The organism is Micromonospora sp. ALFpr18c (genome assembly GCF_008868155.1).
Classification (GTDB): Bacteria; Actinomycetota; Actinomycetes; order Mycobacteriales; family Micromonosporaceae; genus Micromonospora.
Genome location: NZ_WBKR01000026.1, coordinates 1 through 43,068 on the forward strand (window position 1 = coordinate 1; position 43,068 = coordinate 43,068).

Consider the following 43,068-nt stretch of genomic DNA (forward strand, 5'->3'; position numbering starts at 1 on the left):
GCCGTCGCCCTCGCGGTCAACAACCGGCCCCGCAAGAGCCTTGGCTGGAAGACCCCGGCCGAGGTCTTCGCCGAACAGCTAAGCTCGCTGGAACAGCCCGGTGTTGCAACAACCGATTGAACTCGCCCAGTACACCTCCACCGAGTTCCGCACCACCCTGACCAGCCTCAACATGCGGCCATCAATGGGACGGGTCGGCTCCTGCTACGACAACGCCGTCGCCGAATCGTTCTTCGCCACCCTCAAGGCCGAGATCGGCACCCGCGTCTGGGCAACCAGAGCCGACGCCCGGCGGGATGTCTTCGCCTACCTCACCTACTACAATCATCAACGTCTACACTCGACACTCAACCACCGCACGCCCCACGAAACGCGTGCCTGCTACCGTCAAGCCCACGCCCTCGCGGCATGAAACCCCGGTGACCGGTCCCAGGGTGGAACTTCAGACCTCGTCAAGAACATGCCGTGGTACGTAAAGGCGCACCGCGCCGTGATGCAGCGCCGCGAGCAAGCTCGTCAGGCTTGCGCGGCGGGTGCCTTCGAAGACCTCATTGACCAGCGCGCACGTGTCACCAACGAGGATCCGGGAGGTACTCAGCGGTGCGTGCGAAACGTTCACACGAGCAATGTAGGGCGGAGGTCCGACATGACGCATCGGCATATCGTCCGCCCCTGTTCAGTGGCGATTTGGCCGGGTCAGCCCAGACGTGGCTCATGCACATGCTCACGGCAACGAATACCTAGCGGGGGCCGGTCACCCAGCGGGAGCCGTGGTCGGCGGGGGTCGTCGGCGATGTTGGTGGGCATTGGTGCGACAACTCCTTTACTCGGCTGGTTTATACTTCAGGCGACCTGGACAAACGTGCGTGAGCATGCCGCTGGGCCACCGGACTACTGGGGGTCAAGGGGTCGTCGGTTCGAATCCGGCCGTCCCGACGCAGGTTAGAGGGCTGATCCGGATATCGGGTCGGCCCTTTCGCCGTTCTGGGGACCAAGATCATTAAAGTTGGAGCTCGCTGGCGCTGCTTAGCCGACGGTCAAGTCTCAAGTGTCCAGCCGGGATGGCTGCCGAATCGTTCGCTTTCTGGATCGAGGCGGCCCGCAAGCGGGCCGCGCCGGCCGGCCTGTCGTGAATCAGGGCAGAGTCAGACGGTAGACCTGTCGAGATCCACCTTCCGGACCCGGATCCGCAGCCTCCGAAGCAGTGAAGCCGAGGCGCTCGTAGAAGACGCGGGCACCACTGACGTAAGCACCCGGATGGTCTGCCCCGAAAGTGACGACTTCTACGCTGCCTGGCGGTCGCACGAACCTACGGAACGCGTCGCTCAGCAGTGCCCGCCCGACTCCTTGTCCCCGTGCCTTTTCCGAGACGACAAGCCAATGAACGTGGTGCACCGGGGGCTTCGCCGCGAACATCAGGCCGCCGAGGAGATCCGAGTCGGGGGACGCAGCGACGAGCGCAGTGGACCGGCGAATCTGCTTGGTGACGGCGTTGTGGAAGCCAAGATCCTCGACCATCGGGCCAAGCCAGTGCTCGACCTGAGCTGCCAGGGCGAGGAAGCCGGGGAAGTCTTGCTCTTCCGCGAGTCTGACGATCACGTAAGAAAGTCTGACAGGAACAAGGCCGGTCTCTGTGCACCAGGACCCCAAAGACCTCGGGGCTCCGCCCCGAACCCCGACCCTCAGAGATGCCGCCCGCGGGTCCCCTCGGCGGGCACCACAAGGGCTACCAGCCTCCCCGTCCGGGGAGGCTGGACGGTCTACGACTGCCCGACGAGGAGATTCGCTCTCATCGACCTAAGAATCGCAGGATGGCGTCACGAATCTCTCGGTACGGATCACGAGGCCTAAGGTCAGGATCGGAGAACGGGGGAGTAGCTACGAGCTTGGCCAGCACCAGCACCAACCTCTCGCGTTCCGCTCGAAGGTTCGACCAGGCCGAGCCGGGCAGCCGCAGCACGTTGCGGAGCAGGTTGCCCGGATAGTACTCACCTTCTGCCAGGGGCTCGCGGAGCAGGACTTGTACCGCGAGAGGCAGCAGAGCCGGCACACCGATCTCTTGCCCGAGCATGATGCGCAGGTCTTCAACCGTGAACTCAGCCAACGGCTTGCGTCGCAGTTCGGTGCAACGTCTCACGAGGAACGTGTCGTCCGGGTGGGGCTCCGGCCACACGTCCCGTTCAAGCTGCTCGACGGTCGTCACGGCGGTCAGGGTAGTCCGCACCAACCTGGGATGCCGACGAGGATGGCGGGCCATCCACGGGCCACAAGGTGGTGTCGCGGGAGGCCAAACGAGGCCATCGCCGGCCAGGTCGACAAGGCGAAACGCCATGCCCTGAGCCGATCTTGTGCAATTCCCAAGCTGACAGTCGGCCCGTGCCCGTTGCGTGCCCGTCGCGATGGGCGACGGCGGTGAACGGCGGTCAGTTCCTGGGTGTAGATATCGGCATGAAGCAGGCCGAGCCAGGTCATTGCCGAACGACTTCGGGCCGTGTCCACATTTCCTCCCGGTGCGCCCCACCCGTGTCAGCGTCCCGGGGACCAAGTGGGGACCACGCGGCCTGCACGATGGTGCGCGGCACGACGTGGACCGCACGGCCTGATCTTGGGGAAAGCGTGTGTGGCGTGCGTGGACGTGTGGCGAACGGGGGAAGCTCAAATACACGCCCCTGCCAGTCCCAACCCTGGAGCAGGTGGCCCGGCCTCGCCGGTCAGCACTGAGACGGCGTCAGTGCCCGGAGGGGAAGGACCGCCAGCCGGGCCACCGCCTGGACGTACGGCACGTACACATCGGGATCCGCGTGGTCCACCATTGGCGTGCGCACGTGGCGGTACATCCCGTACTGCTCCGTGTAGGAGATCCAGGCGGGCACGAGGCTGTTCGCGAAATCCTCGGGGCCTTGCTTCCACCACCTGTGCCGCTGTGCCATGCCGTTGGCGATGCTCTCGGTGGTGACCGTGGCGAACTGGTACCCCGACATGGTCGGCGTGAACAGCCTCCGGTCCGGCAGGTACAGGTCGTAGTCCCACCTCCCGCCAAGCAGATGGCCGACCGGCATGTCGGGCGGGACGCGCAGTACCGCGCTGTCGGGCAGGCCCGACCAGTCGAACGCGATCCACCAGCCGAAAAGCTGCTCGTTGGGCGCTTCCTTGTCGGCTATCAGGCCGGGTCTGCCCGCCGCGTCCAGCGCGGCAGCGGTGGCGTTGATCGCCTCAAGGATGTCGCGCACGGCCCCGGCGCGCGCCTGCTCGTTGCGGACCGACGCGCGCAGGCCCGACCACCACACGCCGACGTCGGCCACCTGCGCCACCAGCTCCGCCGGCCAGCTCGCCGGCTCGTCGCCGGTGGCCGCCAGCTCGCGCGGGGTCGGCCCGTCGGGCAGCGGCCGGTCCGCAAGCGCCTGACGCCGCTCCCACTCTCGGAACCGGACCTCGGCCTTCTGCCGCCGGCGCTCCTGCTCCTCGTACGCCCGGACGCCGGCCGCACGATGGGCCGCCGCCTGCTCCGCCAGCCGCCGCTCGATGACCTCTCGGACCGGCCCGTAGGCGGTGTCGGCCGCGCGCACTCGGGCCAGGTGGACCTCCCTTGCCTTCGCGTACGCGGCTCGCGCCAGCCCGCCGGTCAGCCGCCGCCGTCGCCGGCGCGACGTCCGCTGGGCGACCACGCGCAGTTCGGCGGCGGCTGCGGCGACCGCGTCCAGGTATTTGCTCGCCGCCGCGGTCCAGTCGGCGATCTCGTCCGAGGTGGCGGGCGGGTCCACCGGTTTGTGGGACATCGCGTTGCCGAGTGACTTCCGCAGCGGGCCCGAACGCCAGTCCGGCTCCTCGGCAAACCAATAGAGCGTGTGGGATTCCGCGCTGTACGCCGAATAGCTGTGCCATGAGATCCGGAAGGCCACCACCCGATCATGCCCCAGTCCCACACCGAATGCCATCTGTCCACATCGATCTGGTCAGCCCCGGGCTGCTGCTGCGCCGGTCGATGCAGGTCGCTGGTGCGCGCGCGGCGCCTGGGGAATCTTGGCACCGCCGCTCGGAGGCGTCTCTCGTACGGTAAAAGCGAAAAAGATCCAACGCACTCCGCCAGCGTGTTGTAGGCAGTCAGCGTCTCAGGGTCGGAAATGGCGGGGTAGACGCTGACCCAGTAGCCCTTGGCCATGGAAACCTCCTGTGTTCGACCGGACACGTCCGATCCGTGCCATCGCCAAAGCCCTGTCGCACGAGCTGCACTGGCTGCCGGACTGACGCGCACGAGGTCAGGCGAGACGGACGGGGTGCAGCTTGGACGATCTCACGGGTTCGCGACGATGGGCGTCGGCCGATCGTCAGCCTTGCGGGCTATGAGCGCTTCGATGCCGTCGAGCAGCAAGCTGATGCCGAAGGTGAAGTCGGCGTCGTCGATCCAGACCTCGGCCGCGCCGAAGGCGTTCGCCCGAACGGCGTCGTCGAGCGCCGGGAACTCGGCGGGGTCGAGCACAGCGCCGAGGATCTCGCCGTACTCGACCAGCCCGCCGACCTCCTCGCTCACGGTGCCAGTGGTCGCGGTCATCGCGTGGGTCAGGGCCGCCTGACGCGAGGCGTACCCGGTCAGGGTTGTGGTGATGTTGATGCCCTCGGCGTGGCTGAGGCCGGTGCTCTCGAGCGCGGCGAGGGCCCGGTCGAGCCAGCGCAGCGTGCGCGGGCCGAGCGGCGGGGCGTGCTGGCCGAGCGTCAGCAGCCAGGGCCGCTGGAGGAGGAAGTCGCGGTTGGCCCTCGTCCACCCGGTCAGGTAGGGCCGCCAGGCCCGGCCGTTGATCGGGGGCGGCTCGGGGGTCGCCGCGTCGGCCATCACGACGAGCAGTTCCTCTTTGCTGCCGACGTAGCGGTACAGCGACATGGTCGCCACCCCGAGCTCCGAGGCGAGACTGCTCATCGTCACACCCTCCAGGCCGTCACGGTCGGCCAGCCGCACCGCGGCACCGACAACGGTGTCCAGCTCGAGGCCGGGTCGGGGGCCACGCCTGGAGGGGATCTCGCGCCCCCACAACCGGGCCACGACGGGTGGGAGCCTGCGTTCCACGTCCCTGACCTTTCCCCTAAGTCGGCCGCCCGGTCTTGTCCTCAACGCTCCGACCAGAAACTCTGTATTGCATACAGTGTACGCGATACAGAGTTTTGGGAGGTACGGGTATGACAAGACGTGTCCTGGACGTGGACGCTGTTCGAGGCTTCGCACTTCTCGGCATCTTCGCGGTCAACGTCACCTTCATGGCGTCGGGCTTTCCCGGAAATCTGGTGACCGATCCCCGCTTCAGCTCGGCTCTGGACGACCTGGTCCGCGCGCTGTCCTCAGTGTTCATCGACATGAAGTTCTATGTGCTGTTCTCGTTCCTCTTCGGCTACAGCTTCACGCTGCAAATGGCCGCGGCCGGCCGGGCCGGCGCATCCTTCACGGCCCGCATGCTGCGCCGGATCGGCGGCTTGTTCATCATCGGCGCGCTCCATACGGTTCTGCTCTACGGCGGCGACGTCCTTATGACGTACGCGGTGGCCTGCGTCGGCCTGCTGCTGCTCAGGAAGACCAGGGACCGTACGGCGATCGGCGTCGCCGTCGGCCTCTATGTGATCGTGCTGGCCGGTCTGGTCGCCGGCGCGTTCCTGATCGACCGGACGGCGTATTTTCCCAGCGAGGCGCAGGCGCTGGTCAACGGCGAGGCGGCCACCAGGGCGCTTCTCGGCGGCTGGGCCTCGAACATCGGCGAGCACCTGGCCGGCCTGCCGCTGCTGATCTTGCAGGCGGTCACCCTGCAGGGCCCGACCGCCCTGGCGCTGTTCCTGCTCGGCATGGTCGCCGGCCGCCGGCAGTGGCTTGCCCGGATCACCGGCAGCGAACCTGTCCTCCGCCGCCTCCAGCGAATCGGCTTTCCGATCGGCCTACTCGGCGCCCTCGTCTACACCACAGCCGGCGGCAACGGCAACTCCCTCGGCGTCGCCGCCAGCGTGGCGACTGCCCCACTGCTCACCGCGGCGTACGTGGCAACGCTGCTGCGACTCATGCACAGCCGCCGGACGAGCCTCATCAGGTCCGCGCTCGCCCCCGCTGGCCGGATGTCGCTGAGCAACTACATCGGCCAGTCCCTGATCGGCCTGATCGCCTTCTCCGGCATCGGGTTCGGGCTGGCCGGCTCGCTCTCGCCACTGGAGCTGTTCGCCTTCGTCGCGGCGGCCTTCACCGGGCAGCTGGTGTTGAGCGCGCTCTGGCTACGCCGGCTGCGATACGGACCGCTGGAATGGGCGCTACGGTGGCTCACCATCGGTCAGCGCCCGACGCTCGTGGCGCCCCCGGACGGGCGGCCCCTGCCGGAGGGGCGACACATGCGAGTGTGACCTCCCCTCCAGGATGTCCGCCGCGGTTACGGCCAGGCCGTGGCGGACGCCCGGCGGTTTCCGGGGCACCGGTTGGGTCACGCGGTGTTGCGCCAGGTGCGGCCGTGCCGGCCGATGAGCCGGTCGGCGTCGGTCGGGCCCCAGGAGGCGGCCTCGTAGGTGGGGATCGGCGAGTTGTCCTTCGCCCAGTTGTCGATGATCGGGTCGACGATCCGCCAGCACTGCTGCACCTCGTCGCTGCGGATGAACAGCGACGCGTCACCGATCAGCGCGTCCAGGAGCAGACGCTCGTACGCCTCCGGGGACTCCTCGACGAACGTCTGGTCGTAGGAGAACTCCATCGTGGCGGTGCGGACCCGGAAGGAGTGGCCCGGCACTTTGGCACCGAAGCGCAGCGAGATGCCCTCGTTGGGCTGGATCCGCAGGATCAGCGCGTCAGCATCGAGGCCGGTGAGCTGATCGGTCGGGATCGGCAGGTGCGGCGGCCGCTGGAACTGCAGTGCCACCTCGGTGAGCCGGGCCGGCAGGCGCTTGCCGGTGCGTACGTAGAACGGCACTCCGGCCCAGCGCCAGTTGTCCACGTTGAGCCGCATAGCGGCGTAGGTTTCGGTTCGGGACAGGGGGTCGACGCCGGCCTCCTCGCGGTAGCCGGCCATCAGCTCCTCGCGGGTACCGCCCCGGGTGTACTGTCCCCGGACCGCGGCCTCGGCGATGTCCCGGTCGGTGGGGAGCCGGATTGCCTGCAGCAGCTTCACCTTCTCGTTGCGCAGGCCCTCAGCCTCGAATGAGGCCGGTGGCTCCATCAGTGCCAGCGCGAGGACCTGGAGCACATGGTTCTGCACGATGTCCCGCATCGCCCCGGCATCCTCGTAGAAGCCGCCGCGGCTGCCGACGCCGAGGGTCTCGGCGACGGTGATCTGCACGTGGTCGACCCACGAGCGATCCCAGATGGGCTGGAAGATCGAGTTGGCGAAGCGCAGCGCCAGCACGTTCTGGACGGTGTCCTTGCCCAGGTAGTGATCGATACGAAAGACCTGGTGCTCGTCGAACGCGCTGTGCACGACGCCGTCGAGCTCGCGGGCCGTGACCAGGTCGCGTCCGTACGGCTTCTCGATGACCAGGCGGGAGAAGGAGCCGTCGCGTGGTTGGTTGAGCCCGACACCGGCCAGTCCGTTGATCACCGGCTCGAAGGCTCCGGCCGGGGTGGACAAATAGAAGAGCCGGTTGCCGGACGTGCCCCGCCGTGCGTCCAGCTCGTCGAGGGTCTCCACGAGCCGCTTGTAGGTCTCCGGGTCGTCGTAGCCGCCGGCCACGTATCGCACGCCGCCCTGGAGTTGGCGCTTACTGGCGAGGGTGCGTTCGCCGAGGGCGCTCTCGGCGAACTGCTCGTCGGTCATCGGCGTGCGCGCGACGCCGACCAGCGCGAACTGGTCCGGCAGCCGCTCATGCCGAGCCAGGCTCTCGACCGCGGGCAGCAGCTTACGCCGGGTCAGGTCACCGGAGGCACCGAAGATCACCAGCGTGGCCGGCGGGGCACTCCGCTCCTGGATGAGCTGAGACGCGTGGTCCATGGTCTGCGTTCCTCCGGGCACAAAGAGGGGGTGGGGGTGACGTGCTGTCATGCCAGGAATCGTGCGGCTGTGGCGGTGGTGACCGGGGGCCACGCGGCGTGGGCCCGTTGGTCGCCGAACTTGAGCGTCGCATGCCGGGCTGATGGGTGGGCGACCAGGTGGCGACTCGGTGCGGGCAGTGCCACCGCGTCACAGCCTGGCAACCGCGACCTCGGTCGCCTGGGCGATGAGGGCGTTGTCGTATTCGGCGTCGTTCTCATCGCGGCTGGACGGGACCGAATCTCTGCGGGTCTGCTCGTCATGCCGTCTCGGGCCCCGCGCTTGCGTCGGTGCCGGGCGGGACATGTCGTATCGCGTCCTCCACGTGTTCGAGCGCGGCGATCACGACGGTGTCGACGCCGGTGCCTGTGTGGGCGACGATGCGCCGGCCGACCCGGACCGCCTCGTCGGGGCTCGTCGCCTCGAACAGCAGCGGCACCAGGGCGCGCACCGCTGCGCACCTGCCGCCAATGTCCTCCAGCAGCCGAGGGTGCCGGTTGACGAGCCGGGCGAGGCGGTGGTCGACCACCGCATCGAGCATGGGCACCGCCCGCCGCTGCAGCGCGGCCCGTAGCTGAGCCCGGCCGTCCGGCCGCCGCAGCAGGTCGGCGGGGTCAGCGCCGGCGCTGAACTCGGCCGCGCGCAGCGGGCCGGGCATGCGTTGCTGCCGGAGTAGCTGCCAGGCGCGGTCCACCGCCTTACGGCCGGCCGGGTCGCCATCGAATGCCGCCACGACGCCCCGCCCGGCGCCGGGTAGCTCCCGTAGGATCGCGGCTTGGGTGTCGGTCAGCGCAGTGCCGCAGGGCGCGAGGGCGACCGCGCCGGAGCGGCCCGACCGGGAGTACGACAGCCACACCGCAAGAACGTCAGCGGGCCCCTCGACAAGGACCGGCACCCACCGTGCGTCGAGGCGCTCCTGCTGCTCCGCGACACCGAACAACAGTCGCCCCTTGGTGTAGATCGCGGTGTCCGGGCTGTTGATGTACTTCGGCACACCGTTCGCGGAGCCAGGGCCCGCGCGACCGAGGAACGCCACCGCATGTCCGACCTCGTCGCGCACCGGGAACATGATCCGGTCCCGGAACATGTCGATCAGTCGATCCGGATGCCGCCGGCTGTGCGTCGACAAGCCCGCACCGACCAACTCCTCCGCCGTGAAACCGGCGGCGATCAGGTGGCGCGTCAGCGAACTCCACCCTGGTGGGGCGTACCCAACCCGCCAGGGCCACTCCCGCTGAACAACAACACCGAGGCCGCGTCCGGCGAGGTAGGCGCGCGGACCGCCCGCGTGATCGAGCTGGGCACGGTAGTACGTCACCGCGGCCTCGGCGGCTGCCAGCAGCCGCGCGGGCTCGAGCTGCTCGTACCGGTCAGATCGCTGCCGAACCTGTTCGCCATACGGCCCGACCTACGTCGACTCGCAGCCGAATGCCGCCGTCTCGGCTATCTCGGCTGCTTCGTCTACCAGCTCGGCCCGACCGGCGGCGCAGCGACCGCGCGCATGTTCGCACCAGCGATCGGCGTCGACGAGGACGTCGTCAACGCCAACAGCACGGGATGCCTCGCCGCGCACCTGTTCGCGAGCCGCGGCCAGAGCAGGATCGACGTCGAGCAAGGACACACCGCCGGCCGCCCCTCGTCAGTCTTCGCCACCGCCTCCGCCACCCCGGAAGGCATCTCCGCCAGGGTTGGCGGGATGGCGACCATCCGATCCGGTCCCGACGGCACGGCAGGCGGGGAAGCGCCGTAGGTCACCTGCTGCCGTCCTCCCACGTCGATTCCGCGGCCAGCGCCAGCCCATCTTGCCGAAGCTCGGCAACGGGCCCGCCTCCATGGCGATCATCGACATCTCTCGCTACGATCCGATATCGGAATATCACTGAGCGTTGATGCGTGACTCTTCGCAAGCCCTGGCCGCTGGCAATCCGGCACCGTAGCGACCGTGGTGCCGGCCTGAGGATCACGCCGTCTCGACGAAGGGAATCCGGATGACGGAGAGCGCGCAGACCGCCGACAGCCGAGTCGTTCCGCCCGCGCGGCCGTACCCGTTCAGTGTGCCCGACCGCCTCGTCGTCGATCCGACCTATGGCGAGCTGCGCGAGAACGAGCCGATGACCCGGGTGAAGCTCCCCTACGGCGAGGAGGCGTGGCTCGCCACCCGGTACGAGGACGTCCGCACGGTCCTCGGCGACGTGCGGTTCGGCCGCGCCCCGGCCGTCCAGCGCGACGAGCCCAGGCTCACCCCGCGCCAGCAGTACAGCGGCATGCTGACCATGGACCCGCCCGATCACACCCGGCTGCGCCGGCTGGTGGCGAAGGCGTTCACGGCACGGCGGGTGGAGGCGCTGCGACCCCGAGCCCAGGAGATCGCCGACGCACTGGTCGACGACATGGTCCGGATCGGTCCTCCGGCCGACCTGGTGGAGCACGTTGCCACGCCGCTGCCGATCCAGGTGATCTGCGAGCTGCTCGGAGTCCCGTACGCCGACCGCGACCGCTTCCACCTCTGGTCCGAGGCGATCGTCTCGACCACCTCGCTGCCGCCGGAAACGATCCAGGAGTACCTGAACAATCTCTGGGGCTACATCGGTGATCTGGTCGCCGAGCGCCGCCGCGAGCCGGGTATCGACGACCTGCTCGGCGTGTTGGTGCGGGCCCGCGACGAGAATCAGGATCGGCTCAGCGAGACCGAGTTGGTGGAGTTGGCCGCAGGGCTGCTCGCGGCCGGCCACGAGACCACGGTGACCCAGGTCCCCAACTTCGTCTACGTCCTGCTGAACAATCCGGACCAGCTCGCACGGCTGCGGGCCGACCCGTCGCTGGTGCCGGCCGCCGTCGAGGAACTGTTGCGGTACGTGCCGCTCGGCGTCGGCTCCTCCTTCGCCCGGTACGCCAAGGAGGACGTCGAGGTCGGCGGGGTGCTGGTTCGGGCAGGTGAGCCGGTTCTGGGCTCCCTGTCGTCGGCGAACCGGGACGGTGCCGTCTTCGCCGACCCGGACCGGCTGGATCTCGGCCGCGAGCAGAACCCGCACCTGGGCTTCGGGCACGGCGTCCACCACTGTGTCGGCGCGCAACTGGCCCGGATGGAGTTGCAGGTCGCCGTCGCCACCCTCGTGACTCGCCTGCCCGGACTGCGGCTCGCCGTGCCGGAGGCCGAGCTGCAGTGGAAGCGCGGCATGTTGGTGCGGGGTCTGCTCGGCATGCCGGTGGCCTGGTGAGTACCGCCTGGCGGATCGGGGTGGACTCGCGCCGCTGCATCGGCACGAGCATCTGCGCCGGTACCGCGCCCGAGCACTTCCGCCTGGTCGACGGCCTGTCCGCGCCGCTGGCCGACGTCGTCGCCCCGGCCGAGGTCATCATCGACGCCGCCGACTCCTGCCCGGTGGAAGCGATCACGGTCCGCGACGCCGCCGACGACCGGCTGATCGCCCCGGAGGAGTGACCCGACACGCAGCGCGGCCGTCTGCGCACGGCCCAGTGCCGAAGGAGTGACCGACACCGAGCCCGGCCGACGGCGCACGGTCCGGTGTCAGTCGCCGAGATGCTGGATCAGGAACTCGCCGGCGTCCGTGAAGGCCTTGGCCTGGTTGTCGCGGCGGAGCAGGCATTGGCCTTCGTCCGGGAAGACCTCGTACCGTCAGCGCCCGGTAGGCACGATGTTTGAGGAGTGCCCGTTCTGCTCGTCGCGCTTCAGGCGCTTCGCAGTCTGCTTCTCCTTGATCGTCTTACCCTTCTTCTTGACGTTCGCCTTGGTCGTCGAGTCCTTGGACATGATCGAACCTCCTGGAACAGGTCGGTGAACGTGCAGCGTGGTACTCGCCTGATCGCGGCGTGCAGGTGACGGAAGGCCCGCGGCTGGCGGGCAGTCTTCCACTGCATGCCGACCCTACGCTGTTCCAGCTCTTACCGGCGGTGGGAAGTGCACCGCCGGTCGTGGGGCGATATTTCGTGTCGCCCTACCGGAACGACATCCATTCCTCTGATCCGTCAGCCGCCCGGGCAGCGGTTGTCCCCGCCACTGTGTTCCACGCAGTGCCCGGGCGGGCCGGGCGTCGGTGCCGGTGCCGAATCGAGGTCCCAGCCGGAGAGGACGGCGATCGGTACGGCGGGCACGGCGATCACGACGGTCAGCACCAGGAAGACGACGGCGGTGCGTGTCAGCCGTAGCCGGTACGCGACGAGCGCGATGACGGCCGGCCCGGCGGTCGCCACCAGCCCGACGACCAGCAGAGCATGTCTCACCCGACGTTGGAGGTCCTCGACCTCGCCGGTCTGGCCGTCGTAGCTGACACTCCACTGCTCCAGGCTGATACCCACCACCGACACAGCCGCCGCGATCAGCCCGCAGATCCACACCAGGACCAGGAATCCCACGAGCGGGCCGCCCCGTCGACCGACCGCTTCCGACGTCATGCGGTCCAGCCTCGACGGCTGCACCCCGCCCGGGCATGAGTCGAGGTACTCAGGTTTGCGCGGCAAGGACGCGGGGGCGCTCCACCCGGTCGCACGGGTTGCCGCCGGGGGGTGAGGTCCGCACCGGTACGAGAGTGGTCACTCTGCGACGATCGCAGCATGACCAGTCACGCTGGTGACGAGCCCTGTCCCGAGTGCGGGCACGCGTCCCGGGTGCCCCCGAGGCCGGACGGTCGGGACCTGTCTATCTGCGCGTCCTGCATCTACGAGGAGGACGAGGGGCTACGCGATGTCGAAGCCATGTGTACGAGGGTTGTTCCGGTGGCGGACCGCTCAGCCAGCTCCATCGGGTAGCCCCACCCTCACAGCGAGGACGTCAGCCCATCCGGCACCATATCTCGTCACGTACCAGCGGAACGAACGCCGAACGGCCCCCGTCATCCACGGCCACCACCATGCGGATACGCCCATCGCCCTCGTCGAGGGCGTAGCTGACCACGCTGTACCGCTTGCCGTCCTCGCCAAGCACCTGGCGTACGTCCTTGTCGTCGAGCATCGCGCGCCACTCGTCGTGGCTGACGCGTTGCCACTCCGCCAGACGTGCGTCGGCGAGCCGCGCTGCTGTCTCCGTATTCAGCCCCACGTACTCAAGCCTCTCACCCGGACGACGCCCGCCGCACGAACGTCATCGGGCGGTGGACGCCGGTCCGGTCGGTGGCATGCCGCGAGGGTCGAACCGAACGAGAAGACGACCAGGGGCAACAGCGGAGAACGTCACCGGCGGCGTGGCGTGACCAGTCCCGATTCGTACGCCCACACGACCAACTGGGCGCGGTCGCGGCAGTGCAGCTTCGCCATCGCCCGGTTGACGTGTGTCTTGGCGGTCAACGGACTGATCACCATCCGCTGGGCGATCTCGTCATTGGCCAGCCCGCGGGCGACGAGTTCGACGATCTCCTGTTCGCGGGCGGTCAGAACCTCGCGTCCGGCCGCCGGCTCGGCCGCCGGCTCGGCCGCCGGCTCGGCCGCCGGCTCGGCCGCCGGTGGACCGGACACGAACTCGCTGATGAGCGTCCGGGTGACGGCCGGGGCGAGCAGCGCGTCGCCGCGAGCCACGACGGCAACGGCCTGCAGCAGGTCGGCGGGGTCGGCGTCCTTGAGGAGGAAACCGCTGGCGCCCGCGTGGAGTGCGGCGAACACGTAGGAGTCGAGCCCGTAGTTGGTGAGGATGAGGACGCGGACCGCGGTGAGGTCGGGGTGGCTGGGCGGTGGCGCGGCGTCCGCCGCGCGGCGTCGCCCGCTCGCGCTGGGGCTGGCGGTCCTGGCGCTGCTCGCCACCCTCGCCCGGGCGGTCACCATCACCGCGCTCGCCCGCGCCGGCTGGTGGTTCGCGGCGGAGAAGATCCTCATCGCCGCCCCCCTGTCGCTCGCGGCGGTGGCCGTCGCCGGGCCGCGGCTGCTGCGGGCCCCGGGCGACATCCGGTCCGTCGCGGTCGCGCTCCTGTTCGCCGGGTACGCCCAGAGCGCCGCCCTGCTCGTGACGCTCCTGCACGGCTATCCCGCGTCGGCGGGAGTGGGACTGCTGGCCGTCGCCGGGGTGCTCGCGGCCACCGCGGTCTCCTGGCTCGCCCTCGGGGCGCGCCCGTCCCGCACGATGTCCCGAGTGGCCCTCGGGCTGGCCGCCGCGGCGCTGGTCACCGGAACCGGGCTGGTCGTCGCCCCGGGCGCCGCGCCCGGCGTACCGCATGCTCACGCAGATCGGGATGCGCGGACCGTCGGCGAACCGACCAGGCGGTTCACGCTGACGGCCGCGACCGCCACGGTGCGGGCGGGCGGCCGGGACGTCGCGGCGTGGGCGTTCAACGCGCAGGTCCCCGGCCCGGAGCTGACGGCCGCCGTCGGCGAGGTCATCGAGGTGACGGTGCGCAACCGGGACATCGATCGGGGCGTCACGCTGCACTGGCACGGCTACGACGTGCCGAACAGCCAGGACGGTGTGCCCGGCGTGACCCAGGCGGCGGTCCTGCCCGGGCAGGAGTTCGTCTACCGGTTCCGTGCCGACCAGGTCGGGACGTACTGGTACCACACGCATTCGGTCTCCGACGTCGGCGTGCGGATGGGCCTCTACGGTGTCCTGGTGGTGCACCCGGCACCGGTGACCGGCGTCGACGTCACGGTGCCGGTGCACACGCTGGCGGGCCGTGCGCTGCCCGAGCCGAGGACGGAGGCGGTCGGGGCGGGAGTGCCCGTGCGGCTACGGCTGATCAACACCGACAGCACGACCCACCGGTACGCGTTGGCCGGTGCTCCGTTCCGCGTCGCCGCGATCGACGGATCCGACCTGCGCGGCCCGACCTCGCTGGTGGACACCGCCGTGCAGATCCCGGCCGGGGGCCGCTACGACCTGGTGTTCACCGCGCCCGCCACGCCGGTGGCGCTGTTCGTCGACGGACGGGCCGTCTACTCGACCGGGCCGGTGTCGGCGGTGACCGCCGCCTGGCCGGTGCTGGATCCGCTCACCTACGGCGTCAGTTCGCCGGTGCCATGGCCGCGGTTCGACAGGCGGTTCACCCTCGTTCTCGACCGTGGTCTCGACCTGCACGGACTGCTTCCGCGCTACGCCCACACCGTCAACGGCGCGGCCGACCCGGACATCTCGCCGCAGGTCGTCCGCCTCGGCGACGTCGTGAGGTTCACGATCGTCAACCGGTCCCCGGTCGTGCACCCGTGGCACCTGCACGGACATCACGTCCTGATCCTGTCGCGCAACGGCCGGCCGGCGACCGGCAGCCCGTTGCGGTGGGACTCCTTCGACGTACGCCCCGGCGACGTGTGGGAGGTGGCGTTTCGGGCCGACAACCCGGGGATGTGGGCAAACCACTGCCACAACCTGGCGCACGCCGAGGCCGGGATGATGCTGCACCTGATGTACTCGTGATTCTCGGTGGGACGCCCGTCGGTCGAGGTGGTGAACGCGACGGGCGGTGGATGGCGAAACGTCGGCATTGGCGCGTGGTGAACGACGGCTATCCCGGACGGTGGTCCTGCATCGATCATTGCGACAGATCGATGTGAGTCATTCTCACCTCCTGGTGGACGCCCGGGCGCGGAGGGCGAGAGGTCGGCACCGGCAGCCGGGCGTACCGTACGGCCCGACTCCGCGTCCCCGGAGGATCGCCATGCCCAGACCCACAGTTCGTGCCCGACTCGCGGCGCTCACCGCCGCCACGTTGACCGCGAGCGTCCTGACGGTCACCCCGCCGTCGCCGGCGCTCGCGGCCACCACCTTCACCCCCGACGACTACTGCCTCGGCCAGTGCGCCGACATCCTGCCTCCCGGGCAGAACGGCAACGCCACGCTGGTCGCCATCCTGGCCCACCAGGCGCTCGGCACCCGCCCGGCACACTCCAGCGACCAGCTCGACGAGTACGCGAACCTGGTCTACAACTACGCCGGGCTGACCGACGAGCAGATCGCCCACTTCTACAACGACGCCTCGTTCGGCGTCCCCGCCGCCCAGGTCGAGAGCACCGTGTCGCCACGCTCGGACGTCACCATCGTGCGTGACAAGGCCACCGGCGTCCCACACGTCACCGGCACGACCCGCGCCGGCACCATGTTCGGCGCGGGCTACGCCGGGGCTCAGGACCGGCTCTGGGTGATGGACCTGCTGCGCCACGCCGGCCGCGGCACGCTCACCTCGTTCGCCGGCGGCGCACCCGGCAACCGCGAGCTGGAGCAGAGCATCTGGGCCAACTCGCCGTACTCGGAGGCGGACCTGCAGGCCCAGGTGGAGGCGCTGCGCACCAAGGGCGCCCGGGGCCAGCAGCTCTACACCGACGTCGTCGACTACATCGCCGGCATCAACGCCTACATCGACAAGTCGATCGCCGACGACAACTACCCCGGCGAGTACGTGCTGGCCGGCGCCGGCAAACCGACGCACTTCACCATGACCGACCTGATCGCCACCGCCGGTGTGGTCGGCGGGCTCTTCGGCGGAGGTGGCGGCAGCGAGATCCAGTCCGCACTGGTCCGGGTGGCCGCCCGAGCCAGGTACGGGGCCACCGAGGGCGACCGGGTCTGGCAGGCGTTCCGCTCACAGAACGACCCGGAAACGGTGCTCACGCTGCACGACGGGCAGAGCTTCCCGTACGGCGCGACACCACCCGGTGCGACCGGCGCGGTGCTTCCGGACGCCGGCACGGTGACCGCCGAACCCCTCGCCTACGACGCCAGCGGCGGTGCCGCCGCCCGCACCGGCGGCAGCACCGCCACCCAGGGGTTGCTCGGCGGCCTGGCCAACCTGCGCGCGCACGGCATGTCCAACGCCGTGGTGGTCTCCGGGCGGCACACCACCACCGGCAACCCGGTGGCCGTGTTCGGCCCGCAGACCGGTTACTTCGCCCCGCAACTGCTCATGCTCCAGGAGCTGCAGGGGCCGGGGATCAGCGCCCGCGGTGCCGCGTTCGCCGGGCTGAACCTTTACGTCCTGCTCGGCCGCGGCCAGGACTACGCGTGGAGCGCCACCTCCGCCTCCCAGGACCTGACCGACACGTACGCGGTGCCGCTGTGCACCACCGACGGCAGCGCGCCGACGCTGCGCACCAACCGCTACCTCTACCACGGGCAGTGTGTCGCCATGGAGGCGTTGGAGCAGCGCAACTCCTGGTCGCCGACGCTGGCCGACTCCACCCCGGCCGGCTCGTACACGCTGCGCGCACTGCGCACGAAGTACGGGCTGGTCGCGTACCGGGGGTTGGTGAACGGGCAGCCGACCGCGTTCACCAAGCTGCGCTCCACCTACCGGCACGAGGCCGACTCGGCGATCGGCTTCCAGGCGTACAACGACCCGTCGGCGATGGGCAGCGCGGCGGCGTTCCAGGCGTCTGCGGCCAGCGTCGGGTACGCGTTCAACTGGTTCTACGTCAACTCGACGGAGGCGGCGTACTACAACTCCGGGTCGAACCCGGTCCGACCCGCCAGCGCCGACCCGAATCTGCCGACGAAGGCCGAGCCGGCGTACGAGTGGGCCGGCTGGAACCCGGACACCAACGACGCCAGCTACACCCCGGCTTCGGCCCATCCGCAGTCGGTCAACCAGGACTACTACGTCAGCTGGAACAACAAGCAGGCGAAGGACTTCGGCGCGGCCGACGGCAACTTCAGCTTCGGCTCCGTACACCGGGCTCAGCTGCTCGACGGCCCGGTGCGCGCCGCGATCGCTCAGCGCAAGCTCGGCCGCGCCGACGTCGTCACGATCATGGCGGACGCGGCGGTGACCGACCTGCGCGGCCAGCAGGTTCTCGGCGAGCTGCTGCGGGTGCTGGACAGCGCGCCGGTCACCGACCCGGCGCTGGCCGACGCGATCGGCAAGCTGCGGGCCTGGCAGCAGGCCGGCACCCGACGGGTGGAGACGGCCCCCGGCTCAAAGGTCTACCAGCACGCCGACGCCATTCGGATCTTCGACGCCTGGTGGCCGCTGCTGGCCTCGGCCGAGTTCCGCCCCGGCCTCGGACCGGACCTCTACGCCGCGCTGGTCGATGCCATCGAGGTGAACGAGGCGCCGTCCGGCGGCCAGAACGGCGGCCGTGACGGCACGGTGAGCTGGGCGTTGCAGGGGCAGGCGCACAAGGGCTCGTCGTTCCAGCACGGCTGGTGGGGCTACGTCGACAAGGACCTGCGCACCGTGCTCGGCGACCCGGTGGCCGGCGGCCTGGGCCGCGCGTACTGCGGCAACGGCAACCTCGGCGCCTGCCGGCAGGCGTTGCTCGACGCGCTCGGCCAGGCCGCGACGGTGCCGGCCGGCACGGTCTATCCCGGCGACAAGTCCTGCGGGGCCGGTGACCAGTGGTGCGCCGACTCGATCGCCCAGTCCGGCCTGGGCGGCATCACCCACCCGCTGATCGCCTGGCAGAACCGCCCCACCTACCAGCAGGTCGTCTCGTTCCCGGCGCGTCGGGGCGACGACCTCACCAACCTGGCCCAGGGCCGCCCGGCCACCGCGTCGAGCACCCAGTTCCTGACCAGCTACACCCCGGGCAAGGCGGTCGACGGCAGCCTCGGCAGCCGGTGGGCCAGCAGTTACAACGACAACCAGTGGCTCCGGGTCGACCTCGGCGCGGCCCGCACCGTCAGCCGGGCGGTGCTGCGGTGGGAATCCGCTCACGCCACCTCGTACCGGATCGAGGTCTCCGGCGACGGCAGTTCCTGGACGCCGGTGTTCGCCACCACCACCGGCGACGGCGGCGTCGACAACGCCACGTTCGCCCCGGTCAGCGCCCGTTACGTTCGGGTGTACGGGGTCAAGCGGGCCACCTCGTACGGGTTCTCGCTCTACGAATTCGAGCTCTACGGACGGTGACCCTGACCGCGGGGCCGGCGGGAACCACCCGCCGGCCCCGCGGGGGCGTGCGGCGTCGGGCTGCCACCGGTCGCCCAGGTGCGACTGGGGTCAGCTCAGCGTGAAGGACGTGTCGTCGACGTCGAAGGCCGTGGTGCCGTTGCCGGCCGTCTCGCTGGCGACGAAGCTGACCGTCGCGGTGCGCTCGGTCGTCGCCGTCCCGGTCGACATGCTGTATTGACGCCACTGCGACCCGCCGTCGAAGGCCAGCGAGAACCTCGTCTTCGGAGGTATCCCGGTGACCGCCATCCCGACGTTCAGGTAGTCACCGCGGGTGGTTTCCGTGGTGGTGGTCCGCACCGAGAAGCGGACCGTCAGGTCGCAGGTGGCCGGCACGGTGACGGTGGTGCGCAGCAGATCGCCCCGCGTCACGTCCAGTCCCGCGAAGGTGGCGTACGCGTGGCCGGTGTGCGCGGGCCGGGTCGCGTCGCCGACCACGACGATGCGGGGCCCGGCGGTCCAGCCGGTGGCGCCGCGCTCGAACCCCGGGTTCGGGTGGATCTGCCCGGCGCAGGGCACGTCGGCCGCCGGCTGGCCGTAAGTTGCGCCGCTCGTCGCCAGAAGCAGCAGGGCTGCCGCCGAGGCGGTGGTGACGAAGACCTTCATCAGTCCTCCCCGTGTCGATACATTCGTAGCTGTCGATGCAGGTTGACCATGCGTGATGGACGCCGACGCGTCAAGCCCTTCCCGGGGACCGGCCCGCGCTACCGGCGGCTGCGGGCGGCGGCCTCCTCGTCGAGCAGGTCGTTGAGCGTCAGCGCTGAGTTGATCAACGAGAGGTGACTGAACGCCTGGGGGTAGTTGCCGATCTGCTCCCCGGTCTCGGCGATCTCCTCGGCATACAGGCCGAGGTGGTTGCTGAAGGTGAACATCTTCTCGAACGTGAGTCGGGCGTCGTCGAGGCGGCCGGATCGGGCCAGCGCCTCGACGTACCAGAAGGTGCACATGTTGAACGTGCCCTCATGGCCGGGGAGCCCGTCCGGGGAGTGGACCGGGTCATACCGGTGGACCAGGCTGTCGGAGACCAGTTCGCGTTCGATCGCCGCCAACGTGGACTGCCACAGGGGGTCGCTCGGGGTGACGAAACCGACCGACGGCATGGCGAGCAGGGCCGCGTCCAGCACGCTCTCGTCGTACGCCTGCACGAACGTGCCACGGCCCCGGTCGTATCCGCGAGCCATGACCTGGTCGTAGATGTGGTTGCGTTGCTCGGTCCAGCCGGTGACGTTCCCGGGCCGGCCGGTCCGAAGAGCCAGGCGGACGGCCCGGTCCAGTGCGACCCAGGACATCACCCGGCCGAAGGTGTAGTTACGGGGGTGGTGGCGGCTCTCCCAGATGCCGGCGTCGGCCTGATCCCAGTGCTCGCAGAGCCAGTCGACAAGCCGGACGGTGCTCTTCCACACCTGGTGCGAGACGCGGATACCCTGCTCGTCCGCGAGATGCATGGCGTAGAGCGCCTCGCCGTGGATGTCGAGCTGGAGCTGGTCGGCGGCACCGTTGCCGATCCGCACCGGCCGCGAGCCGCGGTAGCCCTCCAGGTGATCGAGAACCTCCTCGTGCAGGTCGGAGGAGCCGTCCACCCGGTACATGATCTTCAGGGGGTCCTGCATGTCGCCGGCCTCGCGGATCCGCTCGTCCAGCCAGTCCATGTACCGGCTGACCTCCTCGGTGAAGCCGAGGCCGAGCAGCGCGTGCACCGAGAACGACGTGTCCCGGACCCAGGTGTAGCGGTAGTCCCAGTTGCGGGTGCCGCCCACCAGTTCGGGCAGCGCGGCGGTGGGCGCCGCGATCATCGCGCCGGTCGGCGCGTACGTCATGAGTTTCAACGTGATGGCGGAGCGCTCGACCATCTCCCGCCAACGGCCGGTGTAACGGGAGCGTTCGAGCCAGCGCCGCCAGTAGTCCCGGGTCCACTCGAACATGCCCTGGATCTCCTCGGGCGGGATGATCCGCGGCTCGGTGCCGGCAGTCTCCAGGACCACCCCGCCGGTGTCGCCCTCGTTCAGGGTGCCGTACCCGACGAGGTCGCCGCCCTCAATGCGGATGCTGCCGCGTTCGGAGATCAACCGCCGTGCCGGGTCGACCGGGTTGAATGTCAGCGACGTCGACCGGCCGCGAAAGACGTAGCCGTTGCGGTGGGTTTCCAACCGATGCTCTTCGCGGGCGTAGTCGAACCGCGGCCGGCACTCCACCCGGAAGCGCATGCTGCCCCGGACCATGGTGACGATGCGGACCAGACGGTGCGCGTCGGTGGCCCGCTCGCCGGTGACCGGCATGAAGTCCATCACCTCGGCCACCCCGTCGGCGCTGATGAACCGGGTGATCAGGATCGGTGTGCCGGGGAGGTAGAGCTGTTTGGTCACGTACCGCACGTCGTGCGGCGCGATCCGGAAGTAGCCGCCCTTCTCCTTGTCCAACAGGGCGGCGAAGATGCTCGGCGAGTCGAAACGCGGTGCGCAGAACCAGTCGACCGTCCCGTCACACGTCACCAGCGCGGCGGTCTGCAGGTCGCCGATGAGTCCGTGATCCTCGATCGCCGGATAACTGTCCACGTCTCTCCCCGGTTCGGCTGCGTCCTGCGCATCGAACCTAGGGGGAGAATTGTCGAGTCAGGCGAGATTCACGTTCCGCCACCCGGCCGCGTGCGTCAGCGCTTGCGGGCGACCCCAGCGAGCATGGTGTGGTAGCTGTCCTTCTGCTCGGCTACGGCCTCGCCGTCGGGCCGCCACTCGGCCAGCGGCACCAGCCCCGGCTCGATCAGCTCGAAGTCGCCGAAGAACGCCTCGATCTCGGCACGCCGGCGCCAGCGCCCGGTGCCGAGGCTCTCGTTGAACACCCGCTCGGCGTCCCGCACCTTCGCGGACGTCTCCGGATGCTCCTCGGCCGGATCCCAGAAATGAATGATCGCCAGATGGCTGCCGGGCGGCAGCGCGTCGCGCAGGGTCGCCGCGATCGCGCCCGGGTCCTCCGCGTCGTTCAGATGGTGCAGGACCGAGAAGAGCAGCAGACCGATCGGTTGGGTGAAGTCGAGCCTCTCCCGCACGACGGCGTGCCCGAGGATCGTCTCGGGGGAGCGGATGTCCGCCTCGATCAGCACGCTGGTGCCGTCGCCGGCGAGCAGCGCGTGCCCGTGCACCAGCACCGACGGATCGTTGTCGACGTAGACGACCCGCGCCGCCGGATCGACCTCGTGCGCGACCTGGTGCACGTTGGTCTCGGTGGGTAGCCCCGAACCGATGTCGAGGAACTGCCGGATGCCGGCCTCGGCCGCCAGATGACGCACCACCCGGCGCAGCAGGGCCCGGCACGCGCGCCCCGCCTCCTGCGCGTCCGGCATGATCTCCAGCGCGCGCTGCGCGACCATCCGGTCGACCGCGAAGTGATCTTTGCCGCCGACGAAGAAGTCGTACACCCGGGCGATGCTCGGGGTGGAGACGTCGACGCCCAGGGGTGCTGCCTCGTCCGCGGCCATCCTTGCCCTCCCTAGAGGAATCGCAGGGTCCGGCATCGAGGATAATCGAGGGACGTCGTTGCGGTGGGGCCGTAGTCGTCCTCGCCAGGTGCGCAAGGGGCGTAATCGGGGCCCTGGGTCCAGGTCCACCACGGTGATGCCGTTTCCAGGCGTCAGTTGACGACAGTCCGCATCACGTGGACCACTCATGCCTCGTCCGCGGTCGCCAGTCCCGCCTCGAACGCGGCCAGGAAGTCCAGCAACTGACGCCGCCCGGCATCGTCGTACGTGCGGTGGTTCAGGAAAGTCGACGTGACGCGTTGTGAGCGATCCTCGACCACCTCGATCAGCTCGGCGAGCTGAAGCCGAGCCTCGAGCACCGCGTCCGGGCCCACCCGCCGGCACCACGCCCCGATGAGGGCGGGATCGGTGGAGACGGCGTCGATCCCGCAGCACCCGCGGACACACACGACCTCGCAGAAGATGATGCACTGGCTCAGGGGCGATGGGACCTCGACCGACACGTACGTCACTGCCGCTCCCTCCCCGGGCCCGCCGCCGGCCACGGGTGGCCGATGATAGGCGAAGCCTCCTCGCGCGTGCCGGCAGTGTCCGAGCTGGCTCCGCCGGAGGGTGCCAGACTGTTCCGGGCTCCGACCATGGGGGATCCATGTCCGTGGACCTGCAGGCAACGACGCCGGTCGCCTTCTCCGTCGCCGCTCTGGTGAGGACGACCCGGGAGATCCTGACCGAGCTGCTGGGCGGCTGTCCGGTGCCGGTGATCGCCGTACGTGCCGGCCGCCGGCACGACCGCGGGAGGTTGGTCGATCCGGGTCGGGTGCTGACCCCGGTCGAGCAGGAGACGACCATCGTGGGCACCGATCTGGTGGGGCCCGACTACGCCCGCTCCGGCCCGGACTACCACGTCGTGGTGGGCGACGAGGACGACGGCGCGTCCCTGCACACCAGCGCGTACCCGGCCTGTCCCGAGTTCGATGAGCCCGCACAAACCGTCCTGTGGTGCACCCCGGACCGGACCTGCGTGGGCGTTACCGTCGGGGCGGCAGTGACGCTGGCGGCGGCCATTCGCGGTGGCGGCCAGATCGAGGAATGCCAGCTTCAGCTGTTTCCGGTCAGCGATCCACGGGCGGCGATCCAGGCGCTGCGACTGAGTGACGCGGGAACGGGGTTCGTCGACCAGTGCGTGCGGTTCGTGCGTGCGATCGACGCGCTCAACGGCTGGCCACCGACGGTCAACGCCGCTGTGTGGCCCCGGTGAGGACGCGGCGTACTCGGCCTGGCGGCGCAGGCGGTCGACGGGGCGCGCCAGGCGTCGGGGCGCAATAGGCTTCGGCCATGAGTGGCCTGCCGAGCGGCGTCCGAGACGCGGTGAATCCCCTTCGCCAGCTCACGATCGACCAACTCCGGCAACGGACGAGCCTCAAGTGGCGGGAGTATCCGGCCGACGTGCTGCCGCTGTGGGTGGCCGAGATGGATGTACCGCTGGCCGACCCGGTCGTCCGGGCGATCACCGACGCCGTCGCGCGCGGCGACACCGGCTACACGGCCGGCTCGGCGTACCCCCAGGCGCTGGCGGAGTTCGCCCGGCGGCGGTGGGGTTGGGACGGGCTGGCCGTGGAGCGCACCGCGGCGGTGCCCGATGTCATGCACGGCGTCGTCGAGGCGCTGCGGCTGGTCACCGAGCCGGGGGACGCGGTGGTCGTCAACTGCCCGGTCTACCCGCCGTTCTACGAGTTCGTGGCGCATGCCGGCCGCCGGATCGTGGAGGCGCCGCTCGGCGCGGACCTGCGGATCGACATCGGCACGCTGGAGGACGCGTTCCGGCAGGCGCGGGCCGACGGGCGGCCGGCGGCGTACCTGCTGTGCAGCCCGCACAACCCGACCGGCGTCCTGCACACCGGGGACGAGTTGGCCGCCGTCGCCAGCATGGCCGGGCGCCACGGGGTGCGGGTGATCGCCGACGAGATCCACGCTCCGGTGGTGCTCCGCGGAGCGCGCTTCGTGCCGTACCTCTCGGTCCCCGGCACCGAGGACGGCCTGTCGCTGATGTCCGCCTCCAAGGGGTGGAACCTGGCCGGCCTGCGCGGTGCGCTGCTCATCGCCGGCCCGGCCGCGGCGGCGGACCTCGCCCGCGTCCCGTTCGGCACCATGGTCAGCACCAGCCATCTCGGCGTGATCGCCCACACCGCCGCCTTTCGCGACGGCGACGAGTGGCTCGACGCCTTGTTGACCGGCCTGGACGACAACCGCCGGCTCCTCGCCGCACTGCTCGCCGAGCACCTGCCGGCGATCCGTTACCGCCCCGGTCAGGCCACCTATCTCGCCTGGCTCGACTGCCGCGCCCTGGGTCTCGGCGACGACCCCGCCGCCGTGTTCCTCGACCGTGGTCGGGTGGCGCTCAACTCCGGCACGGCCTTCGGCGCCGGCGGCGCCGGTCACGTCCGGCTGAATCTGGCCACCGCGCCGGAGCTGATCACCGAAGCGGTACGCCGGATGGCCGCCGCCGCCGCGCCACCGGCGCCCACCGCAACCTGTTCACCGCATGCGAGCCCAGTACCGCAGTGATAAGCGTCGAGCCGTAGCCTCACCACGGATCCTGCCTCGCCTGCACAATCACACTCGAGCTTCCATCAACACACGCATCGGAATGAACCGTTCCGCAACGCTACGCGTTGAAGATGCAGATCGCATAGAGGAGGATGTCGTCCCCATGACACAGCCAGACCACCCGAAACAGCCGGAAAAGAACCTTCCGTTGGTGAGGAGGAACGCCAACGGTTTCTTCGAACCGATCGCCAGCACACCTCCCCTGCTGCCGCCTGAACCGGGACATCACGTCATCTTGGAACCAGTGGCGTCAGCCGGCCTAGTACAGAAAGCATTGAACTTCTTTTTACGAGGGAAGACAGCACCTCCCAGTGGCCAGAGCCCACAAGGAGAGCCAGCGTCCGATCCCAGGCGCGGCTACCCGGCCGTTGCCCCCGCTACGGCCAGGACGGCGCCGCCGAGGGCTGCAGAAGCTCCTCGACAGGACCTCGGCCCGCACGCAACCGGTGCCCCGACTTCCCGAAGGGGACAGCGGACCGTGAGGCCGGACAGCGGCCTCGCGTTCGGCCCCTGGAACGGCTTCGCGTCCCTTGCAGGACTCGAATCTCCGGCAGCGCGACAGTCAGGCGCACCCGCCACCAGCCAGCACAAAGCCTCACCTGGCGGCCAACCCCCACTGAGGCCGGGAAATCCGTCGATCGACTCCGCGCCCCCGAGGACTCGCTCGCCTCGCTGACCGTCCAACAGGACGCCGATGAACACCCGCAGCTCAACCCATACGAGCTGAGCATCGGCGATCCTGACCCGGCCCGTGATAGAGCTGAGCTGAGGAGCACCGAACGATGGACGACCGGACCCGCGCACTCCTCGACGCGGCCGTACGCGAACAGCTCCATGCCCACGGGCGGATCCTGCCGCCGTGGCGAGCCCACCCGCAGATCGAGCGGTACAGCATTGGCTGGCGCATGGGCGACGGTGAGTGGCATCTGATGGTGTGGTGGCACTGGTGGGAGGCCGCGCCCATGGACGAGGCTGAGGGGATCGCCTACTTCCAGGCCGATGAGCCGCCGCGCGCGTGGCGGGACTGGGTCGCGCACCAACTCTGGCCGGAAATGGACATCGGCGAAGGCGTACGCCGGCTGGCCGAGCATGGGATCGGCACTGCGGGGTGACGATGTGTGCTGACCGGAGATGGGCTGCCACAGGTGCGGCGCCGTCGTAAGCGCTGGTCACGCCCGCGGTCCCCCAATCGGCTCGTGACATGATGGCGCCCATGGGGAAACAACAGGACGTCGGCGGGCCCAATCGTCACAGTGCGTCAGGTGCCGCCACGGACGGTGCGACGGGTGGCGGCGCCGCTATGCGGCTCGTCGTCGCGCAGGACCCCACGACCGCACAGATGACCCTCATCGACCTGGCGTCCGACCCGTCGGCCGTGGTCCGTAAGGCGGTCGCATCCCGCACGGACGCGCCCGCGCAGGCACTGCGACCGCTGGCTCGGGATCATGATCGTCACGTCCGAGAGGCCGTGGCGAGAAATCCCTCGACCTCGATCGGCAATCTCCTGCTCCTCGTCAAGGACGCCGACCGGTGGGTCCGCTGGGCGGTCGCCGGCAACCCAGCCTGCGACGAGTCGATTCGCCGGGTGATGACGGAGGCCCCCGACAAGGAGCTTCGCGGTCTCCTCGCCGAGACGCGCGACCTGGAGCCCGAGTTGGCCGCGCGGCTCGTCAACGACGTCTCACCCGAGGTACGGGAACGACTCGCCACCCACACCCACGACCCGGACGTGATCACCGCCCTGATGGCCGATCGCACCGTACGCGTACGCAAGGGGCTCGCCCGCAACCCGCGGACCACCACTGCCCAGCGCAGCGCACTTGCCCAGGATCCCGCGGTGGATGTCCGCGTCGCGCTGGTGCTCGCGCTCGAACTGGAAGAGGCGGATTTGCGCCGCCTGGTTGATGACCGCTCCGTACAGGTGCGGATGTCGATGGCGACGTCGGCGGTGGTCCCGCCGCACATCCGGCAGGCGCTTGGTGGCGATTCCGACGAGATGGTCGCCAGCGCGGCTCGGGACTTCCGCCCCGGGTCTGGCACCTCCCCGGTGGTGCGGGCGCCGCGCATCGATCATCGTGCCTCCGGAGCGGGCCGAGGTCGACCGGGCGGCACCCCCCGCTGAGGCTGGCGACGCCCTCGCCCTCCGGGAAGCTTGCCCGATGGCCAGCAGGTCGTGGCCGGCTGTTCTCGCGGCGTGTGGTCGCGGATTGTGTGATCGCGAGGTTTGCAGGGGCGGGTGTGCGGGCGGCGTTGGTCAGCGCGCCGCCCGCACGGGTGGTGTCAGGTGCCGGCGACCACGACGACGGCGCCGGTCGCCGCCTCAATGCGGTGGATCGGGTCGAACTCGGCGTAACTGCTGCGGTCGGAGCACGTGATGCTGCCCTCGGCGACGAGGTCGTTCGTCGCTGAGGTGGCGGAGTTCCACCTCGTGACCGGCCCGCCCGAGTCACCGCCGAGCACGGGGCCGTCCTGCGCGTGCCCGGTGACGGTGTCGACCTCGACCACCGGGGAACCGGTGCACCCGGTGTTGCCGGTGTCGGTGACCCTGCCGTACACCAGGCCGCCGTTGGAGCCGGAGATGTAGACGGCGGACCCGACGGCGGGCCAGCCGGTCAGCTTCGCCGTGACCGGGTTGGCCGTCGACGCGTCGCGCTCGCCGAACCAGGAGTACCGGCTGAAGTAGGCGCCGTTCTCGCCGGCGACCATGGAGACGTCCGTGCCCAGGCTCAGGTAGTTCGAGCTGACGCGGAGGTTCCAACCACCGTTGTGCCAGAAGGTGGTGCCGTTGGAGCCGCAGTGCCCTGCGGTCGTCACCCAGTTGCTGTTCGTGCCTCCGCGAGTCATCCGGAAGCCGGTCGTGCAGTACGCGTCCACCGTACGCGGATTGCCTCCCGCGGCGGTCACGTTGTAGTTGAACATGGCCAGCCCGCCGTAGTAGGGGGCGGTGTCGACCCGGCGGCTGGCGGGCGTGATCCCGGCCTTCGAGATCGACACCCGGGGCGTCACGCCCGTGGCCCTGACCGCGGCGGCGACGAGTGCGTCCGCGTCACCAGAAGCGTGGATGACGACCTGTGCTGCGAGGCGGTCCAGCTTGACCCGGTCAACGCTGGCCGCGTGGGAGCCAGCCCAGGTGCGGCTACTCTCCAACCGCGCGACTGCGGCTTCCAGTCGCTTGATTGGTACCGCGGTGGTCTCGAACCGGACCGGGACCTCTCCCGCCTGGCGCGAGCGCGAGCCCACTGCGGAGCGCAGCCGGTCGCCCTCGGTGTTCTGCACCTGGCGGACGACCAGCTGCCCGGTCTGCTCGTCGAAGTAGGTGCCACCCGCACCGTCGGGGTGCGCGGCGGCAACGGCTTCCAACCGGTGGAACTGCGCGGTCATTGCCTCGACGTCGACGGCCGCGGCGAAGCCGGTTTGCGGGGCTGGCCCGGCTGTGGATTCGTTCGCCTGGGCGGGGGACGATGTGACCACGATCGTGGTGACTACGCAGCAGATCAACACCATGCGTCTCCGCATAGAGCCTCCTTAATGGACGGTGCCAGCATCGTATAGCTCCGCGTCGATGGTGGTGGGCCCCGTCAGAAAATGTTCATGGCGATGCCGTTCGTGAGCGACGTGGTGCTCTGCACGCCGTCGATCTTGATCGGGTTGCCGGAGACATGCTGCACGAAGATCCGCATGATGAAGCTGCGGGTACCGCAGGTCGGGTCGATCGGGATACCGGACAGGGCGAAGTTCGCGACGTAGTGGTGTGCGTCGTCGCGGATCGCCTTGCGGGACGTGGCCGTGCTCGTCGTACGACAGGTGTGCGCCGTCGTGTCGAGCTGGATCATCTCGAAGCGCACATCCACCACAGCGTTGGTGCCGCGCGGCATCTCGTACGCGTCGATGCTGCTGCTGCATGAGGCGGTGCCCGTGTAGCAGGTGGTGAGTTCGAGGTTGGCCAGCGCCTGCACGCTGGTTGCGTTGCTGGCGGCGTTCCACTTGTACACGGGCGTGCCGTCGTTGTAGAACACCCAGGCCGTGGAGGTGCCCGCGCCGATGTAGGTGCAGGTGCTGGACGTCCCGGTGCTGTTGCAGGAGGGGTTCTGCCACCACCGCGCGCCCACCTGGTTGATGTCGCTCACCTCGAGCCAGGTGTTGGTGGCGACGGCGGTCAGGTAGTAGTCGGTGAGCGAGCTGGAGGCCGTGTATCCGTAGAGGCCGCAGGTGTAGGTGCCGGCCGACGGTGCGGTGAACAGCAGGTCGGCGTAGATCGGCAGATGCCCGGGCGTCGCGTAGTACGTGGTGTCCGAGCCCTCGTGGTTGCGGGACGACGTCGAGGTGGTGCCGACAACGGCACCGCCCGCGTCCACACACTTGAGCGTGTTGTTCATCGCCACGATCTGCGTCACGCTGCTCGTCGCCTCGAGACGGCCCCGTACGTGCCGCGACTCGCCGGCCGAGAGCGTGACCGTCCTGCTCAGCAGACGCTCCTCGACCCTTGAGGAGAAGGTGTTCCCGCTCGTCAACGTCGCTCTCGTCACCGGCCCCGCATCCGCGTGCGCGACCTGCGCGGACCCGGCGATGAACAGCACCGCCACGAGCGTGCTGAGTACTTTCCGCACGTGTCGACTCCTTCGGGGTGGGGAGGGGCACCCAGGAGGGCACCGCATCTACCGAAACCCCGGCCGTGACCCGATCGGACCACAGTTCGAGGCGAGTGGATGGTAGTGCCACAGTGCCGACGTTTGTGGGGCGATCAGCTCACGTCACGTGACAAGCCGGTCGGGTGCTGGGTCGTTTGTTCAGGAGCAGGGCCGGATCGAGCAGCGCCTGCAGGGGCACGATGAGCACCTGCGGCAGATCAACGGTTCGATCGATGATATGACCCGGGCCATGCAGGCCCTCACCGAGGAGTTGCGCGCCAACGCCACCCTCCCGAACGCGAGCGTGACCTCGGGTCGCCGGGACGCCGACGAGCGGGGCAGGATCGCGGCGGTCCGGTTGGAGGAGGCGGTCGCCGTCGAGGCCCAGAAGACAGTGCGGTGGACGGCGTGGCAGCGGTGGTTCGCGGTCGTGGGCGCGATCATCCTGGTCGGGAACTTCGGTCTGGGCATCTACCTGGCATTCGGGCGCTGATCCGCCTGCCGGTGGCGGGACCCGCTGGTTTCTCAGCCGCGCGCTGGACGCCGGCACCGGCCCGGGGTCAGGCCCGGAGGTCGTCGCGCCGCCGACCGCCGGATTGGCCTCACCGGATCACCCCGAATTGGACACACCCGGAGGTCGTCGTGCTGCGTACGGTCGGACCGACCAGCGGACCCGACCTTCACGAGGATCACGATGACCCAGCTCAGCGGCGGTGCGGACACCAGGCGCGTCGATGACCGGGTGTCGAGGGCAGTGCCGGACCGCGCGATCCTGGTGATCTACCGGCCGGCTGCCGGCCGGTACGAGGCCCAGTTCCGCAGCGTGGTCGCCGCCGCCACCGAGCTGGGTGTGGCCACCGTCGCGCTGCTGCCGACCGGGCAGCCGGCCGCCGAAGCCGCCGGTCTGGCCTGCTATCACGCCGACCTCGACGACTCCGACACCGTCCGCTCGACGGTGGCGACGATCGTCGCCACGCATCCGGTACGACGCATCTTCCCGCTCTTCGAGGGCGACGTGCTCACCGCCGCGTACTGCCGGCGCGACCACGGGATCCCGGGGCTCGACCCGGAGGAGGCGCTGGCCTTCCGGGACAAGAACGTGATGCACCGCCGGGCCACCGAGCTGGGTGTGCCGGTGGCCCGCTCGTGCCGCCCGGACACGGTGGGGGCGGTCGCCGAGTTCGCCGCCGAGGTGGGCTGGCCCGTGGTGGTCAAGCCGTACGCTGGCTGGGCCTGCGGCGACACCCACCGGGTGGACTCCGCGGCGGACCTGGCCCGGGTCTGGCCGCTGATCGCCGACGCCCGGCACGACTACCGGGTCGAGGAGTACGTCCGGGGCGCCGAGTACCACGTCGACTCGTTGCTGCGCGGCGGCGAGGTGGTCTTCGAGCAGCTCTCCCGCTACACGTACTCGGTGCTGGAGTTCCGCGACGAACCCGGCGGCACGGTCTCCCGTAAGCACGATCTGACCTCGGCGGAGCGCCGCATCCTGGCCGCCAACGCCACCGTGCTGCGCGGCTTCGGGATGCGGACCGGTGTGGCGCACGTGGAGTTCTTCCTGCGCGACGACGGCGAGCTGGTGTTCGGCGAGGCGGCCGCCCGGGCCGGAGGTGGGTCGATCGTCCCCGCCATCGAGGCCGGCCGGGGAATCAACCTGGCGGGCGAGTGGTGCCGCCTCGAACTGGACCCGGGGCACCGGGATGGCCGTGCTGGTGGTCGCGTTCTCGCTGCCCGCCGTGCTGCTCTCCACCGTGGTCTGGACCCTCGGGGAGATCATCGCGTCGGTGGTGGTGCCCACCTACATCGCCGACCATGTTCCGGAGCACCGCGTCGGCAGCTTCATGGCCCTCAACGCCGTCGTGCTCAGCTCCGCGCGGCTGGCCGTGCCGATGGGTCTCGGCTTCGTCTGGCAGGCCCAGGGGCACCGGCCGGTCCTCCTGCTGCTCCTGCTGATCCCGGTGGTCGGCGTGGTCGCGTTCGCGGCTCTGCGGATCCGACCGGCCGCCCGGCCCGCGCCGTCGCCCGCCGAGCCGGCCACCGCCAGTCGCTGACGCCCACCCCGCCTCACCGAGCCGGCACGTCCCGCAGCGCGGCGGCCAGCAGAGCCACACCCTCGGTGATCCGGGCGGCGGGCAGCGCCGCGTACCCGATCAGGAAAGTCGGTGCGGTCGGGGGCCGGGTGACGAAGTAGCCCGACGCCGGGTAAACCCGGACGCCGTGCGCCGCGGCGGCGCGCACGATCTCCGCCTCGTCGGCGTCGGGCGCGCCGGCGAAGGTGACCAGCACGTGCAGTCCGGCCGCCGTGCCGGAGACGCGCACCCCCGCGCCGAACTGCTCGTCCAGCGACTCCAACAGCCGGGCGCGCCGCTGCCGGTAGAGGCGGTCCATCCGGCCGATGTGCCGGGCGTACGCGCCGGAGGCGATGAACTCGGCCAACGCCTCCTGGGTCAGCGTCGGCGTCAGCCGGTCGGTGATCCACTTGACCCCGAGGAACGGCCGGACGAGGTGCGGCGGCAACACCGCGTAGCCGATGCGCAGGGAGGGGAACAGGGTCTTGCTGAAGCTGCCGACGTAGACCACGTCCGCGTCCTGCGGGTCGGCGGCCAGCGACGGCAGCCGCTTTTCGACGAAGGTGAACTCGTTGTGGTAGTCGTCCTCCAGCACCGTGGCCGCGTGTTCGCGGGCCCAGCACAGCAGCGCTCGTCGACGCCGGTCGGACATGATGAACCCGGTCGGAAACTGGTGCGACGGGGTGACGTAGACCAGACGGACCCGGGCCGGATCGAGGCCGTGCGCGCGGACCCGGCAGTCGATCTCGTCGACCCGCAGGCCCTCCTCGTCGACCGGCACCGGCACCACGGCGGCCCGCGAGTAGCCGAAGATCTGCCGCAGCACCGTGTGGCTCGGATCCTCGATGACCACCACGTCGTCGGGCCCGACGAGCAGCCGGACCAGGATGTCCATGGCCTGGGTGGCGCCGCTGGTCACCACCGTGTTCTCGGCGGGGGCGTCGAGCGCCCGGCTGCGCCGCACCAGCGCGGTGATCTGGGTACGCAACGACGCCGAACCCTCGGCCGGGCCGTAGCCCAGCGCCACCGCGTCGGCCCGGCCCACCGCGTCGGCGAGCGACTGCCGCCACCGGGCCACCGGGAAGCTGGCCAGCGCCGGAGTGCCGTGCCGGAAGTCGTACGTCCCGTCCGATCGGTGCATCGGCGCCGGTTCCCACGGCTTCCACAACGCACTCCCGGCGTCGGTGGGCAGCGGGGGCTCGGGCCGCAGGTCCACGCGGGCGGCACGCCGGGCGGGTGGCGGGGCGTCGGTCAGGGTGGCGCTGACCCGCGTGCCGGATCCACGCCGCGAGCTGAGCACCCCGTTGGCCCGCAGCAGCTCGTAAGCCCGGGTCACCACCGTCCGCGAGACCCTGAGCTGGTGCGCCAGCTCGCGGCTGGGCGGCACCGGATCGCCGGGGCGCAGCCGACCGGCCCGCACGGATCCGCTGATCTGGTCGCAGAGTTGCTGCTGCAACGGGACCGGACTGTCGCGGTCCAGTGTGACGAGAAGCTGGGACGAACTCACCCGCGCACGCTCCCCGGATCGACGCCGGTGGCGAGTCTAGTCGCGCCGCCGTCCGGGGACGGCCCGGCCGTTCGTCACGTGGTGGTCTGTTGGAGCCGGTGTCCACGGCCTGTCGTGGGTAGGCCGGCCGAGGCCAGGAGCGCCAGCTTGTCGGCGTCGCTGGAGCCGGCGTCAGGGTGGTACACGACGAGCATCAGACTCTCGGCCCCGCCGATGCTGAGCCGTTCCCGGTTGAGGGTCAGCTCCCCGATCTGCGGGTGATTGATCCGCAGCGCCGTCCCGCTCTGTCCGCGTACCTCGTGGCGGGCCCACAGCTGGCGGAACCGGGGGCTGGCCAGGGACAGCTCCCTGGTGATCTCGACGAACCGGGGATCGTCGACGTCGGTGCCGACGGACTGTCGCAGGTTCGCGACGAGGCACTCCGTGACGTCCTTCCAGTCCGGGTACAGAGCCTGCTCGGCCGGATCCAGGAAGAGGTCTCTGAGCTGGTTGCCCCCGACGGCGAGGCGCGACGAGAGCGCTTCGGCAAGGGCGTTCGAGGCCAGGATGTCGAAGTAGCGCCCCTCGATGAAGGCGGGCTGGACGAGGGAGTCCAGGAGCTTGAGCGCGCCGGGCGGCACGGTCTCCCGGCGCGGTCGGCGTCCGCGCTGCCGGGGGACCTCGGCGACCAGCGTCAGCAGGTGGGTCAGGTGGTCGTCGTCGAGGTGCAGCACACGAGCCAGCGACTCGAGCACCTGCACGGACGGGTGCCGGTCACGGCCCCGCTCCAGGCGCAGGTAGTAGTCGGCGCTGATGCCGGCGAGCATGGCGACCTCCTCGCGCCGCAGCCCCGGCACACGCCGCACACCACCGTCGGGGATGCCCGCCTGCGCGGGCGTCACCAGTGCGCGCCGGGCACGCAGGTACGCGCCGAGGGCATTCGTCGTCCCGCTCACGAGGCCAGCCTGACACTCCGTGGGGCGGACAGAGGGGGGTCTGTCACACCCCAGGCTGGACGGGGCTCTGGTTGCAACGAGGCGCCACGCATAGCTTTCGCAACGGCCCGGTCGGGCCACATATTTCGGGGAGGACACCCATGACCGTCACTCTGATCACCGGGGCCAACAAGGGCATCGGGTTCGAGACCGCCCGCCAACTACTGGAGCTGGGGCACGTCGTCTATCTCGGTGCGCGCGACGTCGAGCGGGGTGAGAAGGCCGCGGCAACGCTCGGCGCCCGATTCGTCCAGCTCGACGTGACCGACGACGCATCGGTGCGCGCCGCGCTGGCCACCATCGACGCGGCCGAGGGCCGGCTCGACGTCCTGGTGCACAACGCCGGCATCCTCGACACCGGAGTCGCCGACGGTCCCACGGCCCTGCGGATCTTCGACACCAACGCGGTGGGCATCGTGCGCGTCACCGAGGCGGCACTCCCTCTGCTGCGCAGATCCTCGAACCCGACGGTGGTGACCGTGTCGAGCAGCGCCGGGTCGTTCTGGGCGGTGAACAACCCGGACCGACCGGAGTTCCACCTGCCCACGCTGCTCTACTCCGCGTCCAAGTCGGCAGCCACCATGCTCACCGTCCAGTACGCCAAGTCCCAGCCGGGGATCAAGTTCAACGCCCTTGAGCCCGGCTTCACCGCCACCGACATGACCGCGGGGTTCGACGGCGGACGCTCCCCGCAGGAGAGCGCCCGGACCGTGGTGCGTCTGGCGACCCTCGACGTGGACGGCCCGACCGGCACCTTCCAGGACGAGGCCGGGGACTTGCCCTGGTAGGGGAGCCGCAACGACCGGGCGATGCGCCGGCCACCCCTGCGGTGCGGGCCGGCGCATCGGGACCGGTCCCGGATGTGGCCGGTCAGCGGCGCCGGCTGGTGTTGAGCCGAGCGGCCTGACGGGTCAGGTGGTCGCGCTCGGCGAGGTTGGGGGCCTTGCGGGCCGCCTCGACGTACAACCGCGCCGCCGTCGCCAGGTCGCCGTCGCGCTCGTGCAGGTACGCGGCCACCGCCGTGTGGCGGGGCAGCGAGTCGTCCAGCGCCGCGAGCGCCGCCAGACCGGCGCGCGGTCCATCGGCCTCGCCGACGGCCACCGCGCGGTTGAGCCGTACGACCGGGTTGTCGGTCAGCCGCGCGAGCTCGTCGTACCACTCGACGATCTGCACCCAGTCGGTCTCCTCGGCGGTGGGCGCGTCGGCGTGGAGGGCGGCGATGGCGGCCTGCGCCTGGAACTCGCCCAGCCGGTCCCGGGCGAGGGCGGCCTGGAGGATCTGGACGCCTTCGGCGATCGACGCGGTGTCCCATCGGCGGCGGTCCTGCTCGGCGAGCGGCACGAGGCTGCCGTCCGGTGCGGTACGGGTGGCGCGCCGGGCGTGGTGCAGCAGCATGAGGGCGAGCAGCCCCGCCACCTCGGGATGGTCGATCGTGGCGGCGAGTTGCCGGGTGAGCCGGATGGCCTCGGCGGCGAGGTCGACCTCGCCGGAGTAGCCCTCGTTGAAGACCAGGTAGAGCACGCGCAGCACGGTGGCGACGTCGCCGGGCTGGTCGAACCGCACGCCGGAGACGGTGCGCTTGGCCCGACTGATGCGTTGCGCCATGGTCGCCTCGGGCACCAGGTAGGCGTGGGCGATCTGGCGCGTGGTCAGCCCGCCGACGGCGCGCAGCGTGAGCGCGACCGCCGACGACGGTGTCAGCGACGGGTGGGCGCACAGGAAGTAGAGCTGCAACGTGTCGTCCACGGTCGGCGCGGGCCCGGGTGCCGGCTCGTCGTCGACGAGGACCTCACGCCGTCGGCGGGCCGCGTCCGCCCGGGTCGCGTCGAGGAACCGGCGCCACGCCACGGTCACCAGCCACCCCTTCGGATCCCGCGGCATGTCGGTCGGCCAGACGCGGACCGCCTCGACCAGCGCGTCCTGCACGGCGTCCTCGGCCGCCGCGAAGTCGACTCCGCGGCGGCCGAGGATCCCGAGCACGCTCGGCGTGAGGCTCCGCAGCAGAGCCTCGTCCAGCTGTGCGGTCATTCCGTGATGGTGGGCGGTTCGGTGAGGAACGGGCGCAGCTCGAGCCACTCGTGGATCGGCTTCCCGCCCGCCCCGGGGGCGGCCGACAGCTCCCCGGCCAATTCGACGGCCCGCTCGTACGTGTCGACGTCGATCACCATCCAGCCGGCGATGAGGTCCTTGGTCTCGGCGAACGGGCCGTCGGTGACCGGCGGGTTCCCCTCGCCGTCGTACCGGACGAACGTCCCCTCCGGCGCCAGTGCCTGACCGTCGACGAACTCACCGGTCTGCTCGAGCCGGGCGGCGAAGTCGTTCATGTACTGGATGTGCGCCGAGATCTCCTCCGGCGTCCACTGGTCCATCGGCACGTCGTTCACCGCGGCCGGAGCGCCCCGGTAGTGCTTGAGCAGCAGGTACTTGGCCATCGTCTGTCTCTCCTCGGTGCGGCTGCGACCCATCCTGGTCGCGTTCACCTCGGGGACGGAGCCGGGGTCGAGATCTCGACATGGCGGCGCGAACTTTTTCTGACACGTCTCTGGCGTGGCGGCCGGGGCCGCCACGCCGGAGATGCGGTGTCCGAGGAATGCTTCAGGTCAGCCGGTGCTGCAGGTGACGGTCGGCCAGGTCCAGTTGCCGTTGGCCATGATCGTTATCCCGAAGGTGTTGCCGTTGCCGTTCGGTCTGGCGGTGACGGTGCCGCTCGTGCCGCTGACCGACGCGTTCCAGCTGTTCTGGATGCTCTGGCCGCCGCCGAGGCCGAGGCTGACGACCCAGGTGCTGGTGCCGCTGACCGCCACGTTGAGGTTGAACCGGTCGCCCCACTGCTGGCCGGCGGAGAGCGTCGCGGTGCAGTTGCCGGTCCCCGGATTGCCGGTGGTGGGCCCGGAGGTCGGGTTGCCGCCACTGCCCTCCCGGACGGTGATGTCGGAGCTTCCGCTGCTCTGGTAGCCCTCGGTGGCCATGATCTGGTAGCTGTGGTTGGTGCCGAGGTTCAAGCCGGCGCGGGCCCAGGCGTCGAAGTGGTTGGCGGTGGTGATGGTGCCGCTTGAGCGCTTCTGCTGCCGGACGCTCCAGTACTGGTAGAACGTCTGGTTGCCGTCGATCGACGGGGCGTTGACCCGCTGGCTGCGCAGGATGTCGTAGGTGCCACCGTCGGTGGTGACGGTGCCCATGCGTTGGGCGCCGCTGCTCGGGTTGTAGCTGCCGAAGTTCTCCACCACGTAGTACTCGATGAGCGGGTTGCGCGTCCATCCGTACAGCGCGAGGTACGTGTTGTTGTTGCCCGGGTTGTAGCTGCCCGAGTAGGTGACGGTCCGGCGGCTGCCGGTGGCCCAACCCTTGCCGCCGACCCAGTTGTTGGTGCTCCTGTCCCAACTGCTGCTGTATCGGCCGTCGGCCCGCAGCGTCATGCTGGCGTTGCCGCTGTCCTTCCAGAAGGAGAAGAAGTAGCCGTTGTGCGTGCCGGTGAGGTTCGAGGTGAGGGTCCGGTCGGCCTCGGCGTACGCGTTGGTGGCCGTCATCGTGCCCGTGACGGCCAGGACGGCCGCGCATGCGGCGCCGAGGAGCAGCCGTATCCGGCCGCGCCTCCTCGGTGGGGTGGGGGTGTGACTGGTGTCGGTCATGAACCTGTTCCTCCTCGTGGCGGCCGGCTGTCGGTGGCCCGGTGACGGCCACCGGCGTGGTGCCGCCTGGTGGTGGTGGCCGGTCGTCCTGCGCGACGACCGGAGGAGTGGGTCGCGGTGAGTGGCAGTGACGACAATCGAGCGCCGTCGATGGCGACCGTATTGACCCGGTCGTCATCCTGTCAACAATTTCCGGAAACATCGCGGCAACCTCGGCCCGACGGAGGGGCACCCGGGGGAGTGTCGTCCATCCTGGTCAGTAATTGATCAGCGCTCGCGAGATCACCTCAGCGTCCCGATGGTCGGATCAAGATCCGAAGAGCTACCGCCGAAATTTTCCGGAGAAGTTCCGGACCGTCCGGCCGGACGTCCAGGAATGCCGAACCGTTCGTCCTGAACGAGGGGCACCTCGCGGTGCCGACCGGGCCGGGCATCGGGGTCGATCCGCTGCCGGAGGTGCTGGCCGAGTTCACGACCAGCACCGAGTGGCTGCCGCTCTGAGCGGTACGACGCACCGGTCGGCCGGGTGATGCGACGACACCATCGACGCTAGGCAGCCGCCCCGGCGGCGACGATCCCACCAGCTCGACGATCGGCGGTACAGCAGGCTGTACTTTCCGCGGCGGGCGCCGTCACCGGGGCGGTCGGTGGCCTATGTTGGCGCTGGAGGTGGGGTGGATGGCGTACGTGTGGCGCCGCATCCGCGTCGTGGTCGACGCCATCGAGCGCCTCGTCGGCGGGCTGGGCACCGCCGTGCTGGCGCTGGGCGCGCTGCTCTGGGCGCTGATCGTGGCGGTGGCCTGCCTGGCCGGGGTGGGGCTGCTGGCGGCGCCGGGCGCGCTGCGGGCGGTGCGCGCGGTGGCCGACCGGGAGCGCGCCCGGCTGTCCCGCCGGGGCACGCCGATCCCCGCACCGGGGCCGGTGCCGCTCGGGTTGCGCGCGGCGGTACGCGACCCGTTCGTCCGCCGGGACCTCGGCTGGGTCACGCTGCACGCGATCACCGGCCTGCTGTCCGGGCTGGTCGGCCTCGCGCTTCCGCTCTACGCCCTGCAGGACATCACGTTCCCGCTGTGGTACCGGCTGGTCCCACCCGAGGACGGCGCACCGGGCATGGGCTGGTGGCGCATCGAGAGCCTCTCCGAGGCGTTCGTGGTCGGGCTGGTCGGGCTGGGCTGGCTGGCCGCCGCGGTCGGGTTCAGCCCGGCCCTGGCCCGCGTGCAGGAGTGGCCGGGCCGGTGGCTGCTGCCTCCGCCGCCGGGGGTCGACCTGTCGCTGCGGGTCGCCGCGCTGACCGCCACCCGGGCCGCGGCGCTGGACGCGCACGCGGTGGAGCTGCGCCGCATCGAGCGGTCGCTGCACGACGGCACCCAGAACCGGCTGGTCGCGGTCAACGTGCTGCTCGGCGCCGCGCGCCGGGCGGTACGGCGCAACCCGGAGCGGGCCGACGAGATCCTCGGGCAGGCACAGGACGCGGCGGAACAGGCGCTCGGCGAACTGCGTACGGTGGTGCGCGGGATCCTGCCGCCCGTGCTGGACGACCGGGGCCTGGCCGGAGCGTTGGCGGGCCTGGCCGGCAGCTGTGCGGTGCCCTGCCGGCTGGAGGTGGACGTGGCGGTGCGCTGCGCGGCCTCGGTCGAGGCCACCGCGTACTTCGTGGTGGCCGAGGGGCTGACCAACGTGGTGCGGCACAGCGGTGCGAGCCAGGTGGACGTGACCGTGCGCCGTGAGCAGGGTCGGCTGCTGGTGACCGTGCGGGACGACGGGCACGGCGACGCCGACGAGGCCCGCGGCTCCGGGCTCACCGGCATCCGCCGGCGGGTCGAGGCGTACGACGGCCGGATGACGTTGACCAGCCCGCCCGGGGGCCCGACGAGGATGCACGTGGAGCTGCCATGCGGATCGTGATCGCCGAGGATGACCCGCTGCTGCGCGAGGGACTGGCGCTGCTGCTGCGGGCGGAGGACCTGGATGTGGTGGCCACGGCGGGCACCCCGGGCGAGTTCCTGACCGCGGTCGACGCGCACGCGCCGGATGTGGCGATCGTGGACGTACGGATGCCACCGACCCACACCGACGAGGGCATCGTGGCGGCGGTGGAGGCCCGGCGGCGTCGACCCGGCCTCGCCGTGCTGGTCCTGTCGGCGTACGTGGAGCAGGCGTTCGCCACCGAGCTGTTCTCGGTCGGCGCCGCCGGGCTCGGTTATCTGTTGAAGGAACGGGTGGGCCGGGTCGAGGAGTTCCTCGCCGCGCTGCACCGGGTCGCCGACGGCGGCAGCGTGATCGACCCGGAGGTGGTGGCGCAGCTGCTCGCCCGCAACCGCCGGACGGACACGGCGCTGAGCGAGCTGTCGCCGCGTGAGCGCGAGGTGCTGGGGCTGATGGCCCAGGGGCTGGGCAACACGGCCATCGCCGAGCGGCTGTTCGTCACCGACGGCGCGGTGCACAAGCACATCCGCAGCATCTTCGCGAAGTTGCAGCTCCCGCCGGACGACCGTGCCGACCGCCGGGTCACCGCGGTGCTGCGCTACCTGGACGGCGGCCAGCGGTAGCGCCTGCTGTACCCGGACCTGGCAGCCCGCGGGATGGTCGCTGTTCTCCCAGCTCAATAGCGTTTCCGGTGCCCGCAGTTCCGGTCGCTGACAGGGAGAGAGGCCAGCAGAATGCCCGACTATTCGGGACCATCCATCGACGCCGCCGTCCGCGTCGAACACCTCACCAGGGTGTACGAGGCCGGCCACACCCGGGTGACCGCGTTGGCCGGGGTGGACGCCGAGTTCGGTCGCGGCACCTTCACCGCGGTGATGGGGCCCTCCGGCTCCGGCAAGAGCACGCTCCTGCAGACCGCCGCCGGGCTGGACCGGCCCTCCGCGGGCCGCGTCCTCATCGGCGGCACCGACCTGTCGCGGCTGTCCGAGACCCGCCTCACCGAGCTGCGGCGCACCCGGATCGGGTTCGTGTTCCAGGCGTTCAATCTGATCGGCGCGCTCAGCGTCGAGGAGAACATCGTGCTGCCGCTGCGGTTGGCCGGCGTCCGTCCGGACCGCGCCTGGTTGACCCGGGTGGTCGAGCGGGTCGGGCTCACCGACCGGCTGCACGACCGGCCGGCCGCCCTGTCCGGCGGCCAGCAGCAGCGGGTGGCGATCGCCCGGGCGCTGGCCACCCGCCCCGAGGTGATCTTCTGTGACGAGCCCACCGGGGCACTCGACACGGGCACCGCGGCGGAGGTGTTGACGCTGCTGCGCGCGGTCGTCGACGAACACGGGCTGACCGTGGTGATGGTGACCCACGATCCGGTGGCCGCGTCGTACGCGGACCGCGTGCTCGTGTTGGCCGACGGCCGGATCGTCGCCGACCTGCCGCAGTTGGGGGCCGCCCGCATCGCCGAGCACCTGGCGTCGCTGGACCGGCGGGCCGTCCGATGACCGCGCTCGCCGCCCGGCTGCTGCGCCACCGTGGCGGTCCGGCCGCCGCCACGCTGCTCGCCCTGATCGCCGGGGTGCTGATCCTGGTCGCCATGGGCACCCTCGTCGAGTCCGGGCTGCGGTTCCGTCCGCAGCCGCGGCTCTGGGTGACGGCCGACCTGGTCGTCGCCGACCGCACGGTCAGCCACACGATCAGGGAGTTCGACGGCGGGACCAGCACGAGCACCGTCGCGCTGCCCGAGGGCGGCACGGTGGACGCCGCTCTGGTGGAAGAGATCCGGCGGCTGCCCGGCGTCGCGCAGGTGAGCGGCGACGACCGGGTCGTGCTCGGCGCACCGGCCGGCGTGGGGCACGGCTGGGGCACGTACGGGTTCGCGGGTCGCCCGATCGTTGCGGGCGTCGCGCCCCGGGTGGATGACGAGGTGCTGGTCGACTCTCGGCTGGGCGTTGCTCCGGGCGACCGCATCGACCTGGTCGCCGGCGGGGTCAGTCGGCCGTACCGGGTGAGCGCGACCGCCGACACGGGCGCCGCCGGGGTGTTCTTCACCGACGCGCAGGCCGCGCGGCTGTCCGCGCACCCGGGCCGGGTGGACGCGATCGGCGTGCGGGTGGCGCCGGGCGCCGATCGCGGCGCGGTGGGCGACGCGGTCCGCCGGATCGCCTCGGCGGCCGGCGCCAGCACGTACGCCGGCGCGGACCGGGGGGAGGCCGAGCAGTCCGCGAACCTGGCCGCCCGGTCGCTGCTGATCGAGGCCGGGGCGGCGTTCGGCGGGTACGTCATCCTGCTGATCGTCTTCGTGGTGGCCGGCACGATCGGTCTGTCCGTCCGGCATCGGCGGCGCGATCTGGCGTTGCTGCGGGCGGTCGCGGCGACGCCGGGCCAGATACGTCGGATGCTGATCGCCGAGGCCGCGCTGCTGGGTCTGGTCGCCGCTGTCCTCGGCGCGCCGGCCGGCCTGCTGGCCGCCGGCTGGGTGCACGGCGAACTGGTCGGCCGCGGGTTCGTCCCGGCCGACTTTCCGATGACCGGTGGGCTCGTCGCGGTGCCGGCGGCGGCGGCCACGGCGGTGCTCGTGGCGGTGCTCGCCGCGCTGGTCGCCGGGCGGCGGGTCGCCGGGATCAAGCCGGTCGAGGCGCTCGGCGAGATCGCCGTCGAGCCTCGGCCCAGCGGCCGGGTACGGCTGATCGCCGGTGTGCTGACCCTCGCCGCCGCCGTCACCCCCGGGGCGTTCACGTTCGGCGGCACCGGGCCGACGGCGGCGTTGGCCGGCGCGGCCGGCATGCTCTACCTGTTCGTCATCGCGGTGGCGCTGCTCGCGCCGAGGCTGAACGCGCACGCGGCACGCCTGCTCACCCCGGCGCTGTCCCGGAGCTGGCGGGTCAGCGGCCACCTCGCTGCGGCCAACCTGCGGGCCAACGCGCAGGGCATGGCGACCGTGCTGACCGCCCTCGTGCTGTCGGTCGGGTTCGGCGGCTCGGTGTGGTTCCTGCAGACCAACCTTGAGCGGGAGACCGTTGCGCAGAGTGCTGCGGGCACGCTCGCCGAGCGGGTGGTGTCCGCGCCGGGCGGGCTGGCGCCCGAGGCGGCGCGGGAGATCCGCGAGCTGGCCGGGGTACGGGCGGCCACCGGTGTACGCCGCACACAGGTGGTGGTGCGGTCGTTCGACGGGATCGAGCCGGTCGCCGCTCAGGCGGTCGACCCGACCGGGATCGCGTCCACGATGGATCTCGGCGTACGCGACGGTGACCTGGCCGACCTGGCCGACCTGGCCGACCTGGGCGCGGACACGGTCGCGCTCTCCGCGCCCCAGGCGTCGGCCTCCGGTTGGCACGTCGGCGAGGCGCCAGAGCCCGGTTCGCGACCAGCGCGAACAGCACCCGCTCCACGTCGACCTCCCGCCGCGCCGAGCCGACCAACGGCCGTAGGACGGTGTCGATTCGCAGCCGGCGCCACAGCCCGTCGAGCA

The 43,068-nt window shown here is 70.7% G+C and carries 38 protein-coding genes and 3 pseudogenes; 18 read left to right on the plus strand and 23 right to left on the minus strand.

What is annotated here, in order from left to right:
• The first annotated feature begins 100 nt into the window (after positions 1 to 100).
• Positions 101 to 412, plus strand: coding sequence for an integrase core domain-containing protein (locus F8271_RS07800; protein ID WP_151488976.1), 312 nt, complete (start codon positions 101 to 103; stop codon positions 410 to 412).
• A gap of 30 nt (positions 413 to 442) precedes the next feature.
• Here F8271_RS07800 and F8271_RS32240 read toward each other — a convergent pair whose 3' ends face one another.
• From F8271_RS32240 to F8271_RS07825, 6 genes and pseudogenes are all read right to left on the minus strand, one after another.
• A complete protein-coding gene (locus tag F8271_RS32240) occupies positions 443 to 619 on the minus strand; it encodes a hypothetical protein (RefSeq protein WP_192580188.1) in 177 nt (58 codons plus the stop codon).
• A gap of 515 nt (positions 620 to 1,134) precedes the next feature.
• Complete coding sequence (locus tag F8271_RS07805) at positions 1,135 to 1,599, minus strand: GNAT family N-acetyltransferase (RefSeq protein WP_151488977.1); 465 nt, start codon at positions 1,597 to 1,599, stop codon at positions 1,135 to 1,137.
• Positions 1,600 to 1,789: 190 nt separating this feature from the next.
• A complete protein-coding gene (locus F8271_RS07810; RefSeq protein WP_151488978.1) occupies positions 1,790 to 2,203 on the minus strand; it encodes a contact-dependent growth inhibition system immunity protein in 414 nt (137 codons plus the stop codon).
• A 508-nt stretch (positions 2,204 to 2,711) separates the two neighbouring features.
• Positions 2,712 to 3,935 carry a hypothetical protein gene (locus F8271_RS07815; RefSeq protein ID WP_192580189.1) on the minus strand — a complete coding sequence of 408 codons (1,224 nt, stop codon included), beginning with the start codon at positions 3,933 to 3,935 and terminating at the stop codon, positions 2,712 to 2,714.
• 146 nt (positions 3,936 to 4,081) lie between these two features.
• Positions 4,082 to 4,159 (minus strand): annotated as a pseudogene (locus tag F8271_RS34110) (DUF1330 domain-containing protein); the annotation flags it as partial.
• A 132-nt stretch (positions 4,160 to 4,291) separates the two neighbouring features.
• On the minus strand, positions 4,292 to 5,059 hold the full coding sequence (locus F8271_RS07825; protein WP_151488980.1) for a TetR/AcrR family transcriptional regulator: 768 nt from the start codon (positions 5,057 to 5,059) through the stop codon (positions 4,292 to 4,294).
• Positions 5,060 to 5,169: 110 nt separating this feature from the next.
• On the opposite strand from F8271_RS07825, the gene F8271_RS07830 reads away from it, so the two are divergent.
• Positions 5,170 to 6,366, plus strand: coding sequence for a DUF418 domain-containing protein (locus F8271_RS07830; protein WP_151488981.1), 1,197 nt, complete (start codon positions 5,170 to 5,172; stop codon positions 6,364 to 6,366).
• Between the two features lie 77 nt (positions 6,367 to 6,443).
• Here the strand turns inward: F8271_RS07830 and zwf are convergent, their stop codons facing one another.
• Both zwf and F8271_RS07840 read right to left on the minus strand, forming a co-directional pair.
• On the minus strand, positions 6,444 to 7,937 hold the full coding sequence (zwf, locus tag F8271_RS07835; protein ID WP_151488982.1) for a glucose-6-phosphate dehydrogenase: 1,494 nt from the start codon (positions 7,935 to 7,937) through the stop codon (positions 6,444 to 6,446).
• Positions 7,938 to 8,235: 298 nt separating this feature from the next.
• Positions 8,236 to 9,294 carry a toprim domain-containing protein gene (locus F8271_RS07840; RefSeq protein WP_192580190.1) on the minus strand — a complete coding sequence of 353 codons (1,059 nt, stop codon included), beginning with the start codon at positions 9,292 to 9,294 and terminating at the stop codon, positions 8,236 to 8,238.
• Here F8271_RS07840 and F8271_RS07845 point away from each other — a divergent pair.
• The 3 genes from F8271_RS07845 to F8271_RS07855 all read left to right on the plus strand — a co-directional run bounded on the left by F8271_RS07845 (position 9,265) and on the right by F8271_RS07855 (position 11,418).
• Positions 9,265 to 9,726, plus strand: a complete 462-nt coding sequence (locus tag F8271_RS07845) for a PhzF family phenazine biosynthesis protein (RefSeq protein WP_225854238.1) — start codon at positions 9,265 to 9,267, stop codon at positions 9,724 to 9,726. The genes F8271_RS07840 and F8271_RS07845 overlap by 30 nt on opposite strands.
• Positions 9,727 to 9,964: 238 nt before the next feature.
• On the plus strand, positions 9,965 to 11,194 hold the full coding sequence (locus tag F8271_RS07850) for a cytochrome P450 (RefSeq protein ID WP_151488984.1): 1,230 nt from the start codon (positions 9,965 to 9,967) through the stop codon (positions 11,192 to 11,194).
• On the plus strand, positions 11,191 to 11,418 hold the full coding sequence (locus F8271_RS07855) for a ferredoxin (RefSeq protein WP_151488985.1): 228 nt from the start codon (positions 11,191 to 11,193) through the stop codon (positions 11,416 to 11,418). The genes F8271_RS07850 and F8271_RS07855 overlap by 4 nt, the downstream gene beginning before the upstream one ends.
• Positions 11,419 to 11,613: 195 nt before the next feature.
• Here F8271_RS07855 and F8271_RS33780 read toward each other — a convergent pair whose 3' ends face one another.
• From F8271_RS33780 to F8271_RS07870, 4 genes and pseudogenes are all read right to left on the minus strand, one after another.
• Positions 11,614 to 11,748 carry a hypothetical protein gene (locus F8271_RS33780; protein WP_255473660.1) on the minus strand — a complete coding sequence of 45 codons (135 nt, stop codon included), beginning with the start codon at positions 11,746 to 11,748 and terminating at the stop codon, positions 11,614 to 11,616.
• A 215-nt stretch (positions 11,749 to 11,963) separates the two neighbouring features.
• Positions 11,964 to 12,389: a hypothetical protein gene (locus F8271_RS07860; RefSeq protein ID WP_151488986.1), complete on the minus strand. Its 426-nt coding sequence runs from the start codon at positions 12,387 to 12,389 to the stop codon at positions 11,964 to 11,966.
• Positions 12,390 to 12,765: 376 nt separating this feature from the next.
• Positions 12,766 to 13,032, minus strand: a complete 267-nt coding sequence (locus tag F8271_RS07865; protein ID WP_151488987.1) for a hypothetical protein — start codon at positions 13,030 to 13,032, stop codon at positions 12,766 to 12,768.
• Between the two features lie 131 nt (positions 13,033 to 13,163).
• Positions 13,164 to 13,652 (minus strand): annotated as a pseudogene (locus tag F8271_RS07870) (DNA-binding response regulator); the annotation flags it as partial.
• Here F8271_RS07870 and F8271_RS07875 point away from each other — a divergent pair.
• The gene (locus tag F8271_RS07875) at positions 13,636 to 15,327 is read left to right on the plus strand and encodes a multicopper oxidase family protein (protein WP_225854239.1); all 1,692 of its coding nucleotides are present in this window, start codon (positions 13,636 to 13,638) and stop codon (positions 15,325 to 15,327) included. The pseudogene F8271_RS07870 and the gene F8271_RS07875 sit on opposite strands and share 17 nt — an antisense overlap.
• Positions 15,328 to 15,568: 241 nt before the next feature.
• Positions 15,569 to 18,754: a penicillin acylase family protein gene (locus tag F8271_RS07880; RefSeq protein WP_151488989.1), complete on the plus strand. Its 3,186-nt coding sequence runs from the start codon at positions 15,569 to 15,571 to the stop codon at positions 18,752 to 18,754.
• Between the two features lie 90 nt (positions 18,755 to 18,844).
• Here F8271_RS07880 and F8271_RS07885 read toward each other — a convergent pair whose 3' ends face one another.
• The 4 genes from F8271_RS07885 to F8271_RS07900 form a co-directional block, all read right to left on the minus strand.
• Positions 18,845 to 19,399, minus strand: coding sequence for a hypothetical protein (locus F8271_RS07885; protein WP_151488990.1), 555 nt, complete (start codon positions 19,397 to 19,399; stop codon positions 18,845 to 18,847).
• Between the two features lie 98 nt (positions 19,400 to 19,497).
• Positions 19,498 to 21,345, minus strand: coding sequence for a glycoside hydrolase family 15 protein (locus F8271_RS07890; protein WP_151488991.1), 1,848 nt, complete (start codon positions 21,343 to 21,345; stop codon positions 19,498 to 19,500).
• Positions 21,346 to 21,440: 95 nt separating this feature from the next.
• A complete protein-coding gene (locus F8271_RS07895) occupies positions 21,441 to 22,265 on the minus strand; it encodes an SAM-dependent methyltransferase (RefSeq protein WP_151488992.1) in 825 nt (274 codons plus the stop codon).
• 185 nt (positions 22,266 to 22,450) lie between these two features.
• Positions 22,451 to 22,777 (minus strand): DUF6331 family protein, encoded by a 327-nt coding sequence (locus F8271_RS07900; protein WP_151488993.1) that lies wholly within the window; start codon positions 22,775 to 22,777, stop codon positions 22,451 to 22,453.
• Between the two features lie 143 nt (positions 22,778 to 22,920).
• Between F8271_RS07900 and F8271_RS07905 the strand changes: the two genes are divergently transcribed.
• From F8271_RS07905 to F8271_RS07920, 4 genes are all read left to right on the plus strand, one after another.
• On the plus strand, positions 22,921 to 23,523 hold the full coding sequence (locus F8271_RS07905) for a hypothetical protein (protein WP_225854242.1): 603 nt from the start codon (positions 22,921 to 22,923) through the stop codon (positions 23,521 to 23,523).
• Positions 23,524 to 23,600: 77 nt separating this feature from the next.
• Positions 23,601 to 24,830 (plus strand): MalY/PatB family protein, encoded by a 1,230-nt coding sequence (locus F8271_RS07910; RefSeq protein ID WP_151488995.1) that lies wholly within the window; start codon positions 23,601 to 23,603, stop codon positions 24,828 to 24,830.
• A gap of 824 nt (positions 24,831 to 25,654) precedes the next feature.
• Positions 25,655 to 25,984: a hypothetical protein gene (locus F8271_RS07915; protein ID WP_225854243.1), complete on the plus strand. Its 330-nt coding sequence runs from the start codon at positions 25,655 to 25,657 to the stop codon at positions 25,982 to 25,984.
• Positions 25,985 to 26,211: 227 nt separating this feature from the next.
• Positions 26,212 to 26,994, plus strand: a complete 783-nt coding sequence (locus tag F8271_RS07920) for a DUF2336 domain-containing protein (protein ID WP_151488996.1) — start codon at positions 26,212 to 26,214, stop codon at positions 26,992 to 26,994.
• A 158-nt stretch (positions 26,995 to 27,152) separates the two neighbouring features.
• Here F8271_RS07920 and F8271_RS07925 read toward each other — a convergent pair whose 3' ends face one another.
• Together F8271_RS07925 and F8271_RS07930 are read right to left on the minus strand one after the other, a co-directional pair.
• Entirely contained in the window at positions 27,153 to 28,388 is a 1,236-nt protein-coding gene (locus F8271_RS07925) for a hypothetical protein (protein ID WP_151488997.1), read from the minus strand.
• A gap of 62 nt (positions 28,389 to 28,450) precedes the next feature.
• Positions 28,451 to 29,479: a hypothetical protein gene (locus F8271_RS07930; protein ID WP_225854245.1), complete on the minus strand. Its 1,029-nt coding sequence runs from the start codon at positions 29,477 to 29,479 to the stop codon at positions 28,451 to 28,453.
• Positions 29,480 to 29,627: 148 nt separating this feature from the next.
• Here F8271_RS07930 and F8271_RS07935 point away from each other — a divergent pair, with 148 nt between their 5' ends.
• Positions 29,628 to 29,993 (plus strand): DUF2207 domain-containing protein, encoded by a 366-nt coding sequence (locus F8271_RS07935; protein ID WP_151488998.1) that lies wholly within the window; start codon positions 29,628 to 29,630, stop codon positions 29,991 to 29,993.
• A 609-nt stretch (positions 29,994 to 30,602) separates the two neighbouring features.
• A pseudogene (locus F8271_RS34115) lies at positions 30,603 to 31,112 on the plus strand (acetyl-CoA carboxylase biotin carboxylase subunit family protein); the annotation flags it as partial.
• A gap of 452 nt (positions 31,113 to 31,564) precedes the next feature.
• Here F8271_RS34115 and F8271_RS07950 read toward each other — a convergent pair.
• Positions 31,565 to 33,076, minus strand: coding sequence for a PLP-dependent aminotransferase family protein (locus tag F8271_RS07950; protein ID WP_151488999.1), 1,512 nt, complete (start codon positions 33,074 to 33,076; stop codon positions 31,565 to 31,567).
• A 74-nt stretch (positions 33,077 to 33,150) separates the two neighbouring features.
• Positions 33,151 to 34,011, minus strand: a complete 861-nt coding sequence (locus F8271_RS07955) for a helix-turn-helix domain-containing protein (protein ID WP_151489000.1) — start codon at positions 34,009 to 34,011, stop codon at positions 33,151 to 33,153.
• A 140-nt stretch (positions 34,012 to 34,151) separates the two neighbouring features.
• Between F8271_RS07955 and F8271_RS07960 the strand changes: the two genes are divergently transcribed.
• Positions 34,152 to 34,838, plus strand: coding sequence for an SDR family NAD(P)-dependent oxidoreductase (locus F8271_RS07960; RefSeq protein WP_151489001.1), 687 nt, complete (start codon positions 34,152 to 34,154; stop codon positions 34,836 to 34,838).
• An 82-nt stretch (positions 34,839 to 34,920) separates the two neighbouring features.
• Here F8271_RS07960 and F8271_RS07965 read toward each other — a convergent pair whose 3' ends face one another.
• From F8271_RS07965 to F8271_RS07975, 3 genes are all read right to left on the minus strand, one after another.
• Positions 34,921 to 36,066: an RNA polymerase sigma factor gene (locus F8271_RS07965; protein WP_151489009.1), complete on the minus strand. Its 1,146-nt coding sequence runs from the start codon at positions 36,064 to 36,066 to the stop codon at positions 34,921 to 34,923.
• Between the two features lie 8 nt (positions 36,067 to 36,074).
• A complete protein-coding gene (locus F8271_RS07970; RefSeq protein WP_151489002.1) occupies positions 36,075 to 36,482 on the minus strand; it encodes a YciI family protein in 408 nt (135 codons plus the stop codon).
• A gap of 168 nt (positions 36,483 to 36,650) precedes the next feature.
• Positions 36,651 to 37,679, minus strand: a complete 1,029-nt coding sequence (locus F8271_RS07975) for a glycoside hydrolase family 11 protein (RefSeq protein ID WP_151489003.1) — start codon at positions 37,677 to 37,679, stop codon at positions 36,651 to 36,653.
• A gap of 678 nt (positions 37,680 to 38,357) precedes the next feature.
• Here F8271_RS07975 and F8271_RS07985 point away from each other — a divergent pair.
• The 4 genes from F8271_RS07985 to F8271_RS08000 form a co-directional block, all read left to right on the plus strand.
• Positions 38,358 to 39,584 (plus strand): sensor histidine kinase, encoded by a 1,227-nt coding sequence (locus tag F8271_RS07985; RefSeq protein WP_151489004.1) that lies wholly within the window; start codon positions 38,358 to 38,360, stop codon positions 39,582 to 39,584.
• Positions 39,572 to 40,228 carry a response regulator transcription factor gene (locus tag F8271_RS07990; protein WP_151489005.1) on the plus strand — a complete coding sequence of 219 codons (657 nt, stop codon included), beginning with the start codon at positions 39,572 to 39,574 and terminating at the stop codon, positions 40,226 to 40,228. Before F8271_RS07985 ends, F8271_RS07990 begins: the two co-directional genes overlap by 13 nt.
• 111 nt (positions 40,229 to 40,339) lie before the next feature.
• The gene (locus tag F8271_RS07995; RefSeq protein ID WP_151489006.1) at positions 40,340 to 41,101 is read left to right on the plus strand and encodes an ABC transporter ATP-binding protein; all 762 of its coding nucleotides are present in this window, start codon (positions 40,340 to 40,342) and stop codon (positions 41,099 to 41,101) included.
• Positions 41,098 to 43,068 (plus strand): ABC transporter permease (locus F8271_RS08000; RefSeq protein WP_225854248.1); only part of this gene is annotated, 1,971 nt, incomplete at its 3' end. The genes F8271_RS07995 and F8271_RS08000, both read left to right, overlap by 4 nt.

What these genes read in the sequence shown, in the direction of transcription:
- F8271_RS07915 (WP_225854243.1), top strand. Translation starts at nt 25,655, where the DNA reads ATGGACGACCGGACCCGCGCACTCCTCGACGCGGCCGTACGCGAACAG.
- F8271_RS07815 (WP_192580189.1), bottom strand. Translation starts at nt 3,935, where the DNA reads ATGGCATTCGGTGTGGGACTGGGGCATGATCGGGTGGTGGCCTTCCGG.
- F8271_RS07880 (WP_151488989.1), top strand. Translation starts at nt 15,569, where the DNA reads ATGCCCAGACCCACAGTTCGTGCCCGACTCGCGGCGCTCACCGCCGCC.
- F8271_RS07910 (WP_151488995.1), top strand. Translation starts at nt 23,601, where the DNA reads ATGAGTGGCCTGCCGAGCGGCGTCCGAGACGCGGTGAATCCCCTTCGC.
- F8271_RS07925 (WP_151488997.1), bottom strand. Translation starts at nt 28,388, where the DNA reads ATGCGGAGACGCATGGTGTTGATCTGCTGCGTAGTCACCACGATCGTG.
- F8271_RS07990 (WP_151489005.1), top strand. Translation starts at nt 39,572, where the DNA reads ATGCGGATCGTGATCGCCGAGGATGACCCGCTGCTGCGCGAGGGACTG.
- F8271_RS33780 (WP_255473660.1), bottom strand. Translation starts at nt 11,748, where the DNA reads ATGTCCAAGGACTCGACGACCAAGGCGAACGTCAAGAAGAAGGGTAAG.
- F8271_RS07860 (WP_151488986.1), bottom strand. Translation starts at nt 12,389, where the DNA reads ATGACGTCGGAAGCGGTCGGTCGACGGGGCGGCCCGCTCGTGGGATTC.
- F8271_RS07895 (WP_151488992.1), bottom strand. Translation starts at nt 22,265, where the DNA reads ATGGCCGCGGACGAGGCAGCACCCCTGGGCGTCGACGTCTCCACCCCG.
- F8271_RS07995 (WP_151489006.1), top strand. Translation starts at nt 40,340, where the DNA reads ATGCCCGACTATTCGGGACCATCCATCGACGCCGCCGTCCGCGTCGAA.
- F8271_RS07885 (WP_151488990.1), bottom strand. Translation starts at nt 19,399, where the DNA reads ATGAAGGTCTTCGTCACCACCGCCTCGGCGGCAGCCCTGCTGCTTCTG.
- F8271_RS07960 (WP_151489001.1), top strand. Translation starts at nt 34,152, where the DNA reads ATGACCGTCACTCTGATCACCGGGGCCAACAAGGGCATCGGGTTCGAG.
- F8271_RS07970 (WP_151489002.1), bottom strand. Translation starts at nt 36,482, where the DNA reads ATGGCCAAGTACCTGCTGCTCAAGCACTACCGGGGCGCTCCGGCCGCG.
- F8271_RS07985 (WP_151489004.1), top strand. Translation starts at nt 38,358, where the DNA reads ATGGCGTACGTGTGGCGCCGCATCCGCGTCGTGGTCGACGCCATCGAG.
- F8271_RS07850 (WP_151488984.1), top strand. Translation starts at nt 9,965, where the DNA reads ATGACGGAGAGCGCGCAGACCGCCGACAGCCGAGTCGTTCCGCCCGCG.
- zwf (WP_151488982.1), bottom strand. Translation starts at nt 7,937, where the DNA reads ATGGACCACGCGTCTCAGCTCATCCAGGAGCGGAGTGCCCCGCCGGCC.
- F8271_RS07975 (WP_151489003.1), bottom strand. Translation starts at nt 37,679, where the DNA reads ATGACCGACACCAGTCACACCCCCACCCCACCGAGGAGGCGCGGCCGG.
- F8271_RS07830 (WP_151488981.1), top strand. Translation starts at nt 5,170, where the DNA reads ATGACAAGACGTGTCCTGGACGTGGACGCTGTTCGAGGCTTCGCACTT.
- F8271_RS07920 (WP_151488996.1), top strand. Translation starts at nt 26,212, where the DNA reads ATGACCCTCATCGACCTGGCGTCCGACCCGTCGGCCGTGGTCCGTAAG.